The organism is Micromonospora nigra (assembly GCF_900091585.1).
GTDB lineage: Bacteria > Actinomycetota > Actinomycetes > Mycobacteriales > Micromonosporaceae > Micromonospora > Micromonospora nigra.
Genome location: NZ_FMHT01000003.1, coordinates 3,683,821 through 3,741,147 on the forward strand (window position 1 = coordinate 3,683,821; position 57,327 = coordinate 3,741,147).

52 protein-coding genes and 3 pseudogenes (2 of these 55 cut by a window edge) are annotated in these 57,327 nt (G+C 69.7%); 23 read left to right on the top strand and 32 right to left on the bottom strand.

Annotation, left to right across the window (positions count from 1 at the left end; genetic code table 11):
• On the top strand, positions 1 to 557 hold the 3' portion of the coding sequence (locus GA0070616_RS15850) for a hypothetical protein (RefSeq protein WP_245712981.1). Its footprint begins 82 nt before the window's first position; only the last 557 of its 639 coding nucleotides appear in the window; the start codon falls outside the window, past its left edge; its stop codon occupies positions 555 to 557.
• A gap of 26 nt (positions 558 to 583) precedes the next feature.
• Here GA0070616_RS15850 and GA0070616_RS15855 read toward each other — a convergent pair whose 3' ends face one another.
• The 10 genes from GA0070616_RS15855 to GA0070616_RS15900 form a co-directional block, all read right to left on the bottom strand.
• The gene (locus GA0070616_RS15855; protein ID WP_091082678.1) at positions 584 to 1,708 is read right to left on the bottom strand and encodes a M23 family metallopeptidase; all 1,125 of its coding nucleotides are present in this window, start codon (positions 1,706 to 1,708) and stop codon (positions 584 to 586) included.
• A gap of 138 nt (positions 1,709 to 1,846) precedes the next feature.
• On the bottom strand, positions 1,847 to 2,260 hold the full coding sequence (locus GA0070616_RS15860) for a hypothetical protein (RefSeq protein WP_091082680.1): 414 nt from the start codon (positions 2,258 to 2,260) through the stop codon (positions 1,847 to 1,849).
• A 498-nt stretch (positions 2,261 to 2,758) separates the two neighbouring features.
• A complete protein-coding gene (locus GA0070616_RS15865; protein WP_091082688.1) occupies positions 2,759 to 3,166 on the bottom strand; it encodes a hypothetical protein in 408 nt (135 codons plus the stop codon).
• 216 nt (positions 3,167 to 3,382) lie between these two features.
• Positions 3,383 to 3,970 carry a hypothetical protein gene (locus GA0070616_RS15870; protein WP_245712982.1) on the bottom strand — a complete coding sequence of 196 codons (588 nt, stop codon included), beginning with the start codon at positions 3,968 to 3,970 and terminating at the stop codon, positions 3,383 to 3,385.
• A gap of 101 nt (positions 3,971 to 4,071) precedes the next feature.
• Positions 4,072 to 4,749, bottom strand: coding sequence for a GGDEF domain-containing protein (locus GA0070616_RS15875; RefSeq protein ID WP_091082698.1), 678 nt, complete (start codon positions 4,747 to 4,749; stop codon positions 4,072 to 4,074).
• 88 nt (positions 4,750 to 4,837) lie between these two features.
• On the bottom strand, positions 4,838 to 5,758 hold the full coding sequence (locus GA0070616_RS15880) for a hypothetical protein (protein ID WP_091082701.1): 921 nt from the start codon (positions 5,756 to 5,758) through the stop codon (positions 4,838 to 4,840).
• 161 nt (positions 5,759 to 5,919) lie between these two features.
• Complete coding sequence (locus tag GA0070616_RS15885) at positions 5,920 to 6,312, bottom strand: hypothetical protein (RefSeq protein WP_091082704.1); 393 nt, start codon at positions 6,310 to 6,312, stop codon at positions 5,920 to 5,922.
• Positions 6,309 to 6,977, bottom strand: a complete 669-nt coding sequence (locus GA0070616_RS15890; RefSeq protein WP_091082708.1) for a hypothetical protein — start codon at positions 6,975 to 6,977, stop codon at positions 6,309 to 6,311. The genes GA0070616_RS15885 and GA0070616_RS15890 overlap by 4 nt, the downstream gene beginning before the upstream one ends.
• Positions 6,978 to 7,608: 631 nt before the next feature.
• Positions 7,609 to 8,325: a hypothetical protein gene (locus GA0070616_RS15895; RefSeq protein ID WP_091082709.1), complete on the bottom strand. Its 717-nt coding sequence runs from the start codon at positions 8,323 to 8,325 to the stop codon at positions 7,609 to 7,611.
• A 720-nt stretch (positions 8,326 to 9,045) separates the two neighbouring features.
• A complete protein-coding gene (locus GA0070616_RS15900; RefSeq protein WP_091082712.1) occupies positions 9,046 to 9,444 on the bottom strand; it encodes an MmcQ/YjbR family DNA-binding protein in 399 nt (132 codons plus the stop codon).
• A 260-nt stretch (positions 9,445 to 9,704) separates the two neighbouring features.
• Here GA0070616_RS15900 and GA0070616_RS27655 point away from each other — a divergent pair, with 260 nt between their 5' ends.
• The 4 genes from GA0070616_RS27655 (at position 9,705) to GA0070616_RS15915 (ending at position 12,875) form a co-directional block, all read left to right on the top strand.
• Positions 9,705 to 10,076, top strand: a complete 372-nt coding sequence (locus GA0070616_RS27655) for a hypothetical protein (protein WP_139128915.1) — start codon at positions 9,705 to 9,707, stop codon at positions 10,074 to 10,076.
• A 305-nt stretch (positions 10,077 to 10,381) separates the two neighbouring features.
• The gene (locus GA0070616_RS15905; protein WP_245712790.1) at positions 10,382 to 10,882 is read left to right on the top strand and encodes a nitroreductase/quinone reductase family protein; all 501 of its coding nucleotides are present in this window, start codon (positions 10,382 to 10,384) and stop codon (positions 10,880 to 10,882) included.
• Between the two features lie 200 nt (positions 10,883 to 11,082).
• Positions 11,083 to 11,631 (top strand): aspartyl/asparaginyl beta-hydroxylase domain-containing protein, encoded by a 549-nt coding sequence (locus GA0070616_RS15910; protein ID WP_091082714.1) that lies wholly within the window; start codon positions 11,083 to 11,085, stop codon positions 11,629 to 11,631.
• Positions 11,632 to 11,825: 194 nt separating this feature from the next.
• Positions 11,826 to 12,875 carry a CPCC family cysteine-rich protein gene (locus GA0070616_RS15915; RefSeq protein ID WP_175440095.1) on the top strand — a complete coding sequence of 350 codons (1,050 nt, stop codon included), beginning with the start codon at positions 11,826 to 11,828 and terminating at the stop codon, positions 12,873 to 12,875.
• A 238-nt stretch (positions 12,876 to 13,113) separates the two neighbouring features.
• Here the strand turns inward: GA0070616_RS15915 and GA0070616_RS15920 are convergent, their stop codons facing one another.
• The 8 genes from GA0070616_RS15920 to GA0070616_RS15955 form a co-directional block, all read right to left on the bottom strand.
• Positions 13,114 to 13,983, bottom strand: coding sequence for a replication-relaxation family protein (locus GA0070616_RS15920; protein WP_091082717.1), 870 nt, complete (start codon positions 13,981 to 13,983; stop codon positions 13,114 to 13,116).
• A 209-nt stretch (positions 13,984 to 14,192) separates the two neighbouring features.
• On the bottom strand, positions 14,193 to 16,625 hold the full coding sequence (locus GA0070616_RS15925) for a type IV secretory system conjugative DNA transfer family protein (protein ID WP_091090912.1): 2,433 nt from the start codon (positions 16,623 to 16,625) through the stop codon (positions 14,193 to 14,195).
• Positions 16,626 to 16,708: 83 nt separating this feature from the next.
• Positions 16,709 to 18,499, bottom strand: coding sequence for a VirB4 family type IV secretion system protein (locus GA0070616_RS15930; protein ID WP_091082719.1), 1,791 nt, complete (start codon positions 18,497 to 18,499; stop codon positions 16,709 to 16,711).
• Entirely contained in the window at positions 18,496 to 19,461 is a 966-nt protein-coding gene (locus tag GA0070616_RS15935) for a PrgI family protein (RefSeq protein WP_245712791.1), read from the bottom strand. Before GA0070616_RS15935 ends, GA0070616_RS15930 begins: the two co-directional genes overlap by 4 nt.
• Complete coding sequence (locus GA0070616_RS15940; protein WP_091082728.1) at positions 19,458 to 20,369, bottom strand: TrbL/VirB6 family protein; 912 nt, start codon at positions 20,367 to 20,369, stop codon at positions 19,458 to 19,460. Before GA0070616_RS15940 ends, GA0070616_RS15935 begins: the two co-directional genes overlap by 4 nt.
• A gap of 5 nt (positions 20,370 to 20,374) precedes the next feature.
• Positions 20,375 to 20,755, bottom strand: coding sequence for a pilin (locus GA0070616_RS15945; protein ID WP_091082732.1), 381 nt, complete (start codon positions 20,753 to 20,755; stop codon positions 20,375 to 20,377).
• A gap of 766 nt (positions 20,756 to 21,521) precedes the next feature.
• The gene (locus tag GA0070616_RS15950) at positions 21,522 to 22,322 is read right to left on the bottom strand and encodes an RAD23 family protein (protein ID WP_139128917.1); all 801 of its coding nucleotides are present in this window, start codon (positions 22,320 to 22,322) and stop codon (positions 21,522 to 21,524) included.
• A 575-nt stretch (positions 22,323 to 22,897) separates the two neighbouring features.
• Positions 22,898 to 23,776 carry a hypothetical protein gene (locus tag GA0070616_RS15955; protein ID WP_091082737.1) on the bottom strand — a complete coding sequence of 293 codons (879 nt, stop codon included), beginning with the start codon at positions 23,774 to 23,776 and terminating at the stop codon, positions 22,898 to 22,900.
• Between the two features lie 771 nt (positions 23,777 to 24,547).
• Between GA0070616_RS15955 and GA0070616_RS15960 the strand changes: the two genes are divergently transcribed.
• The 5 genes from GA0070616_RS15960 (at position 24,548) to GA0070616_RS15980 (ending at position 28,915) form a co-directional block, all read left to right on the top strand.
• Positions 24,548 to 25,465 (top strand): hypothetical protein, encoded by a 918-nt coding sequence (locus GA0070616_RS15960; protein ID WP_091082739.1) that lies wholly within the window; start codon positions 24,548 to 24,550, stop codon positions 25,463 to 25,465.
• On the top strand, positions 25,449 to 26,444 hold the full coding sequence (locus GA0070616_RS15965) for a TRM11 family SAM-dependent methyltransferase (RefSeq protein ID WP_175440096.1): 996 nt from the start codon (positions 25,449 to 25,451) through the stop codon (positions 26,442 to 26,444). The genes GA0070616_RS15960 and GA0070616_RS15965 overlap by 17 nt, the downstream gene beginning before the upstream one ends.
• Positions 26,441 to 27,307, top strand: a complete 867-nt coding sequence (locus GA0070616_RS15970; RefSeq protein WP_091082741.1) for an adenine nucleotide alpha hydrolase family protein — start codon at positions 26,441 to 26,443, stop codon at positions 27,305 to 27,307. The genes GA0070616_RS15965 and GA0070616_RS15970 overlap by 4 nt, the downstream gene beginning before the upstream one ends.
• Positions 27,304 to 27,600, top strand: a complete 297-nt coding sequence (locus GA0070616_RS15975) for a DNA cytosine methyltransferase (RefSeq protein ID WP_245712792.1) — start codon at positions 27,304 to 27,306, stop codon at positions 27,598 to 27,600. The genes GA0070616_RS15970 and GA0070616_RS15975 overlap by 4 nt, the downstream gene beginning before the upstream one ends.
• A gap of 247 nt (positions 27,601 to 27,847) precedes the next feature.
• Complete coding sequence (locus GA0070616_RS15980) at positions 27,848 to 28,915, top strand: IS110 family RNA-guided transposase (protein WP_217628207.1); 1,068 nt, start codon at positions 27,848 to 27,850, stop codon at positions 28,913 to 28,915.
• A 21-nt stretch (positions 28,916 to 28,936) separates the two neighbouring features.
• Here GA0070616_RS15980 and GA0070616_RS15985 read toward each other — a convergent pair whose 3' ends face one another.
• Positions 28,937 to 29,653, bottom strand: a complete 717-nt coding sequence (locus tag GA0070616_RS15985; protein WP_245712793.1) for an IS1096 element passenger TnpR family protein — start codon at positions 29,651 to 29,653, stop codon at positions 28,937 to 28,939.
• Here GA0070616_RS15985 and GA0070616_RS15990 point away from each other — a divergent pair.
• Positions 29,547 to 29,777: pseudogene (locus GA0070616_RS15990) on the top strand (DNA cytosine methyltransferase); the annotation flags it as partial. The gene GA0070616_RS15985 and the pseudogene GA0070616_RS15990 sit on opposite strands and share 107 nt — an antisense overlap.
• 143 nt (positions 29,778 to 29,920) lie before the next feature.
• Here the strand turns inward: GA0070616_RS15990 and GA0070616_RS15995 are convergent.
• From GA0070616_RS15995 to GA0070616_RS16005, 3 genes are read right to left on the bottom strand one after another with little or no spacing between them, the layout of a single operon-like run.
• Complete coding sequence (locus tag GA0070616_RS15995) at positions 29,921 to 30,619, bottom strand: class I SAM-dependent methyltransferase (protein ID WP_091082747.1); 699 nt, start codon at positions 30,617 to 30,619, stop codon at positions 29,921 to 29,923.
• Between the two features lie 44 nt (positions 30,620 to 30,663).
• The gene (locus GA0070616_RS28880; RefSeq protein WP_245712794.1) at positions 30,664 to 32,739 is read right to left on the bottom strand and encodes a tyrosine-type recombinase/integrase; all 2,076 of its coding nucleotides are present in this window, start codon (positions 32,737 to 32,739) and stop codon (positions 30,664 to 30,666) included.
• Positions 32,736 to 33,869 carry a tyrosine-type recombinase/integrase gene (locus GA0070616_RS16005; protein ID WP_217628208.1) on the bottom strand — a complete coding sequence of 378 codons (1,134 nt, stop codon included), beginning with the start codon at positions 33,867 to 33,869 and terminating at the stop codon, positions 32,736 to 32,738. The genes GA0070616_RS28880 and GA0070616_RS16005 overlap by 4 nt, the downstream gene beginning before the upstream one ends.
• A gap of 100 nt (positions 33,870 to 33,969) precedes the next feature.
• Here GA0070616_RS16005 and GA0070616_RS16010 point away from each other — a divergent pair, with 100 nt between their 5' ends.
• The 5 genes from GA0070616_RS16010 to GA0070616_RS16030 all read left to right on the top strand — a co-directional run bounded on the left by GA0070616_RS16010 (position 33,970) and on the right by GA0070616_RS16030 (position 38,838).
• Positions 33,970 to 34,839, top strand: a complete 870-nt coding sequence (locus GA0070616_RS16010) for a hypothetical protein (RefSeq protein ID WP_425412953.1) — start codon at positions 33,970 to 33,972, stop codon at positions 34,837 to 34,839.
• Between the two features lie 232 nt (positions 34,840 to 35,071).
• On the top strand, positions 35,072 to 35,434 hold the full coding sequence (locus GA0070616_RS16015; protein WP_091082757.1) for a DNA-binding protein: 363 nt from the start codon (positions 35,072 to 35,074) through the stop codon (positions 35,432 to 35,434).
• Between the two features lie 175 nt (positions 35,435 to 35,609).
• Positions 35,610 to 37,079 (top strand): site-specific integrase, encoded by a 1,470-nt coding sequence (locus GA0070616_RS16020; RefSeq protein WP_091082760.1) that lies wholly within the window; start codon positions 35,610 to 35,612, stop codon positions 37,077 to 37,079.
• 80 nt (positions 37,080 to 37,159) lie between these two features.
• Positions 37,160 to 37,564: an Imm21 family immunity protein gene (locus GA0070616_RS16025; protein WP_245712796.1), complete on the top strand. Its 405-nt coding sequence runs from the start codon at positions 37,160 to 37,162 to the stop codon at positions 37,562 to 37,564.
• A 494-nt stretch (positions 37,565 to 38,058) separates the two neighbouring features.
• The gene (locus GA0070616_RS16030; RefSeq protein WP_091090882.1) at positions 38,059 to 38,838 is read left to right on the top strand and encodes a transposase family protein; all 780 of its coding nucleotides are present in this window, start codon (positions 38,059 to 38,061) and stop codon (positions 38,836 to 38,838) included.
• Between the two features lie 35 nt (positions 38,839 to 38,873).
• Here the strand turns inward: GA0070616_RS16030 and GA0070616_RS28175 are convergent, their stop codons facing one another.
• From GA0070616_RS28175 to GA0070616_RS16075, 9 genes and pseudogenes are all read right to left on the bottom strand, one after another.
• Entirely contained in the window at positions 38,874 to 39,365 is a 492-nt protein-coding gene (locus tag GA0070616_RS28175; protein WP_175439934.1) for a hypothetical protein, read from the bottom strand.
• A pseudogene (locus tag GA0070616_RS16040) lies at positions 39,362 to 40,239 on the bottom strand (IS5 family transposase). Before GA0070616_RS16040 ends, GA0070616_RS28175 begins: the two are co-directional and overlap by 4 nt.
• A 110-nt stretch (positions 40,240 to 40,349) precedes the next feature.
• Positions 40,350 to 40,892 carry a P-loop NTPase family protein gene (locus GA0070616_RS16045; protein ID WP_091082769.1) on the bottom strand — a complete coding sequence of 181 codons (543 nt, stop codon included), beginning with the start codon at positions 40,890 to 40,892 and terminating at the stop codon, positions 40,350 to 40,352.
• Between the two features lie 118 nt (positions 40,893 to 41,010).
• A complete protein-coding gene (locus tag GA0070616_RS16050; RefSeq protein WP_091082772.1) occupies positions 41,011 to 41,730 on the bottom strand; it encodes a methyltransferase domain-containing protein in 720 nt (239 codons plus the stop codon).
• Between the two features lie 67 nt (positions 41,731 to 41,797).
• A complete protein-coding gene (locus GA0070616_RS16055) occupies positions 41,798 to 42,733 on the bottom strand; it encodes a hypothetical protein (RefSeq protein ID WP_091082774.1) in 936 nt (311 codons plus the stop codon).
• A gap of 168 nt (positions 42,734 to 42,901) precedes the next feature.
• Entirely contained in the window at positions 42,902 to 43,564 is a 663-nt protein-coding gene (locus GA0070616_RS16060; RefSeq protein ID WP_091082776.1) for a hypothetical protein, read from the bottom strand.
• A gap of 33 nt (positions 43,565 to 43,597) precedes the next feature.
• Positions 43,598 to 44,287 (bottom strand): GOLPH3/VPS74 family protein, encoded by a 690-nt coding sequence (locus GA0070616_RS16065; protein WP_091082778.1) that lies wholly within the window; start codon positions 44,285 to 44,287, stop codon positions 43,598 to 43,600.
• An 11-nt stretch (positions 44,288 to 44,298) separates the two neighbouring features.
• Entirely contained in the window at positions 44,299 to 45,318 is a 1,020-nt protein-coding gene (locus GA0070616_RS16070) for an acetamidase/formamidase family protein (protein ID WP_091090920.1), read from the bottom strand.
• A 5-nt stretch (positions 45,319 to 45,323) separates the two neighbouring features.
• The gene (locus GA0070616_RS16075; RefSeq protein ID WP_091082780.1) at positions 45,324 to 46,736 is read right to left on the bottom strand and encodes an APC family permease; all 1,413 of its coding nucleotides are present in this window, start codon (positions 46,734 to 46,736) and stop codon (positions 45,324 to 45,326) included.
• Positions 46,737 to 47,015: 279 nt separating this feature from the next.
• Between GA0070616_RS16075 and GA0070616_RS16080 the strand changes: the two genes are divergently transcribed.
• The 3 genes and pseudogenes from GA0070616_RS16080 (at position 47,016) to GA0070616_RS27660 (ending at position 51,048) form a co-directional block, all read left to right on the top strand.
• Positions 47,016 to 48,248, top strand: a complete 1,233-nt coding sequence (locus tag GA0070616_RS16080) for a helix-turn-helix domain-containing protein (protein ID WP_091082782.1) — start codon at positions 47,016 to 47,018, stop codon at positions 48,246 to 48,248.
• A gap of 3 nt (positions 48,249 to 48,251) precedes the next feature.
• Positions 48,252 to 48,968 (top strand): creatininase family protein, encoded by a 717-nt coding sequence (locus GA0070616_RS16085; protein WP_091082784.1) that lies wholly within the window; start codon positions 48,252 to 48,254, stop codon positions 48,966 to 48,968.
• Between the two features lie 891 nt (positions 48,969 to 49,859).
• Positions 49,860 to 51,048: pseudogene (locus GA0070616_RS27660) on the top strand (alpha/beta hydrolase family protein).
• On the opposite strand, the gene GA0070616_RS16100 reads toward GA0070616_RS27660, so the two are convergent.
• Entirely contained in the window at positions 51,021 to 52,406 is a 1,386-nt protein-coding gene (locus tag GA0070616_RS16100; protein WP_091082786.1) for a helix-turn-helix domain-containing protein, read from the bottom strand. The pseudogene GA0070616_RS27660 and the gene GA0070616_RS16100 overlap by 28 nt on opposite strands.
• A 535-nt stretch (positions 52,407 to 52,941) precedes the next feature.
• On the opposite strand from GA0070616_RS16100, the gene fxlM reads away from it, so the two are divergent.
• The 4 genes from fxlM to GA0070616_RS16120 form a co-directional block, all read left to right on the top strand.
• On the top strand, positions 52,942 to 54,183 hold the full coding sequence (gene fxlM / locus GA0070616_RS16105) for a methyltransferase, FxLD system (RefSeq protein ID WP_091082788.1): 1,242 nt from the start codon (positions 52,942 to 52,944) through the stop codon (positions 54,181 to 54,183).
• A gap of 12 nt (positions 54,184 to 54,195) precedes the next feature.
• Complete coding sequence (locus GA0070616_RS16110) at positions 54,196 to 54,351, top strand: FxLD family lanthipeptide (RefSeq protein ID WP_091082791.1); 156 nt, start codon at positions 54,196 to 54,198, stop codon at positions 54,349 to 54,351.
• Positions 54,352 to 54,420: 69 nt separating this feature from the next.
• Positions 54,421 to 57,168, top strand: a complete 2,748-nt coding sequence (locus tag GA0070616_RS16115) for a lantibiotic dehydratase (protein WP_091082793.1) — start codon at positions 54,421 to 54,423, stop codon at positions 57,166 to 57,168.
• Positions 57,165 to 57,327, top strand: the 5' portion of a protein-coding gene (locus GA0070616_RS16120; RefSeq protein WP_091082795.1) for a lanthionine synthetase C family protein. It continues 908 nt past the right edge of the window; the window shows 163 of its 1,071 coding nt (coding positions 1-163); the start codon lies at positions 57,165 to 57,167; its stop codon lies off the right edge, out of view. The genes GA0070616_RS16115 and GA0070616_RS16120 overlap by 4 nt, the downstream gene beginning before the upstream one ends.

Sequence of the window (57,327 nt, forward strand, 5' to 3'; positions counted from 1 at the left end):
CCGGCTCGTGGCTGGTGCTCAACGCCGATTGCACCGATAAGCGGACCGGGCTGTTCGTCGCGGCCCTCGCGAATCGGATAGACGTGGCGCCTCCTGGCGGCCGGAATGAGGTCGTGGACGCGCTGCTGGCCGAGGAGATGCTCATCGTTGCCGGTGGCTTGCAGGTCGGTGACACCACGGCCGGGACGAACGTCGTGCCGGGTTGTTGCAGCGGGCTGGAGGACTGGCGTGACTGGGCGCAGGCGCTCACCGGCGGTTCACCGTGGCTGGGACATGATCCGAGCCCGGAGCTGGAGGTGCTCGGTGAAGATCTGCGGGTGTGGCAGGACGCTGGCCCAAATCGTCATCGCGGCCGCTGGGCCGGACGCCATGTCGACATTCCGCGTCGTGCGCTGCCGCAGCTGTTACTGCGCGCGCAGCGGGACCTGGTGGGCTTCCTGGACGCCCTCGACGGGTGGGCCGCACGGTCCGGATTGGGCCATCGAGGGAGTGCCTTGGTGAAGGCGGTCGACCAGAACTTCGCCATCGCGGCGCCGCTGGTCTTGCCTGCTGGCTAGCACTGACCTTGCGTGTTCCTGCTCGGTCACGTGACCTTGATGATCGTCGCAAGTGGCGGCATCGTCCCCGTTGTGCCGAGCGGCGCGTTGTGGGCGGCCATGAAGGGCACCGGGTCGATCGCGCCGTTCGGGCTGGCGTCGCCGGTGTGGTGCACCTCGTAGTGCAGGTGCGGGCCGGAGCTGCGGCCGGTGGAGCCGACGACGCCGATGGGCTGGCCGGCGGTGACCGGTTGCCCGACGGTCACCATTGGGGGTTGGTCCATGTGGCAGTAGCGGGTGAGCAGGCCTGCGGCGTGGTCGATGTCGACGTACCAGCCGCATCCGCGTGTGAGGTCGGGGTGGCCGTCGCGGTCGCAGCCCCATTCGGTGCCGGTGTTGACGTGGACGGCGTTGCAGCGGACGGTGCGGACGGTGCCGGTGGACGCGGCGCGGATGATGGTGCCGCGCGGGGCGCTGAGGTCGACGCCGTCGTGGCCCGGCCGGTTACTGGTACGGAATCCGGATCCGACCGGGGCGAGGACCGGCTGCGTCCACGGGCCGGTGGCCCCGCACTCGGCCAGCCCGTCGGTGGGTAGGCCGGTGGTGTCGGCGATCGCGGTGACCAGCTGGGTGGCAGGTCCTTCCCATGTGGCGTAGGCGTCGGGGAAGGCGCTGATCTGCACGGCTTGGGCGGCCTCGGTGAGCGGCATCGTCTGCCAGCCGCTGATCGTGGTCAGCTTTGCGAAGAACTTCTCCGACGCGTAGACGGGGTCCTGAAGCTGGGTGGGGGTTCCCCACCCTTGGCTGGGGCGCTGCTGGAACAGCCCGACCGAGTCGCGGTCGCCGCCGGTCAGGTTGCGCAGCGTGCTCTCCTGCATCGCTGTGGCCAGGGCGATGACCCACCCGCGGGGTGGTACAGCGAGGCGGGCGCCGGTGGTGACGATCGCGGCGGCGTTGCCGACCTGGTCGCTGTCCCAGTCACCGATCGCCGGCCACACGGTGGGCGGTTCGAGGGGCGTCGACGTGGTTGGTGAGGTAGCGGGCGAGGCGGCCACGGGGACACACTCGGCGGCGGCGTCGCCGCCGAGGAGGATTCCGCCGAGGCCGCCGGCGCAGAGGATGACCACCGCGATGAGCGCCACGGCGAGTGATACCAGGGATCGCAGCGTCATCCGGGCCTCCCACGGCCGGTATCGAAATGGCGGACTCGGTGTGGGCGCGTGGCGGTGGTGTGATTCGGCGGGGCTTCCTGCCGGCCGTTGGGGGATGCGGAGCTTGGCATGGCGGTTCGTTCTCCTGGTACTCGAAGGTCAGTGGAGGGGGTAGGCGCCGACCGGTTCGCCGTCGTCGCTGTGCACGGTGACGGTGTCGTCGGCGGGGTCGATCAGGTAGATCCACGAGGCGTCGAGGTCGATGGCGCGGCTGAGCGGGAAGACGGTGGTCGGCTCCGCACTGGTGTCGTCGAGCGTCATGCCGACCCCCGCGACCGGGTGTCGGCCGGCAAGAGACGGCGGGCCGCAGGTGACGTCGGGTCCGAGGTAGGCCCAGTCGTGCGCGAGGACCGCGTCGATGAGGGCGGTGGTGTCGCGGCGGGCGGTGCGTGCCCAGATGCCGCGCAGTCGCGGAATGAGCGATGAGGGGTGGCCGTCGACGTGGACGTAGCGGGCGCGGACGATGCCCGGCTGGGCGGGTTCGGTGGCGCCGACGTAGCAGGGGTGTCCCATGGTCGTGTCTCCTCGTGCTGGTGTGGTGTCGAGGTACGGGCACGGCGATGACCGCGCGGTCGTGGTCAGCCGCGCGGGTCATCGGTGACGGTGGGATCGGGTACCGGGTCTAGCGGGCGAGGACGGCGACGTTCTCGCCGTGCAGCAGCGGCACGTCCCCCGGCCCCTTCTCCGCGGGGCGAAGAAGGGGATGTGTGGTGACAGGGAGTTGCGCACGGCCCCGCAGCCAGCGGTCGGTCACACCTGAGTCGTGTGAGAGCCGGATGCGCCGCGTCGTCTCACCGACACGGAGTTGGCTGTCGCCGAACGCCTGTTGCCCGTTCCGTTCCCGGGGCGGGACGATCCGCGCGCTCAGTGGACTGTGCTGGTGCGGTACTCGTGCGCGAGGGGTTTCTTCGGCGGTGGTTCGGGCGTAGCCGGCGAGGGTGGTCCCGGTCTGGGATGTTGTTAGGTCCTCCTGATCGGGCCGGGTGGCGTGGTGTTCCGCCTGTGCGGGAGTTACGCGGCGTACGCGGCGGTCAGGGTCGCGCCGGGGACTCGGCGAGGCAGCCGCTGCGGAATCCGCGAGCGCAGGTGCGTGGCGGTGGCGGCGAGACCGGCGGTGAACCAGCCGACGAAACCGCCGGGGTCGCGGACCGGCCGCTGTGGTGCGCGTTCGCGGCTGAGAGCCGGCTGCGGCAGGTGTGCCGGTCGCGGGGCGCGCGCGGCGCGCATCGCCTGTTGTGCCTGTCTGGCGGCGCGACAGGGCCCGGTCTGGTCGGCGCACTGCAGGTTGGCGCACCGGTCGCCGGGTCCGGGTTGGTGGGCGGTGAGGACGTCGACGGCCAGCCGCCACAGCAGGAGGTCGGTGACGTCGCTGGGGAGCAGGGCGCGGTGCGACGGGCGGATGCGGCTGCGCTCAGACATGGCGGGTGACCTTTCGTCGGCTTCCGTACAGGGGTCACCGTCCGGACCGGGGTCGACAGGTGTTGTGCCTGATGGCTGGCCCGGACAATGACCGGTCTGATCGACGCTCTTCTCTCGATGAAGGTCAAGTCGTCTGCCTGGGGGTGGTGTCGTTATGCACGGTGATCGACGCGGTGAGGTCGCAACGCGCGCTCGTCGGCTTGGGGTCGACGGCTGTCAGGAGGTGGTCGGCGTGGAGCGGCCGGGCCGGCTTGTGGTCTGGACGAGGCGCGCCAGTCCGGCGCGGATGGCCGGTATGTCGTCGTGGTCGAGCTGGTCGTCGATGGAGAGCACGGGGTGCGGTTCGTCCCGCAGCCTGGTGATCTGGTAGCTGCGGCGGTCGGTGTCGACCGCGTCGACGCGTCGGATCTCGTGCGGTTCGCCAGAGTCGACGAGGACGTTCTCGTAGCAGACGGCCCAGGCCAGCAGGCGAAGCTCGGGTGTGGGATCGGCGAGGAGGTCCGCGATCAGATTGATGTCGACGCAGGCGGCCAGGGTGGGTCGGGCGACCGGCTGGTGGATGTCGAGCGCGGCGGCGAGGTCCGTCAGGAGGTCGACGCGTCCGGCGCGGTATCGGCCCATGCGGGTGTCGTTGAGCGGCAGGTGCACGGCTCGCATCTGGCGTCTGGTGCTGTGGGCTCCGGTGGGGGCCGGCTGGTCTTGGACGAGCAGCAGGAGAGGTGGGCGGCTCCAGCCGTCGAGGTCGGCGTTGGCCTCGATGTTCAGCAGGCACCCGGTCAGGGTGTGGACGGCGTTGAAGGACATCACGGGTATCGGCTCCTTGATGTATGCGAAGCCCCGCAGGCCGATGCGGTCTGCGGGGCTTCAGGTGGTTGCGGACGGCGTGGTGCTGGTGGTCCCGGGAGCTACCGCAGGTCGCGGTAGCGGGTCAGGAGTCCCGGGGGCGTGGCGTGGCTCGGATCGGGGGCGCTGATGCCGCAGCGCTTGCGTTTGGCCAGGTACATGGCCTGGTCGGCGGCCTGTAGGAGGTCGCGGGGCAGCATGTCCGGTTCGGCGACGGCGTAGCCGACGCTGGCGGTGACGGTCACCTGCCGCCCGGCGATGTCGTACGGGAGTGTGGAGATGCGCCGGTGGGCGGCCTGGGCGGCGGTCGCGACTTTGCCCGCGTCGCCGTGTACGACGAGGGCGAACTCGTCGCCGGACAGGTGCGCGGCCAGGGCGACCGACGGCCCGAGGGCGGTCAGGCGGCGTCCGACCTCGTGCAGCAGGTCGTTGCCGTGCTCGTGGCCGTAGGTGTCGTTGACCTGCTTGAACCGGTCGAGGTCGATGAGGACGAGCCCGAGTGGTTCCCCGAGCGAGAACGTGGCCTCGAGGTGGGTCCGCAGGGCCCGCCGGTTCGGCAGGTCGGTCGTGTCGTTGTGCGTGGCCAGGCGGTGCCAGTGGGTGCGGTCCCGGTCGCGGGTGGCCAGCGTCTGTCGCTGGTGGTGGATGATCTGCCGCTGCCGCACGAGCAGGACGGCTGCGGCGGCGAGACCGGCGAGGACTCCGCCGGCCGCCGTGAGGTAGGAGTTCAGGTGAGACACTTGATGGCGCTCCTTGTCGGTTAAGGAGCACCGGGGTGGGCGTGAGCCGCCAAGTTCGACGCCCGCCCCGGGCTACTGAGTTGCCGGGCTAGTTGGTCCTCGGGGCGAGTTGGAAGGTCGCCGGCTTCTCGACGACCTGGACGGCGACACCGTCGGCGACGAGCTTGTGCACGGCGTTGACGACCGCACCCGCGCTGGCCTTGGCCGAGCCGGTGCCCTCGTTCGCCCGGTCGACGGCCTTACACAGCTGGCTGGTCCTGAACGGCTGATCGGGATGGGCTTCGAGCACGTCGAGGACAGCGCCGCGCAGGCTGCCCTTGGCACGGCGTGGTTTCCCGTCACCCGACGCGTTCGCCGCCTCGGCGGGGCTGCTGGGCGCGGTGGAGTCGCTGCTGCCTGCCGGGTCCGGGTTGGGCTGCGAATCCGCCTCACCGGATGTGGCGACAGCGGCTGATTGCGCGGCGTCGACCGGGGACGGCTCGTCACCCTCGGCGTCGGTGGTGGTCGGTGCGCTGGGGGTGCTGTCCGCCGGAGGTGGCGGGTCCTGTGGGGTTGGCCGAACCACGGCACTGTCGGGTGCTGGTCGGCGTGCGCCGTCCGGCTGGACAGCGGTCGACTCGTCGTCCGGTCCCGCCGCCACGGCGCTGCCCGCCTGCTCTGCCGCCGCAGGGGTCTCGTCTGATCCTTGAGCCTCGTCCGGGTTGTCGGGGGTCGGTGCGGGTGGGTGGGACGGGTCGTCGCCGGTGTCGGTGGTGGCCGGCGGGTCGACGCTGTCGGTGCTGGTCGCCGCGTTCCTGGCGTGCCGCCAGAGGGTGCGGCCGTCGTCGGCGCGAAACGGTACGGCCTGGCCGGCTTCCTCCAGCGCGCGAAGTCGCTTGGTGGCCGTCGAGTAGCCGACCCCGGCGCGCTGCGCGATCGCGGCGGCCGTGTCCTGGCCGAGTTCCGCCAGGGCGGCGGCGACCTTGTCGAGGGCGCTGGGCGCCACGGTCTGGTCGGTGGTGTTGTCCATCTGTCCTCCCCTTGTGGCTGTTGTTCGAAATTTGGAGATGTGGCGTGCACTGATGCACGCTCGGCGGCGCCTCGTGATCAAGTGCGGTGACCGGATCTCGGGACGCCGCCGACGCTCGGGCGGGGCCTTCTCACGCCCCTGCGCTGGTGGGGGTGGTGTGGCTACGGCTGGCCGAAGACTTGGTCGCAGCGGCTCGGGTCGACCGGTAGCCATGGCAGGCCCCAGCCGATCCGGTAACGCCCGTCGGTGGGCTCGGCGAGGTGGACGCCGCCGCCGAGGGACACCGGACGGGCGACAGTGAGGGTGTGCCCGTCGAAGTCGACGGTGCGCCAGTCACCGCCGACGTAGGTGGCCATCGCGGCGAACGTCTGGGCGAGGGCCGTCACCGCCTCGTGGTCGCAGGTGAGTTCGAAGGCACCGTTCCACCAGCCGGTCACCGTCGCGAGGTAGCCCTCGTAGAAGCGGTGGAAGCCGGGAACCGGTTCGTAGCGCAGCCACCGGCCGGAGAACACGGCCGTGCTGCCCCGAGCCGGCGCGTAGTCAGCAGTCGTCACTGCTGGCCCTCCTCGGGGTCGGCGCCAGCCGTGTCCGAGGCGGCGAGGTAGCCCGCGACCACAAGCTTGCGGGCGCTGGACCAGGCAGTCCCTGACGCCTGCGCCGACTGGGCGAGCTGGTCGGCTGCGTCCTGCAACCAGGTGTGGATGTCCTCGCAGGCCTCCATGACCTCGCTCCACCCCTCGCTGTCATCGCCGCTCGTGAGGTGTGCCCGGCGGGCCTGGTCAAGGAGGTAGGACCCGGTCTGGGCGTGCACCCGGGCGAGCAGCCGGGTGGTTCGGTGCAGGTGCCCGATCAGGGACGCGACGTCGGAGGGCGTCGGCAGGGTGAGCAGCGCGCTGAACGGTCCGGTGGCCGTGTGCAGCCAGTGGCTGAGGTGTTCGGCGGCGGTGATGGCGCTGCCCAGTCGGGCGGGGTCGTAGGGACCGTCGACCGCGAACAGGCGGCTCATCTCGTCGAGCCAGGTGTTGGTCTGACCGTCGACCGGAAACGGGTCCTCGACGAAGACCGGCTGGGAATGTTTGCCGTCGGCAGCCGCGCAGATGGGACTGTCGTCCGTCAGATGCCACCACGGGGTGCCGCCGCGGTAGGCGGTGGTCCAGTGCGTGGCGGGCTGGTCTGCCACCGGCTCGTCGCAGACAGGGCAGATCGGAATCTGGATCATGGAGCGGTATCCCTTCAGACAGGGGGTGCCGGCGACCAGGGGTTGGTCACCGACGGTGTGGTGAGGTGCGACAGGGGCCCGGGTGGCCGGCGCTCGCCGGATCCGGACCCGAGCTGGCCGCGCAAGAGGGAAAAGGGCGGCCGTCTCGCCGGCCGGCAGCGTGATCTGCGCCCTTGCCCTGGGGCGGCTGGCAGGCTGAGGCGAGATGCGGCGGCTCGGGCAGGTCAATGGCCGACACCGTGAGCCGATCGCCGGGATGGTGAGCAGGGCGTGTACGGCCAGTACGTGCGGCGACCCGGAGCTGGGCGATGAGGTGCGCGCCTGGCCGGGGCAGTGAGAGAGCGGTCAGCTGGTCGTCGCCGGCTCACCGCGACCGAGGTGCCCGACGCCGGCTGCAGGAGGCGACGGTGCGCGTGTACCGCAAGGCCGGTCTCCTGCTGTGGAAGCCTGGGCAGGGGCGAGCGTGGGTGGTCGGCGGAGCCGACCGGGCAGCAGCACACATCCTTCGGGTACGCCCGATGGCGGTTGCCGGCCCGATCGGTTCCGGACGGGTGTCAGTGCGAGGTGTGGAAGCACCCGTGGCCGGCGATGACGGTGCCCGTCGGGGATGTCTCCTTTCCGTCTGACAGGGTCAGAGCGTGACCGCGAGCAGTCGCTGGTCGGCGTCGATGGCGGCGAGCAGGCGGTGGGCCTGTTCGAGGTAGGCCACCCGGTCGGCCATGGCGTCGCTGGCCGGGGCCAGCTTCGCCCCCTCGGCGGTGATCAGCGCGTCGCCCGCGACCGCGGTCAGGGCGCTGTGGTGCTGGTAGGCCATGCAGCCGGCCTGGTACATCTCCAGCTCGCCGAGGGCGAGCTGCCCGGCGCCGTAGGTGGCGGCGTTGTGCATCCGGATCGCGTTGACCCGGGGCTGGTGGTGGAAGTCCGCGACGGCCTTGTCCCACGGGTACTCCTGCGGGTCCGCCAGGTGGCGGGCCTCGTAGACGTGCCACGCGGTGGCGTTGCGGGTGCCGTGCACGACCCGGCTGAACAGTTGGTGGCGGATGCCCGCCCCCACACCGACGGCCTGGCGCATGCCGGTCAGGTCCAGCAGCCGCGCCGGCCCGCCCACGCAGAAGGCAGGACGGCCCTTGCGCAGTCCGAACATCTGGCGGCGCTGCCAGAGACGCAGCGCGGGGCTGGCCCAGAAACGGGGCGACAGCGTGCCCCGCACGCCGAAGTTACGGTCGAGCTGGTGTGCCGTCAGCGCCTCACGGGGCAGGTCGCCCGGCACACAGACGATCATGGTGCGGATCGTCGCCGTCGGTGTGACAGCCGGCTCGGTGACCTTGCGGGTCGGGTTCTTGGCCATGAGGGGTCCTCCTTGCAGATCGGCGCGTCAGGGCGCGCGAAGATGACCGGCCCACCGGGTGCGTGGGTCGGTTGCGGGCAGAGGTGTGGTGCGGGTTGGTGCGGTGCGACCTGGGGTCGCCGCACGGCGCGGCGCCGACCGGCCCCGGGTGGGGCGGGTGGGCGTGGCGCACCGGTAGGTGCGGCGGTGGTTCCGAGGTGGGACCGGACCGGGGTGGAAATGTATGAGGTGGTGTTGGTGCAGTGAACGGTAGCGGCGTGTTCTGTCAGGCCGATCCGACGAATTGACCGTCAGAAAGTGGGGTTGACCTGCGCTGTGAGGCACTCCGGCTCGTGGCGGAGCCGTCGTCGGCGCGGACGCTGTGAGACGCCACGACCCTCACAAACGATCTTGCTCGGTGGCGGACGTCGATGACAGTCGGCCTGCCGGAGGTGCTCAGTCTGGCAGCTGTCGGCGTACGAGTTCCGGTGCAGAGTCGAGTACGCCAACGTGCAGAGGTCGGGGCGCGGAGAATTCGGGAGGCTGCGACGGCGGCCGGACGACGACCCATGTCCGATACCCACGATGAGTAATCGGTGGACGTGGGCTGATGCCCAACAGCGGCAGGAGCGTGCACCGATCAGGGCGACGGAACCGGGCCCAGCATGCGAAGCCTGGTGCGGGCTGACGCTGTCGTCGGCATCTTCGACTATGACCGGCCGCCGAGCAGCTGCGGGGTGCTCAGGGCCGTCGGGAGTCGAGCAGCGCGATCCTGCGTGCCCCGGCCGTACGTCGGTAGCTGGCGTCGAGTAGCTCGCCGACCTCGTCCCAGCCGGTGTCATCGGTGAGGTCCACGCCGACCCACCCGTAGGCCCCTAGGTAGGCCGGCACGAAGCAACGGTCTTCCGCCAGCAGCGCCGTGCGCTCTTCGGGGTCGACCAGCACGATCACCGACTGTTCGTGCTGTTGATAGACGCCGTCGACCTTCACCGATCCCCCGTAGTAGGCGAAGACTTTGGTGGTGTAGAAGGCGGGACGCCCATGGGAGACCTTCTCGGCCGCGTCGGGGAAGGCCAGGGCGAGCGTCCGCAGCCGGCCCAGGAGCGGGTCTGCCTCGTCAAACATGATGGGGTGCGGCATACCCAGAAGGTAAGCACATCCTGGGCGGCCACGGCGCCCTGCACCACGCGCCTCGCGGCATTTCCGGGCGTCGCGGGACAGCATGGGTAACACAGAGCGTGACGGCCCTGCAGACGCGCGATTAGCTCACCGAAGAGTTGCGGACTTCCGCGCAGCGGTCGCAGTTGTCGGCGCCGACTGTCGGCCCCAGTGGCCCGCACGGCGGGCGCAGGATCCGCCGACCGAAGCGGGGGATACGGTGAATAATTAACAATCCGACGATGAGGCTGCAAATGATCAATGTCCAGGAGTTCGCGCGACGGCTGAGCACTCTCGGAGCTGATGCGTTCACCAGCGACGACGTCGTGGACCTGGCGACCGCGGCCGATGTTCGCATCAGCGCAGACGTCGAGATCGACGCCACCCTGGCGCAGCGCTTGCTCGACCAGATCTCGCCCACCCTGCCGGTCACTGGGGCCCAGATCGCGGCGTCGCAATGGCCGCCACCGAAGTCTTCCCGTCCTGCAGCGCCTTCGGTGTCGTTCTCCAGCCCTGGTGCCGTCGACGGACCGGCTGATCAGCCGACCCGACCCCGCAGTTCTAGGTCTGCGGGTAGCGGTCGGCGACCCGGCTCCCGACGAACTGGCAGGTGAAACTGCAGTCCCAGCTTTTTCAGCGACCGCCAGACTGCTCGCCGCAGCCGTCGACTACGACGCGAGCTGCGAACCCAACTCTCGCCACCATCATCGGCTGAACTTCGTCCTCCTGTCCGGCTCCGTACGCCCGGGCAGGCTCGACGCACGGTGATCCCGGTAAAGCATGCGGATCGCGGCAGTAGCGGACGTTGGCCGCTGCTTGATCGGGGTGGGTAGGCCGCCTGTCAGCCGCAGACCGTTCGGTGCTACCGGCCTGCCGCTGGCTGCCGTTCGTGCGTGACAGCGGCCGATACGATGCGGGAGTGACCGAGTCGGACCTGAGCCCTGCCAAGAAGCCGTGGTTACCGCCCCGTTGGTTCATTCGGTTCTTCTGGTCGGCGCATCGGGGCGTGTTCCGGCGTTCGGGCGGCCGTGTCGGACTGTCGCGTCCGCGCGGCAATCGGTATGGAATGCTGCGCCTGACCACCGTCGGGCGTCGCACCGGCCAGCAGCGCAGCGTGATCCTCGGGTACTTCGAGGACGGCGAGAATCTGGTCTCGCTGGCCATGAACGGCTGGGGGGAGCCCGAGCCGGCCTGGTGGCTCAATCTGCAGGCACACCCGGACGTGACCGTTGACCTGGTCGACGGGCCGCGGCCGGTGCGTGGTCACGCTGCGACAGACGGCGAACGATCGCGGCTGTGGGCCCGCTGGCGTGAGATCGACAAGAACCTGGATGGCTATGCCGCGCGGCGGTCGTCCGAAACTGCGGTGGTGGTCCTGGTGCCCCGGCCAGGCACGTCTGAGGCGTCGCGGGGGACCTGATCGACTGGCTTTGCTGGATGGGCTGATCAATCACGTGTTGATGGGCTGCGACTGTCGAGCCGAGGTCGACCGTAGCGCCAGGTAGCGAGCTGGTTGCGGCATGAGCGTGTGTCTACCGCTGGAGGTGCACACGAGGGCCACGATCGTCACGAGGCGGCGCCGTAGCCCGCATCACCGTCGTTGGTGCATCATGGTCTCTCATGTTCGTGGATCAGCGGCAATTTCCGTTCCTGGCCGGTCTTCGGGCACGGTGGGAGGCCATCCGGGATGAGTGCCTTGCGCTGCCGCGGGAGACCTATCAGCCGTGGGTGCAACGCGAGATGTACGGCCAGGGCTGGAGCGTGTACGGGCTTGTCGCCTTCGGGGAACGAATTGAGGAGGCGCTCGAAGCTTGCCCGAACACTGCCTCCGCGTTGACGAAGGTTCCTCGCCTGACGACCGCTGGATTTTCTCGGATGGCTCCTGGCACCCAGATCAAGCCACATCAGGGGTGGGTGACGACCGTTTACCGCGCGCATCTCGGGCTGGTCGTGCCTGAGGACTGCGCACTGCGAGTGGGCGACGAAACCCGGCAGTGGCGCGAAGGCAAGACCTTGGTCTTCGACGACACTGTCACGCATAAGGCGTGGAACTACGGCTCCAGCGACCGCGTCGTGCTCTTGTTTGATTTCGCCCGTCCTGGCTACGAGGACATGCCGCAGGACGAACTGCCGGCCTCGGTGGCAGGCTTCGTACGACGCGGTGGATGAGCGAGACACCCCAGCGCACCTTCACGCGCCCTGTCTATCCCGCCGTTCCGAGAACCTGGCCGAACGCCGGGTGAGCACTGCAGCATCCGAGGGCATCACGCTCCGCGCAGCGCCGTACGCGGCAGATTCGGATGTAGAAAGCCTTGTTCTTCTTGGCGGTCTGGGTGCCTGCCCGGTCTGCCAGAATGCGCGGCATGGAAGCTCAGGATCTGGAGCGTGCCGTCCGAATGATGGGCGAGGTCCTCGAACCGCTTTCGGCCCACGACTGGTCGGTCGCCGCTGGCACCCTCGACTGGACGTGCCGAGAGACGCTCGCCCACATCGGCCATGATTTGCTTGCGTACGCGGCTCAAGTGGCGGGCCGGGTACAGGATGCATACCTGCCGTTGGATCTGGTGATCCGCGACGATGCGCCGGTGTCAGACGTGTTGCTCGCTGTCGAGGCATGCGGCGGACTGCTCGTCGCGGCGCTGCGGGCCGCAGGGCCGGATACGCGGGCGTGGCACTTCGGGTCCTGCGACGTCAGCGGGTTCGCAGCGCTCGGCGTCGCTGAGGTCGTGCTCCACACGTACGACATCACCCGGGGCCTGAAAGTGAACTGGTGGCCACCCGCGAAGTTCAGCACACGCATCCTGGCTCGGCTGGCTCCGGATGCGACGACCCAGCAGCGGCAGAAGACGGGAAAACGGGAGCACGCTTCGCACGTTCTGCTCCGGCACACTGGACGCCTCGGCGATGTGGGCCCGTGGCAATGGCGCATCATGCCGGACAAGCAACGGGTAGCTACGGAAAACGCCGGGGCCGACGGTGCTCGTCGCACCCACTCGGTAGCGGATCCAAACGTCCGAGAACGCCTCGCCGTAATCCACAAGCCGACGGAGGACAGTCCCGTACAACGGGATCCCGTAGCCACACGAGCCATGAGTGCAGACGATGACGACCTGGGTCGCCGCCGGGTGGACTGGCTATACCAATACACCTCGCTGAAGAACGTCATCGCGGCGGTCCGCGATGTTCCCTACACCTGTCCGTGCTGCGGCCACGCCACGTTGTCGGAGCGAGGGAGCTACGAAATCTGCGATGAGTGCTCGTGGGAGGATGATGGCCAGGACAACCACGACAGCGCAGTCGTCAGGGGCGGGCCGAACGGCAGTTTGAGCCTCGACGAGGCCCGGGTCCAGTACATCCGAAAGGGCCGGGGCCGGACGCCACAGCCGCATCTCCCGCCGAGCGAGCCTACGTAACGCCAGGCTCCAGCCGCTCTATGCAGTTAACTCTCATCGGCATGTGCGGACGTCACCTGCGCTCGGCAAACGTGACTGTTCTCGTAGACGAGGCTTTCGGTGCGCTGGCAGCGCCTTGTCGTCAGCTCGCCATTGAGTTTGCGGGTGTCGATGGCCGCTGTGTACTCGGTGCGTACGCGGCTTTGGACTGCAGCTCGTACGCCGACAGTAGGTTGCAGCGCGTAGGCGGTGTGGGGCTCTACGGGTGGTCGAAGCGCTGTGGGTTGGTGACGGTGTCGGGGCCGTGGTCGCAGGGCAGCTCGTGCAGGTGGCGCCGGTGGGTGGGGTCCGACGCGAGAGTCCAGACCCGGCCCGCCGGATCGGGGCCGTGCACGGCGGTGGCGATGGGGCTGGCGCTGCGGAGTCCGGCGAGTACGCCGAGGAGGCTGGTTTCGCGGCGTCGGCTGGGGACCCAGAACAGCACGGGGTAGCGGGGGCCGATGGTGGTGAGGCGTTCGTAGCCGCGCAGTTTGGCCACGACGCGGGCGAGGTTTTCGGTGTCGTTGTCGTGTTCGAGGAAGAAGCCGGTGGAGGTGTCGCCGAGGGTCCAGACGCCGTGTCCGTCGGGGCGGATGCCTGCTTGGGCGTAGACGGTGGTGGCGTGTTGTTCGGACCACCAGCGGGAAAGTTGGGTGTCGGGTGTGTGGCGGGCGGTGGCGATGAGGTCGGTGAAGAACTGGTTGACGCCGAGCAGGTGGTTGACCTGTCCGCTGGCGGCGATCCGTTTGGCGCGTTCCAGGGAGCTGCGTGGTGCTGTGCCGCCGAGCCCGTTGGGGTCGTGGTAGGCGGTGGGGTGTAGTTGCAGTCCGATGGGGCCGAGGGTGTAGAGCAGTGATCCGTAGCGGCCGTGGGTGCCGCTGCGGCCGAAGCGGTGCAGCACGTCGAGGCGGTGCAGGATGGTCAGCCGTCGTTGGGCGGTGCGGCGGGTGTCGAAGAAGGCGTTGGTGATCTGGTCGGTGGACAGCAGGTAGTGCTCGGCGAGCAGCTTGAGGAGGGCGTGGTCGCGGGGGACGATGCGACCGAAGACCGCGAGCGGATCCGGTTTGCCGGAGGGGACACGGGAGTACACGGTGGTTGCTCCTTGGCAGGGATGGGTGCCCCTCCCGATCGGGAGGGGTGTCTGGAACGGGGGAGGTCGGTGCGCGGCGTCTGTCAGGGGCGTGTGCGGCACTGACAGGCCAGGTCAGCACTGTGCTGCGGGTGCCGGTCGGTCACCGGTGGCGAGCCGGGTGGCGAGCCGCTGCGCGGCCCGGGTGACGCCACCGGCTGACAGTGACGTCAGGTCCGGTTGCTTTTCGGGCGGGGGCGGCGTTGGTCGGGTTTGCGGCTGAGTCGTTCGACGAGGTCGTCGACGGCGCTGGTGTCCTGGGCGGGTACCGCCGCGGCGGCGGCCTGGCGGATGGCGGTCGCCTCGCCGACGATCGGCTTCGGTGGTTGGGTCTTCATGGTGAACGCGGGTGTCTGGCGGCCGTTGACGACCAGTCGTGCGGCGGCGGTGTACGCGTCGAGGTGGGCGAGGTCGTGTTCGCCCAGTTCCGGCTGGGTGTGCCGGGACAGCACTTTCGCGTCTTCTGGCGCGACGGTGAAGTAAATCTTGTTGCGGGCGTTGGCTGACGCTGCGGCGAGGAGGTCGCGGGGGAACTGGGCCAAATCTTGGTGGGCGAGTACGAGCGACAGCCGGTACTTGCGGGCCTCGGCGAGCATCGTGTCCAGGCTGTTGGCCAGGGTGAGGAAGTTCTGGGCTTCGTCGATGATCAGGGTGGCGTCGCGGCGTCGGTCGGGTGCGATGCCGGCGCGGGCGGTGGCGGCCTGCCACACCTGGGCGAGGATCAGGGAGCCGAGCAGCCGGCTGGTGTCCTCGCCGAGCACGCCCTTGGGGATCCGGACGAGCAGGACGCCGCCGTTGAGGACGCGGCCCATGTCGAAGCTCGAGCGGGGGTAGCGCATGGTGCGTTTGACGAAGTCGCGTAGCAGGAAGGCCCGCAGCCGGGCGAGGACAGGTCCGATGACCTGCGAGCGGAGGCTGTCGTTGAGGCTGTCGTACCACTGCCAGAAGCCGCTGAGCCCGGCCGGGTCGTCCAGGTCCACCGTCATGGCGGAGCGGAACTGAGGGCTGTTGAGCAGCGGGGGGATGTGTTGCAGGGTCACGTTGTGGTGGCGTAGCAGGGTCAGGCAGGCCACCCGCATGACGTCGTCCATCCGCGGTCCCCACGCTTTGGCGAAGATGTTGCCGAAGATCGATACGAGGTTGTCGACGACCAGGTCGGGGTCGTCGCCTTCGAGGGGGTTCAGCGTCGGGGGGTTGTCCTGGTCGGGGTCGAAGAGCACGACGCGGTCGGCGGTGGTGGCGGGGAGCCGGTCGAGGATGTCCAGGACGAGGTCGCCGTGCGGGTCGATGACGACGGTGCCGCGGCCGGCTTTGATGTCGTCGAGGGCCATGTTGACCAGCAGTGTGGTCTTGCCGGAGCCGGTGGAGCCGATCACATGCATGTGATACCTCGCGTCGGGCACGGACAGCCCGACGCTGTGGCCGCCGATTTCGGCGTCGCCGAGCATCTTCACGCCACGCCCACCTGCGGGGATGGCGACCGGTGCCGGCATGGACGCCGCCCGCGCCCGGTCGAGGCCGGGCACGGCGAGATCTTGTGGCAGGGCTGCGAGGGTGGCCAGTTCCGGGGCGGAGGTGAGGAATCCGGGGCCGAGGCGGCGGGCGGCGAGGACGGCCACCGGGGTGGGCATGCAAGCGCGGTGGGTGAGTCGGTTGCGGCCGGTGTGGATGGCGAAGGCCGAGGCGAGGGTGTCGGCGATGCCCCGCAGCCGGCCGGTCGGGTCGGCGCTGGGGCGTCGGTTGGTGGTGGCGACGGCGTAGCGGATGCCGGTCTGCCACAGCGGGTGTGCCGTCTTGTCCAGGATCGCCCGGACATCACGCTCGACGGTGGGATCCCGACGGGCGGTGGGTGCCGTAGCGCGGCCAGTGCCGCCGCTGCCGGGCAGGAACACCTCCAGGAGCCACAGCACCGGCACCACCGGGTTGATCGCCGGTACGGCGCTCTTGCCGGACCGTAGCCGTCCGGCGGCACTGCGGGCCCGCGCGGCCCGTCGGGGTGTGGCGGGGCGGGCGAGGATCTGCACGCAGGCGTACTCGTGGGGTGTGAGCTGGGAGCCGGCCGCCATCAGAGGGCGCAGCGGGTCGGTGTCGTGGTCGGTGGACAGGGGCAGCCACTCCGCGTGTACGGGCAGCAGGTGCCCACCGGCTGCGGGGCGGGCGTCCAGGGGTATCGGCGGCGGGGGGTTGGTGTCGGTGGTGGTGGCTGAGCCGGGCCACGCGGCCCGCACCGCGGCCTCGACCGCCCCAGGCGGAATGGTGCCGGGTACCCAGATCGAGATGAGCAGCTGCCGGCCGGTCCAGGTGTACTGCCACACGACGTGCGGGGTGCCGTAAAGGAGGCGGCGGCGCCGTGACGGGGTCAGCACGCCGGCCAGGTTCGCCCACAACGCTGGCGCGCTGTGCGGGTCGACCTCCGGCGGCGGCGCGATCGTCACGAGGCGCGCGCCGCGGGCGTGGTGGCGGTGCCGGCAAATCTCGACCAGGTTGCGGGCCGCGATCCACACGATCAGACCGCCGGCGGCGACAGCCGCCAGCCACGGCCGCTGTGTCGCCCATACGGCGGCGTCGAGCAGCGCGGCCGCAGGTCCGGTGGGGGGCGGAATAGGGCCGGCGCCCGGCCCGAACGTGGGGCCGGGCGCCGGTGGCGACGCTACGAGCGCTGCTCTGAGGGCTTCGGTTGGTGGTGTCACAGGTCGTCTTCTTCCTCGTCGAGGTCGGCCAGTTCGGCCGGGTCGGTGGTGCACAGGGCGTGCTCGGTGTCTGAGGAGATCGACTCGAAGCTGGTCCTGCTCACTCCGCAGATCAGCAGTCCCTGGCCGCGGCGGGCGGACAGCAGCAGCCGCCGTTCGCCGTCGGTGAGTCCGAACGCCTCGCCGACGGCGTCGATGGCCTGCGGCGCCTGCCGCAGCAGCACCTGGGTGGAGGCGTTGGACACCACCGCCTGGCCGAGGTCGGTGCTCAGCACGTCGGCGGCGTCCTGGGTGATGACGGTCAGGCCGGCGTTGCGTTTGCGTGCCGCCTTCGACATGCGGAACAGGAAGCGGGCCCCTTCGCCGTCGCGCATCAGCAGCCACGCCTCGTCGACCACCACGAGCCGCCGCCGTGGTGGGCGGGTGGGTGCGTCGACGGTGCGCCAGATCGCGTCGAGGGCGAGCAGGGTGCCGACGGTGCGTAGTTCGTCGGGCAGGTGCCGCAGCGACCACACGACCAGGTGTCCGACCGGGGCCTGGGTGCTCGGTGCGTCGAACAGGTCGGCGAAGCTGCCCTGCACCCACGGCGCGAGCCGAGCGGCCAGATTCCCGGCCGCCGGGTCGTCGTCGGCGTGCAGCGTGGCGGCCAGGTCGCGCAGCAGCGGCGCGGGCCGGTGGTGCGTGGCCGGGTCGGCGGTGATGCCCGCTTGCCGGTAGGTGGCGAGGATCGCCCGGTCCAGCGCGGCCCGCTCCGCCGGTGGCGGCTGATGACCGAGCAGCACGCTGACCAGGGTGTGCAGGAACAGGCCGCGGCGGGTCAGCGTGTCGGGACGCCGGTCACCGACCGGCAGGTCCAGGGGATTGATCTTCACGCCGGGCAGACCCAACCGGACGACGCTGCCGCCGACCGCGTCGGCCAGTCGCAGGTACTCGTCCTCGGGGTCCACCACCGCGACCTGCACCCCCTGGTAGAGGTTGCGCAGGATCTCCAGCTTCACGAAGTACGACTTCCCCGCCCCACTTCTCGCCAGGACGATCGAGTTGTGGTTCTCCTGCGCCCAGCGGTCCCACCACACGATCCCCGAACTGGCGGGGGTGATCCCGTAGAGGACACCGCCGGTGGCAGGCGGGTCGCCGGGCAGCGGGGCGGGCAGGTCCGGACTCGACAGCGGAAACGCGGCGGCGAGGGCCTGGGTGTCCATGGTGCGCAGCATCCGCAGCCCGTCCGTCGCCAGGGGCAGGGTGGTGGTCCAGCCGGGAAGCTGCCGCCAGGTTGCGGGCTGTACTTCCAGGAGGGTGGACGCGGCGGCGGCCCGGACCTGCGCGCACGCCTCCAGTAGTTCCTCTTCGGTGCGGGCGTGCACGGTCAGGTACAGGCCGACGCGGAACAGCTTCGCCGCGCCTCTGGCCAGCCGTTCGGCCAGGTCACCGGCGTCGTGGGCGGCGGCGTCGACGTAGGGGTCGGCGAGCTTGCCGCGCTCGGAGTCGGCCCGCCGGGACGACTCCAACCGTGCTCGCTGGGTGCGCAGCCGGGCGGCGGCGATCGACGCCGGCAGCGGCTCGATGTGCAGCGCGAGGTCGAGCCGACCCGGCCACGACAGCAGCGGCTCCAGCCACGCAGGTCCCACCTCGGCCGGGTAGCCCGTCACCACCAGGGTGGCGGCGTAGCCGTCGCCGACACGCAGCCACCGGGGCGTGACCTCGACGGCGGCTGGCGCGACCGCCGACGCCAGCGACCCCGACCGCGGCTGTCCGCCGTCACCGCCGGACCGTCTTGTTCTGATCATGACCTTCTCCTGTCCGTGCGGGTACGGGATGGGGTGGCCGCGGTGATGACGGCGTCGGGTGCGGCCAGGCCGCCGGGACGCGGCGGCCGATACGGGTCGGCCGCGCAGGCCAGGGCGGCGGTGACCGCCGGGCCGTCCAGCACCCGTGGGGTCACCCCGAGACCGGACAGAGCGCGGACGGTGTCGTCGGCGCGGCGCCGCGCGGCATGCAGGCCGCGCTCGCCTGCCGCCGAGCGGGTGACGACCAGGACCTGCCGGCGCAGCGGGTCGCGGCGGGCGGCGAGGTCGCCGAGGAACTCGGCGTGGTCGGCGCACGCCGCCCGCAGCCGCGGGTGCGGCTGGGCGTGCGCGGCGGCGGCGAGGGCCCGGCTGTGGGAGGCCAGATCGACCGGTTGCGCGGACACGACGATCTGCGTCGGCGTCGACAGGCTGTTGAGCCACCGCCCCCAGCCGTCAATCAAAGCCGTCTGCTCGGCGGGAGTGCGCAGCGCGAGGTTCACGGTGGTGGTGCCGACGATCGCCGCCCGCGCGTCGCCGAGGCTGACCTGCCCGTCGTCGTCGATGGCGTCGGCGGGCAGCCGCAACGGTGCCGGCAGCGGCATCCGACCGGCCTGGGGGGTCTCGATCCAGTCCGGCGACACGCCACCGGTCGTCGAGGTGGACAGCGACCGGGGGGTCCGGATGTGGCCGATGGCGTGCAGCAGCCACACATCCAGGGACAGGCCGTCGCGGCGGCCGAGCGCCAGGCCGATGACCAGCCCGCCGAGCACCACCCCAGCACCGACGAGGAGCGGTGTCGGCACGACGTCGTGCAGCGCGTGCCACGCGGTGTAGAACAGCAGCGCGCCGGCGGCGACGACGGCCAGTTGGTGGAAGGTCAGGCCGTAGGCGACCTTGTCGGGTGCGTCGACGTCGGCGGGCATCCGCGCCCTCGTCGGCGGTTCGGATTCGGGTCGGGTCATCTGATGGTCCTCCGAAGGGTGTTCAGGCCGGGGACGGTGCGGGCGAGGTGCTGCACCACGACGACGCGGACGACCGCGCCGAGCATGTTGCTCGTGCCGCGTCCGGTCTGGCCCGCCCAGCGGGCCATCAGCGCGGGGATCTTGACGGTGGTCCACAGCAGCACCACCACGACCAGGAGGTTCAGCGTGCCGCCCGGGTCGACGGGCAGGCCGAACACGGGCAGCATGGCCGCCGGGTCGAGCAGTGTCTGCTTGCCCGCGGTGAGGAAGAACGCCTGGGCCACGGGTATCGCCAGGCATCCGGTGTAGGCGCGCCACCACAGCCGGGCGAGGCCGTCGGTCTGCGGCAGCGCGTGACAGGCCAGCGCCAGCGGCGCGATGCTCGTCATCACCAGCAGCGCCACGAACCGGCCGATCAGCTGGAACGCCGTCGTCACCACCAGGACGGTGATGATGAGGATCAGAACCAGGAACAACAGCGGAACGGTGTGGTCCTGTGCCGCCGTGAGGTGGGTGCGGATCGCGGTGAACGCGCCGCCGCCGTCGTGACCGCCCTCGCTGACCGCCGAGGTCAGGGCGTTGGCGACATCGATGAGCTGGGCGCAGGCCAACTGAGAGAAGTGCGCGGCGGTGAAACCGACGACCAGCCTCGGCAGGAGGTCCTTGACCGTGTAGCGGGACTGTTCGCCGCCGGCGACCATCACGAGCACACCGGCGGCGACGAACACCAACACGAAGACGGTGTCCACGATCCAGACCGACCGGCCGGTGAGTGCCTGCACCTGCGGCAGCGCGGTGACCTTCGGGGTGGTGAGCAGAATGCCGGTGATGAGGTCGAAGATCGCGGTGAGGCAGGCCAGGATCGCGGCGGTGAGCCAATCCAGGGCCTGGTCGAGGATCCATCCCATGACGCTCAGCCCCCGACGATGCCCTGGATGACCTTCAGCAGGATCGGTGCAAGAACGGCCAGTCCGTAGCCGATCAGCGCGTTGCGCAAGGCGAGCTTGGCCTTCTCCACCTGCGACGGGTCACCACCGGCGGTGGCCCAGTACACGCCGGCCAGGACGAGGAACAGGGTGGCGATCGCGGCCAGCAGGCTCATGACCCAGGCCTGCAGGTTCGCGATCACCACCGGCAGCGAGTTCGCCGCCAGGTAGACGGCCCCGCCCGCATCGGCGTACGCGGCGGCAGGCACGGCGAGCGACAGGCCGACACCGGCCAGCGGCACGGCGACACGGAGTGCGATACGAACGACTCGCGGGATCCGGACAGTGTGATGTGGGGTACGGGACATCGCGGTTCACCTCCCGCCGAGCCCCGGCCACGAACAGGTCGTGGTCGGGGCACGGCGATGCTCGAAACGGTCCGATGGGACCGCCGCCGGGCGCAGGCGAGAAGCGCACGAACCGCGTGAACCCCGGGAGGAGCTCGTCCTCCCTCATGGGTGGGTTGCGGTCATCAATGTGGTGTCAGCGCATCAACGTGGCGCGGCACCCGAGGCACGCGGATCGCGGCTGCTCGTGTCGCCCGGCGGCGGGCGGGACCAGCGAGCGGTACAGCTCGAAAGTCCCACACCCCCAAACCGGCAGTTGTGAGCCCTGACGAACACTTGACACGCTCACACGGCCCTGGCACGGGCTCACAGCGCAGGTCAGAGCATGTTTCGCCCCGACGACAGCGTGACCGAGGGACAAGGACTCACAGACGCAACGGCGCCGGTTGCCCTTGGCGGTGTGAGCACCACGAGGGCTCACAGCTGATGGCAAGGTCGCCCGCGTGGTTCGCATGATGACGACGGCGAAAGGGTCTATCTCGCGGAGCGCGCCGGGCCGAGCCGCGGCGCGCCGCGCAACCAACGCGGGGCAGATCGACGGAGAATCCGGCTGTCGGCGCCGCCTCAGTCGTCAGGCGGAGCCGATACCAGCGTTGGCCTTCTCCATCGATCTGCCCAGCGCAACGCGCTCTCCGCCGACCAGCTGCACTCGAAGCGAGGAGGAGGGGTGCGCCTGGCAGCGTTTGTCCACCTGTTTCGAGTAATGCTCCCGTAGAGCGGCGGTGCTCTATCGATCAGTGGCGGTGAACTGGGCGTTCAGGAGGTACAGGTATGCGTGAACCGACCTGCTGGATGCCGTCCTGTCGTCGGCCTGGCAGTTGAGCCTCAGCCGAAGCGCGCCGTCGAGGGGGATCGAAACCTTCCGCGGGTTGCCGATGGTGACCTCGACGTGGTTTCGAAGCGGCTGGCCATCGTGGTTGAGGAACTCGACGATGATCTTCGCCTGGGATGCTTGGGGGTCGTTGTCGTCGATCGCGAGGGTAGCGTCGAAGTGGCCCTGGCCTGCGGAGTTCCACTCGACGTGCCGCTTGCTGGTCTCACCACAGCCCATGCTGGGGCTGTCGGGGTATGCCACATTGCCGACGTGGGCGATCTCCAGGCCGGCGTAGTTGTTGCCGTCGCTCACCGGTTTCAGACTCGACAGGCGGGTGACGGCCGCGACACTGGCCGTCGGATCCGGCGAGGGAGTCGACTGGTCTGTCGGAGTCGGGGTCGGCTCAGACGTGCTCCAGGTGGTCGCCGGCGATGCGCTCGGAGTGTCCGGAGGTAGCGTGGCGGGAACAGACGGAACCGGTGCTGCCGCACCCGCCGGGCTCTGCCGCCCCGACGGCACTGATTCGTTGACGGTGAGGTAGACCGTCACGATGAGCGCGACCACAGTGGCTGTGGCGGAGATGGCGAACGGCCAGGGCACCTGTTTCGCCGTAAGCGCGCGGACGAAGGTCAGCACCATCGCGCCGATGCACCCGCAGATCACCAGGACAGCGATCCGTGACGTCCCCGACTCCACCTTGAAGAACAACGGCACGGCACCAAGCAAACCAAGGACCAGCCCGGAACCCCCGATCAAGCGATCCGACCCGCTCGTCGTGCTCGGTTGCACCACTGATGCAGGCGTTCCCGCGCCATGCCCTGATTGGGGTGAAAGGCTCTGCGGCATTCAACACTCCATCTTGCGGCCGAGACCACACAGGACGATAACAACGCGTCACAGAATACTGGCGATGAGTGGTGACGCATCGACCGTTTCCAACGCCATAGCGGCACGTTCTGCTGCCCTGCCAGCCCGCCCCATCTGGCCTGCCGGCCGACCATCTGCGCCTACTGGCCTTACGCAACGGGCGGCTCGTCGAGTGTGGCCACTGCCGACAGTTGTAGTAGGTGAGCCGACTTCCTCGCGGGCAGGTCGCCGCGTCAGGTACGCCCACTGACGGAGATGATTCGTCGTGAGCACCTCCCGGCGAGGTCTGACGACCGGCCCGGTTCTGGCAGCAGATCCCGACTACGTCCTGCAGGTCGTCGCCGAGAGAGAGGGCATCCGGCACCAGAAAAGGCCGTGGCCCGACGTTCGACGTCGGGCCACAGCCGTCTCGGCTGGCAGCGTCAGGCGGCTGCCGCAGCGTGCTGCCGCGGAGCTTCGCGTCGGGCGGCTGCGGCACGTCCTGCGCGGAGCCGACCGCGCTGCTCGGCTCGCTGCCGCAGTCGCACCGTGGTCTCCGGCGACGCGACCCCGGTCAAAAGCCCGTCGGCGAGGGCCTCGGCGACGCGACTGTCGATACGGGACAGTCGCATTCGCAGGGCGTCCACGCTGACACCGTTCGCGGCGGCGATGGGCTCGATCGCCCGGTGGCCGAGCCGCACGTCGATGTAGGGCTGCTCGTCATCGGGGTCGAGGATCCCGAGGGTCACCGCGCGGCGGACCAGGAGGTCCGGATGCCCATACGGCACGCGGGGGGTGCGGGGACCGGGGACGACGTGCTCGATGTCCTCCACCGGCAGGTACTCCTGCCGCTGCAGGCGCAGGTCCCGCCCGGCTCGCCACGCCGCTTTGCACAAGCCCGCGTACGGCGCGGGTTTGGTCAGGTCCGCCCGGTCGCGGAGCGCGGTCAGGAAGCCGGTCAGGATCTCGGCATCGATATCCGCCGGGTCGCCGTCGTAGCCCTCGCACAGCTGTGCCGCGTACTGCTGCAGCGCCGGCAACGCCATCCCGACCGCGGCGACGACCCAGTGCGGCCCGTCGAGCCGGGCGCGGCGGATCAGCTCCCGCCACACCTCGTCACGCGCCGTGTAGGCGCGGGGGTGTCGCAGCAGCCAGTCCCGCAGCGCGGGCAGCGGCATCACCGGCTGCGGGAGACCCGCGTCGGAAAAGAACGCCGTGCAGTCCAGAGCCAACGGCGCGGGCTCGCAGGTCAGCGCGGCGAAGGCGGTCGCCGCCGCGTCGAGGGCGGAAGCCGGCCAGGTCGTAGCGTCGGACACGTTCATGTCAACACTCCTGTGACAGTGAAGGGATGCGATTCCGTCGCCCGGGGATGTCACGGCGATCGGTGACATCGATTGCGCCACGCAGCGCTCACAAGGAAACGACAAAGCCGCTCAGGGCACTGTTCGTCGCCCTCGGCCCGATTTCTGTCAGTGGCTCGCCCGCACGACGTGCCATCGCCGCTGATCGTTGGCTGAGGATCTGACAAAGGCCGGGTGACCTGCGCTGTGACGCCCTGACAGAGCTTTCTGCCGAGCGATTCGGAGGCGGTGGCACAGGCTCACGCTGTGACCTGCGAGACGGCGTCAACGACCCTCGCCGCGGACACGTGCGCGCCCGCGGTGACAACCCGGCCGGCTCACCGCGCCGCTGTCACCGCTCGCTGCGGACGGCCCACGCGGACTCCTGACATACCCGTGACGTCGCGGGCAGGTTGTCACCGCTCGACATCGCGCACCCTTGTGACAGGCGACGCCGCACCGATGACATCGGCCACGACACGCGAAGGGCGACGACATCTCACAGCGCTGGTCGAGCTCTGATCCACGTCGACGACCGAAGGGTTCTCCGCACCGACACCGACGCCCGTCCGCGCCTTCTGTCAGTGACGCTGTGTCACTGACAGAAGGCGGGGTGCGGACGAAACCGGGCCGGTCTCGGTAGGCGGGTCGAGCGCTGTGAGCGCTTGTCAGTTCGGCAAGTGTTCGCCAGGGCTCACAAAGCCCGGTTTGGGGGTGTCAGCGCTTCACGGCGCGGCGCGGAGCCGACACCACATGAGCGAGCACACGCCGCACCCGCACCAGCCGGCCGACCACACCGAGCCAACCGAGGCCACACTCATCGACCTGATCGCCGGCGACCCGCCGGTACCGATCACGGTCTGGCGCACGGCCCGTACCAACGCCGACACGCACACCAGCCTGCCCACCCGCCTGGCCTACCGCCTCGTCGCCGCCTACAGCCGGCCCTCCGAGGCGGTCGTCGACCTCACCACCGACCACGCCCTGGCCCCGATCTGCGCCCAAGGCGGTCGCCAGCACCACCGCGCCTGGTTCACCGACAGCTCCCACCTAATCATCGGACCCGCGGCCACGACCAACACCAACCCGCCCACCGCCTCCGGCGAGCCGCAGGCCGGCGACGCCCAGGACCCGCCCGAGCTAATCGACTGGTTCGGCGACGACCTCACCGACCCCGACCTGCCCGACACCGACGCCACGGTCGTCCGCCCACCCGACAACGGTCCGCTGGACGCGGCCACCAGCCTCGTGGTCGCCTGCTGGCCGCTGCACGAGGCCGACACGACCGCCCGGGTCCGCCTCGCCCGGCTCCTCGCGGCCTGCGCGCGGCTGCTGCGCCCCGGCGGCTGCCTCGTCCTCGCCGTCGGCGTACCCGCCGGCACTCAGCCCACACCGGAGGACTTCGGCCCGCTCGTGGCCGCCGCCTCCCGCGCAGGGCTCGGCTACCTGCAGCACATCGTCGCCGTCGAGGCCGACACCGACGGCGACCAGTTCGTCTACTACCACAGCACGGACGAGGAACTGCTCACCCTGGCCCACGCCAACCCCGAGCAGTGGGCGGTCGCACATCTACGCGTGCACGCCGAACTGCTGGTCTTCACCCCACAGCAGATTCCCGCGGCCGGGTCGGGGCGGCGGCGCCACCGCGACGGCGGTGAGCGCCGTGCCTGAGCACACCACCACCGGACAGCCCGACCCGAACGATTCAGCAATCAACAGCCTCGCCGCCCGCGAGGACCACCCCGGCCGGCACCGCGAGCACGAAGACCCCCGTCGCGTCGAGGCCGACGGCCTGTCCGTCTGGGCCACCGCCCAGTCGACCGGTCCCGTCCAGCGGCGCGGCCGGTACGTGCCGGAATCGGTCAAGCATCCCGCCCGGATGCTCCCGGCGATCGCCGCCCACGCGATCGCCGCCTACACCCAGCCCGGCGATTTGATCCTGGACCCGATGTGCGGCATCGGCACCACCCTGGTCGAGGCCGTCCACGCCGGCCGAGACGCCTTCGGCATCGAGTACGAGCCGCGATGGTCGAACATCGCCGACGCCAACATCCGCCACGCCCACGACCAGGGCGCCACCGGACGGGCATCGGTCATCCGCGGCGACGCGACCCGACTGATGTCGCTGGTGCCGACGGCCCTCACCGGGCAGGTGGCGCTCGTGGTCACCTCGCCGCCGTACGGGCCGACCGTCCACGGCCTCGTCCGCCCCGGCGAGCACGGCGTCGTCAAGTACGACGACCGCTACAACGACGGCGAGGACAAGGGCAACCTCGCCTACCGCGACCTCACCGGCCTCGCCGACGGCTTCGCCCAGATCCTGGCCGGCTGCGCCACCCTGCTACGACCCGGCGGCGTCGTCGTGGTCACCGCCCGCCCGTGGCGCAAGCGCGGCGAACTGGTCGACCTGCCCAGCGCCGTCATCGCCGCCGGCCTGCGCGCCGGGCTCGTGCCGACCGAACGGTGCGTCGCCCTGCTGGCCGCCGTCCGCGACGGGCATCTCGTCGCCCGTCCGTCGTTCTTCCAACTCCAGCAGGTCCGCAAGGCCCGCTCGTCCGGGGTGCCGATGCACCTCATCGCCCACGAGGACGTCCTGATCTTCGCCAAGGCACTGGAGTCGCCGGAGGACGGAAGCGGGGTGGTCGCGTGAGCGCACCCACCCACCGCTATCTGTCCCTGGGCGCCGGCGTGCAGAGCTCCACGCTCCTGCTGCTCGCCGCCCAGGGCGCGATCCCCGGGTTCGGCGCGGCGATCTTCGCCGACACCGGCTGGGAACCGGCAGCGGTCTACCGGCATCTGGACCGCCTGACCGGCATCGCGCAGCACGCCGGCATCGAGGTCGTGCGCGTCAGCGCCGGTGACATCCGCGCTGACGCGCTCGACCCGGACCACAGGTTCGCCTCCATGCCTCTGTTCACCCTGGGACCCAACGGTGAGCGGGGCATGGCCCGCCGGCAGTGCACCGGCGAGTACAAGATCAAACCGATCAAGGCGGAGGTGCGGCGCCGGCTGGGCTACCCGCACCCGACACGGGTACCGGCCGGGCTCCGGGCGGAGATGGCGATCGGGATCAGCCTCGACGAGATTGGCCGGGCCCGCGATGCCGACGTCGGCTACATGCGCAACGTGCACCCGCTGCTCGACCTGGGCTGGCGGCGCACCGACTGCCTGCGCTTCCTGGCCGAGCACGGTCTTGCCGACACCCCGAAGTCGTCGTGCGTGGGCTGCCCGTTCCACGATGACGGCTTCTGGCTCGCCATGCGCGAGCACAGCCCGCGGGAGTGGGCGGACGCGGTCGCCTTCGACCGGGCCATCCGCAACGGCTCCGCGCGGGCCAACGCGGACGGGCACCCGCTGCGCGGCCAGTTCTTCCTGCACCGGCAGCGGGTGCCGCTCGATGAGGTGCGGCTGCGCCCACGCTCCCGGCCGGTGGACGCGCCTGGGTGTGGCCCGTGGACCTGCCCCCACGGCGAGCCGGTGACAGCCGACGCCGAACGTGGGGAGGTGACGTGAGCAGTGCCCACACCACCGCCCCCCGCGTCGGATCACTCTGCACCGGGTACGGCGGGCTCGACATGGCCGTCGAGTTGGTGCTCGGCGGCCGGCTCGCCTGGTACGCCGAAACCGACCGGCACGCCACCACCGTCCTCAGGCACCGCTGGCCCAGCATCCCCAACCTCGGTGACATCCGCACCATCGACTGGACCAAGGTCCAGCCGGTCGACATCGTTACCGCCGGATTCCCTTGCCTCAATGACACGCTGGGTGGGCCGTCTTCGGGCGGCGTTGACGCGGTAGCGGGTTGACTCATTCCCGTGCTGTCGCCCCGTGCGGCGCTGGGCGGTCGGTTCGTCGCCGTGGTAGATACGCCACGGTGGCGGACTGACTCGTTTCCGTGCTGTCGCCCTGCGGGCTGACGAGGTCTTGTCATGTCGTCCGCCGCCGTGTCGACCTGCCGGCGTGACTTGATTGGAGCATGGTCCAGATCCCCGATTGAGGCATGTCCGCCGGTTGGTTCCCCTCTTGCCGCCATGACCTGGGAGTTCAGCAAAGGTGATCGTTCTTGGTGTCGACCCCCACAAGGACCTGCTGGTCGTTGTCGCGGTGGACAGCAACGGCCGTCAGCTCGACGTGACGTCCGCTCCGGCCCGGCCACGCGGGGTGAAGTCCCTGTTGCGCTGGGCTCGGCAGTACGGCGAACGGCTGTGGGCCGTCGAGGACGTCCGGCATGTCGCCGGCGGCCTGATGCGGGGTCTGCTCGCGGCCGGTGAGCCGGCGGTGTGGGTGCCGACGCAGTTGACTGCCCGCTACCGGCGGGTGGGTCGGGGTCAGGGCAAGAGCGACCCTATCGACGCTCTCGCCGTCGCCCGCGCCGCGCTGCGTGAGGACCTGCCGCCGGCCAGGCCGGAGGACGAGTCGCGCGTGGTGAAGATGCTGCTCGACCACCGCGAGGACCTCGTGGGTGAGATGGTGCGCATGTGCTCGCGGCTGCGGTGGCTGCTGCATGACCTGGACCCGGACTTCGCCGAGACGATTCCGGCTCGCAAGCTGCACAAGCGCCGCTGGGTGACGCATGTGCGCGACTACCTCGCCGCGCAGGCGGGGAGTGTGGGTCTGTCCATCGCTGCGGAACTGCTTGACCGGGTCGAGGAGTTGGCCCGGCGAGCTGATCAGCTCGAACGTGAACTGCACGAGTTGATGAAGGTCCAGGCGCCGCAGTTGCTGGCGCTGCCCGGGTGTGGGCCGCTGTCCGCCGCCAGGATCGTGGCGGAGACCGGTGACGTGCGCCGGTTCCACTCCAGCGCCGCGTTCGCCATGCACACCGGCACCGCACCGATTCCGGCATCGTCCGGGGCGACACATCGGCATCGGCTCAACCGGGGCGGCAACCGGCGTCTCAACGCCGCCGTGCACCGCATCGCGATCACCCAGGCCCGCGTCGACGACCGGGCCCGCCGCTACCTGGACAACCGCAAAGCGATGGGCAACAGCCGCACCGAGGCGATCCGCGCTCTCAAACGCCACCTCGCCCGACACGTCTACGGACTCCTGATCACCGCCAAGCGGCTGTCCGGCGAAGTCGCCGTCCCGGGGCAGGACGGCCTGCCAGCCGTGCCCTGAACGCCCGTGTCGGCGTCAGCGCTATCCGCGGCGCCGCGGGCCCCACCAGGACAGGATCGGAGGAAGATCCCGCAGCAGGTTCTTGGGAGCCTTTGGCATCGGGGACTCGCCATCGTCGCCGTCCCACCGTCGGCCGTACTGGTCGGGAAGGTTGCCCCAGCCCCAGTACGGCGTCGGCTCCGTCGGGACGAACCCGAGCTGATCCAGCGGATCGACCCGCTGCTCATCGACCGTGCACAGATGCGCCCAGTCATCACCCATGTCGAAGACGTAAGCGAACTGCTCACCCGGGGTGAGCCGACTCAGCTTGGTCTTGTCACTGTCGACCGCACCATCCGGAGGCTCGTCCCAAACCCGGAACGAGCAGACCGGTGTCTCGTCGGCGAGGGTGAACAGCCGTAAGTGGGCCAAGTCCCATCGGGCGAAAGCGTCGTCGATCGCCGCCCCGAGCTGCTCGAATATGTGCGTCCGCGCTGCGGCGAAGATCCGCCCCGGGCGAGGCCAGAAGTCTTCGCCACGGCCGGACACCAACTCAACCCGGATCGACAACCACGTCCGCGCCACCGCACCGCCTCCGTCACCACCTGCGCAAACGACGCTACCGGCAGCACTACCCTCCGAGTCCGTCGGGGTGGCCAGGAACGGAAGCTTGACATTGGAGCGACAGGACATCAGCAACGCCGGAAAGCGGGCCGGCATCACCGGCGAACACTCCAGCGTCTGGAACCACGTCGCCACCGCCGTTCGCATACTTCGACCCCGGCTGCTGTTCGTGGAGAACGTCGCCGCCCTCCTGCGGCGAGGGCTCGACGTCGTCCACCGTGATCTGGCCACGATCGGGTACGACACGAGCTGGCTATGCCTACGCGCATCCGACATCGGCGCAGCCCACCGCAGAGACCGGCTGTTCCTGCTTTATCTGGACAGACAGTGGCGACAGTGGTGCAGATCACAGCAGCGCTGGCTCGTCGCCTGCATTGCGGTCCGACTGGGCTGTCGGCCTGGTCAGGGCTGGCGGACTGCGATGAGGATTGCCCCTGGAGCGTCAGTGTCGGGGCCGATCAGCAGTTGGGCCTTGATGGTGAATCCGGTGTCGCGTAGCCATGCTGCGACTCGGTCGGGCTGGCGACGGTGAACGTAGACATTCATGGGGTGGCCGCCGTAGCCCTGTGTCTTGAGCCTCGACTCGTCGCCCACGTGGAAGCCGAGTAGCAGCGGTCCGCCCGGACGCAGCACCCGGTGGAAGTGGCCCAAAACCGAAGGGACGGCGTCATCGGGTATGTGGATCAATGACCAGAAGGCGAGCAGGGCGGCAATCGAGGCGTCGGCGAGTTGCAGATCGGTCATCGAGCCCACTTCGAATCGCAGATCGGGGTGGTCGCGCCGAGCCAGGTCGATCATCGCGGGTGATAGGTCGATGCCGAAGGCGTCGACGCCCAGTTCGTGCAGGTGGGCGGTGACGTGTCCCGGCCCGCAGCCCACGTCTGCCACCGGCCCGTCGCCGGCGGCGTGGACCAGCTCAGCGAATAACGCCAGACTTGCACGAAGGTATGGCTCCGTGGCGAGAGCGTCGCGTACGAAGTTGGCGTAGCTGTCGGCGACTGTGTCGTAGGAGGTCCGGGCGTCTACCAACCAGTCGTCTGTGTTCCTGCTGGGTGACCCGGGCGCGTTGCGGTCTTCCAGCGGTGACTCGGTTCGCGTCATCGGTCGATTCCTCCTGGTTGGGCTGTTAAGGACGGTAAACTCGCTCACGGGTGAAACGTGTTGAGTTCCTGCAGCAGGCTGCGGATGCGACCCGCGATGCAGCGGTGTCGTTCGATCTCTCGGGCCCAGCCACGTTCGGTGGCGTCGGCGATGAGTTGCTCTTCGGTGTGCAGCCGGTCCTCGAGCCGGGGGATGTACTGAGGTGTGGTGACGAACTTAGGGCAGCTCAGGTAGAGGTCACATTCGCACGGCCCTTCCTGGGGCAGGCGCAGGCAGCGTCCGAGTTCAAGTTCGGTCTTGTAGAAGTTGGTCTGGAGCCAGTCGAGTGCGGTCTGGTCGAGTTGGCCGCGGCGCAGAGTGTCCGCCAGAGGGCCGGCGATTGCCGCTCCAGGCTGCAGGACGGCCTGGTAGTCGGCCAGCACGACCGGGTCGGAGATCTGCGAGTAGGTCATGGACATGCCCGCGCTGAGGTGCCCGAGGATCTTCATGATCGTCTGGGTGCGGGCGCCTTTCTCGGCCAGTTGGGTGCCCAGCGTGTGCCGGAACCGGTGGGCGTGGATGGCGGGCTTGCCTTCGGCATTGAGGATGCCGAGTTCGTCGCAGATGCGTCCGAGCGGCACCGCGAACAGGTATTCGACATCGGCGAGCCGACCGTTGTTGAGGAACAGGTAGCGCACGTTCTTGTCGGTGTCTCTGTCGTAGATGCCGCGGTCCTGGTGCCCGAGGCGCAGTTCATGGACACGGCGGATCGCTTCGGCGGCTTCGGGGTGGATCGGCACGGTGCGTTCTTTGAGCGATTTGCCGGCGGCGAGCCGCAGCCGCGAGGTGCCGTCGGGGTAGGCGTCCAGGCAGTCGAGATGCAGCCGGCGGATCTCTCCGCGGCGTGCGCCGCTCCACCGGGCGACCAGCAGCGCACACCGTTGCAGCGGGCACTCGACGGCGCGGATCGCGGTCATCAGCGGTTCAAGTTGGTGAGCCGGGATGAACCGTGGGACGCGCTGGACCGCCCGGGGAACGTCCATTCGGGTCAGTACCGGGCGAGCGGGCATGTCGGTCCATTCGGCATGGGCTCCGTAGCGGAAGAACACGGTGACTTCGGAGATAATGCTGCGGCGGTAGACGTCGCTGAGCGGCTGCTCGGGGTGCTTGACTTTGCGCTGCCCGACCAGCCACGTCATGAAGTCCAGCAGGTCGGCGCGAGTCAGTTCGGCCAGGTTCTCCACAGCCGGGCGTTGCTTGGCCAGCCAGATGCCCAAGCGTCGCATCGCGGCCCGGGTCGAGCTCATAGAGTCGGGCCGCACGATGAGAGCTCGTTCGACCAGGTAGCGGTCCATCACCGCGGCGATTCGCGGCTGCGCGCTCAGCGGCGGCAATGGTTTACGGTCCAGGCGCTGTGGCAGCCGGTCGGTGATCCCGGCGTGGAACAACGCGATCCCGGTGCGGAACACGTTGGTGCCCCACGCGTTCTTGATCGTCGTGAGGTGCCGTGGGCTGAGGACCTCGTCGATGCCGGGGACCTGCTCAAGGGTGCGGATCGTCGCCCTCAATTCCTCGACATCGTCGGCGGTGACCGCGTGCAGGTCCGGATCGCCGCGGTGCAGCACCAATCGCATCACGGTCCAGGACACCCGGAACGTGCTGCTGTCGGGGTTGTGTCCCAGCGCGGTCACCCGCTCGCGCAGCTGGTCGACCTGGGCGGTCAGTGGCAGGCCAAGCTGGTCGGCGATCGGCCACGGCTTGATCACACCGATGCCGAGCAGCCAGCCCCAGTCCAGCCGCAGCCGGCCGGTCAGGGCCAGGTAGATCAGGTAGTCGCGGGCGTTGTAGTTGATCCAGCCGGCGGTGACGTCGAAGTCATCCCCGGGGCCGCGACGCCGGGTCTGGGTGTCCTTGTTGCGCCACCCCAGCCGCTGACGCAGCGGCTGGTCGAACCAGCTATCAAGCTCGGGGAACTGGCGCAGGAAGCGAGCATGTCGACGATGCAGCCGGATCTTGCGATCCTGGCTGTAGATGCCGCTGTGCTCGACGAACGACGTGTACTCCTCGGCCGGACAATGTCGTGGACCACCGACCACGGTCGGTGGCGGTGATGCCGGCAGGCGCAGAACGACTCCGCTCACGGTGTGGTGTTCCCGATCGCGGCACGGTAGTCCTTGACCACATCGGGATCACTGACGCGGGTGTATATCTTCGTCGAGTCGGGGCTGGCGTGCCCGAGCCGGGTCATCAGGGTCAAATCCCGCATTCCGCCTTCGAACATGCGGGTTGCGTGCGTGTGGCGCAGTGCATGCGGCGTCAGCCAGGCATCGCGGACGCCAGCACGCCCGGCGGCCCGGGCGAACATCCGCACCAGGCCGTCGTAGCTCAGCGGCTCCCATCGTCGCCGGCCGCGACCGCCGACGAGGAACACATAGCCGGTGTCGGCGTCTGCGGGACGTTCGTGCATGACATAGTCGCTGACGGCCGGCAAGGCTCGGCCTTCCAACAGGTCGACGGTCCGGTCCCGGCGGGACTTCTGCCGCACCCCCGCCGGGTGATCGGTCCGGTGGCGTACCACGATTCGCCGACGTCCGTAGGAGATGTCCTCCAGCCGCAGGCCGAGGACCTCTCCTGGCCGCAGGCCGCCTTCCCACATCATCTCCAGCAACGCACGGTCCCGCCGGGTGCGCAGCACACCCAGCAAGGCGACGTAGGTGTCGTCGGACATCGGTCGCGGCAGCGACTCCACCGTCTTGATCCGTAACGCCCGACGCACCGGCCGCTGCGGACGCGACGTCACCAACGGCGCCCGAGGACGGCCCGGAACACGAGCCGCCGCCTGGTCGGAGATCGTCACGATCGGATTGTCGGCACCGCCGTACCGTTCGACGCTGATCAGGTACTCGAAGAACGACGACACCGCAGCCAGCACGCGGTTACAGGTCTTGGCCGCCAACAAGCGGCCGTTCCCGGCGGTCAACCCGAGATCCAGCCGTTGGGCCCCACGGCCCGACGAACGGGTCCGCAACCACTCGATGAAACTCACCGCCAGCGCTGGCCTGAACTCCTCGACCGTCAAGCCGCGCCCGTGCAGAAACTGGAACAGCTTCTGCAAGTCATGCGCATAGGCACGGACCGTGTTCGGCGAATAGTCACGCACCGTCAACAAGCGGAGGAACCCGACCACATCGGCAATGGGCACGCCGGCGTCGTCAACCAACTCCACACCGGGCTGCCCGACCGGGGCATCAACAACTTTTGTCACACGCACGCTGGACAACGTAGGGGTTCAACGAGCCGTCCAGAGAATCAGTGGCACCTCAACTGTCCAGATAAGAAGGTGGCCACTCCCACCGAACGACTGGCAGGGGGTGCGGACGTTGCCGACACCCTGCGCCCGTGACGGCAAAGGCCCAGGCCACCGGTACGGGCTGCCGGACCTGGTCGAGCCCACCGGCACCCGCCACGGGCTGCTCCCCACGCCGACCGCGGTGGCCTACGGGTCGAACACGTCCCCATCAGTCGGGGCGGCCCGCCGGCCGGGCCTGGCCGGCATCGCCACGCGGATGCTGCCGACACCCACGGTGGCCGACAGTCGATCCTCGGCGAACGTCACCGCCGCACGCACCACCCCCACCGGACACACCGGCCGGACCCTCACCGACGTGGCTCGGCTGCTGCCGACACCGAGGGCCAGCGACACCGGCACCCCAGGCCGGCGGGCCGGCACCGGATGGCGACCACCACTGTCGCAGGTGCTGCTACCCACCCCGAGGGCAACCGACGGCACCAAGGGCTGCCCCGGACAACGCGGATCACATGGTGACCTGACGCTGCCGTCGGCAGCCGTGCGGGTACCGACCCGGACGCTGCCCACCCCCCGCGCCTGCGACGCGCGGGGACTCGGGCGCCACGGTGACGGTGGCGGGGACCTGCGCACCACCGTGGCCGCGCTGGGCCAGCCCGACGCCGACCGGTGGGGGATATACGCCGAGGCGGTGGCGCGATGGGAACTGCTGCTCGGCCGACCGGCACCGGAGCCGACCCAACCAGGGCGGCACGGCAGACCGGTCCTGGCACCACCATTCGTGGAATGGCTCATGGGCCTGGAAGCCGGCCACGTCACCGACCCGACGCTCGCGTTGCCGCGCACCGGCGCGCTGCGCGTCCTCGGCAACGGCGTCGTCCCCCACCAGGCAGCCGCCGCCCTGCGGCTGCTGCTGTGCCCGTACAGGTGGTAGCGGGAAAGGGCCCTGCGGCCTACCGACGTAGCCGACAACGGCTCCGGCTCAAGCCCAGGTGAGCCCCCGCCAACCTGCCTGAACGCCCACACCACCGGCTCGTTCCGCAGGCGGCACCCCCGATTCAACCGGAGTGCGGTGCCGCCTGCGGAGTCAACCCTCGTCCGAAACCCAGAACCCAACTACCCCTGCCACAGAAACCACTATCGCCCGCACGTAGGAGTCACCCCCTATGCGACCAGCACGACGAACCCGCACCCCCGCCGCCACCACAGGCAACGGCGACGCGCCCTCTGCCTGGACCACGGAGCGCATCCTGGCGTTGGGGGCGACCACGGACCTCACCACCGCCGCCGCCATCCTCGGCATCTCCCGCTCAGTGGCGTACAAGCTGGCCGCCCGCGACGCCTTCCCGGTGCCCCTGTTCCGGGCCGGCGCGCACTACCGCGTCCCCACCGCCCCGATCCTGCGGACACTGCACCTCGAATCCCCACCGGTCTCGGCACCCGAGGACACCGACAGGTCGGGCGTCGACCAGGCCGCCGGGCGTTCAGGCAGCGGCAGGGACACCACGGTCGGCAACCCTCCGCCGTGACGCAGCCCGGACAACACGCCCGCACTACGGCACCGGCCGAAGGCCCCTCCGCGTGCACGGACCCACCTACCGGGCTGGAACCGCGGTGACTTGATCGTGCCCACCGACCACGCGTGGATGTCGATCGACCAAACCGATGCCCCACCACCCCACACGAACGGGAGCACCACCACCGATGCCAGACGGAAGCATCTTCAAGCGCTGCGGCTGCCGCCACCCCGACACCGGCAAGCCCCTGGGAAATGACTGTCCGAAACTACGCCGCGCGAACCGCGCCTGGAGCTTCGATCACGGCCACTGGACCTACCAGATCGAACTACCACCCACCACCGATGGTGGGCGCCGGCAGCTACGCCGCTCCGGCCTTCCCACCCGCCGTGCCGCCGCCGACGAACTCGACCGCGCCCGAAGTCTGCTTGCCCTCGCCGATGGTGACCGGCGCCGCCGTACCGAGATCGCCGACCTGCTGCAGACCGCCGTACGCGCCAAACGTCCCCTGCCCGAGGTCGACCGCATCCGCCAGCGGCTGCGCGGCGACGGGACGCTGGCCGACATGCCCACCGTCGCCGAGTACCTCACCGGCTGGCTGACCCACCTCACGGTCGACCCGAACACCAAGCACGGCTACGAATCGATCGTGCGGGTCCACCTCATTCCACACCTGGGAGACATCCCGCTGGACAAGCTGCGCACCACCCACATCCGCGCCATGTTCGCCGCCATCGAGCGCCGCAACGACGAGATCACCGCCGCGAAGACAAGCACTGACCCAGCGATCCGCAGGTCCGTCACGGGCGTGCGCACCACCGGCGCCAGCACACGCCAGCGCATCCGCGCCTGCCTCCGCAAGGCGATCAACGACGCCCTCGCCGACGAACTCATCGTCGGCACCAACCCCGCCGCCCTGGTCAAGGTTCCCGCCGACCGACCCCTACCGATCGTGTGGGAGGACGAACGCGTCCAGCGGTGGAAGGCCACCGGGAAGGTCCCCGGCCCTGTCATGGTGTGGACCGACACGCAGATCGTGCAGTTCCTCGACTACGCCGCCGTCCACGCCCCCAACCTGTATCCGATGTGGCACTACATGGCCTACCGCGGACCCCGACGCGGCGAAGCGTGCGGCCTGCGAGACAGCGAAGTACGCCTGCACCGCCGCGAAACCACCATCAACAACCAGATCGCCACCCACGGCTACACCGCCGTGCAGAAACCACCGAAAAGCAGAGCCGGAAACCGCGACATCGCCCTCGACACCGACACCACCAAAGTCCTCACCGCCTACAAGGCCCGCCGCGCCGCCTGGCAACTCACCGCCGGCGACACATGGCCCGACACCGGACTGTTCTTCGTCCGCCCCGACGGGAAACCCTGGCACCCCAACGCCGTCACCCAACGGTTCCGCAAACTCATCCGCAAAGCCGGGCTACCCCCGATCCGACTGCACGACCTGCGCCACAGCGCCGCCACCATCGCCCTCGACGCCGGTATCGACATCAAGGTCGTCTCCGAGCAACTCGGCCACTCCACCACGACCCTGACCCGCGACACGTACCAAAGTGTCACCAAACGGATGCACCAGGACGCCGCCGATGCCGTCGCCGAGAAAATCAACCAGAAGCGCCGCGGTTCCCGCCTCGCGGGATGAGACCGAACAGCAGCAGGCATCCGCAGTGGGCCGAGTCCGTACCGCAAGTGCTTCGTCCCTGCCTACCGCCGGCCCGATCCGTGAGCAAGACCGCTGGTGCGGTGCAACGCGTGTCGTGCGGCCTGGCTCCGCGGTCGGCGCTGTCGTTGTGGACCGGTGTCGATAGCACGGATGAGAATTGGGGGGATTACGGCCGGGCGTGTGCGATCGACGGGTATGTGGGCGTGGTCGCCGTCGGTCAGCGGCAGGCGCTTGTTCTGGGCGACGAACCGGCAGCAACGACGTATCTGTCCTTGGAACGGCTGTTCCTGCGGTGGGCGGCGGCGGACGAGGAGGACGACCTGGTGAGCGCGGCCCGCCGAGCGGTACGTGTTGGCGTGGACTGGGACCCGGATGAGGATGTCCGCTGGGTGGTGGACGGGCCTGTGGTGATGTCGATTCGGCGTGGCCCGGAGCGGAGTTGGAGCCCGACAATCACCTCGTGATCGATCTAGTCCCGGGCGACTACCGGGTCCGGGCGACGTCCCGCGCCGAGGGTGACAACTGGTCGGTCCTCGTCCAGCTTGAACCCGCGCCATGAACTCGCACAGCCCGAGGCAGATGCAGACTTGATCAGGACATCCGGATCTTCCGCCGACCAGGGTGTGACGTGCGTGGAGGTCGAACGATCCGTCGTGCCGGTGCGGCGTACGTAGGGTGACGAGGGGCCCTCAATCCGAGTTGTCATTGCGGAGGTCAGGGCCCGATGGTGGTAGCCCGTAGATGCCGTTGGCAGTCACGGTGGCGTTGTCGATATCGCTCGGGTCGATGCTCCAGCGGCCGGCCATCGTCATCACGTCGGACTCGGAGGGTGTCGTTTCGTGCCAGGCTGTCCACTCATCGTCTGACCAGCGTTCCCATCCGGGCTCCCTGCCGCGTGTGCCGATGCCTAAGGGACGTCTCGTAACTCGGTAACCGGTCCATCGTGGATCATGTCGTGGTGCAGGTGATCTCGGCGGCCCGCCCGGAGTGGATCTTCCCGTTCACGGGGCTGCAGCCCGCTCAGTTCCGCAGACTGGTCCGGCTGGTCGCCGAGCGGGGTGGTGACGCGATCGCTGACGGGCGGCCGGGGCGGCAGTGGTCTCTCGACCTTGCCGATCGGGTGCTGCTGGTAGCCGCCTACTGGCGCACGAACCTGACGATGCGGCAGATCGGCCCGCTGTTCGGGGTGTCGCACTCCGCCGCCCATCGAGTCATCGACACCCTCGGTCCGCTGCTCGCCCTGGCCCCGGTACGCCGGCGTCGGGTCGACCAGATCACCATCGTTGACGGCACCCTGATCCCAACCCGGGATCACCGCCTGGCCGCCCCGAGCAAGAACTACCGCTACAGCACCAACCTGCAGGTCGCCATCGACGCCCACACCCGCCTCGTGGTCGCACTCGGCGACCCGCAGCCCGGCAACCGCAACGACACCATCGTCTACCGCACCAGCGGCATCGACCAGAAGCTGGCCGGACGGCCGGTCATGGCCGACGGCGCCTACCGCGGCAACCCCGAGGTGATCATCCCCTACCGCAAGCCCGCCGACGGCAGCGAACTGCCCGAGTGGAAAGCGGAGCTGAACAAGCAGCACCGCACCATCCGAGCGCAGGTCGAACACGTACTGGCCCGCATGAAGTGCTTCAAGATCCTGCGCGACTACCGCCGCGCCGCCCACACATTGACCCACACCGCATCCGGCATCGCCCACCTCCACAACATCATCCTCGCCGGGTGACACCAGCCCCGTTGCCGAGCAACGCCTTCACCGAGTTACGAGACATCCTTTAGTTCGATTTCGTCGGCTGTCGGAGCACCGAGGAACAGCGGCGCCTCGCCTCGCTTGCCGATGAAGCAGTAGGCGCGCAACAGTTCACCATCCCGGGACCGAGCCCAGGCGTGATAGTCCGGGACCCGTTCGTTGGCGAAGAACTGCACCTCGCCCAGACGCCGACTCAGCACCCTGAGCCAGTCGGGGAAGGGCGGCTCGGTCGCGTCGAAACCCGGCGGAATGTGCCGCCGGCCGTGGGCGAGGGTCCAGCCTGACACCGGCGCGGACACGTGCACGCCGTGGCGGTAGGCCCGTTCGGTGCCGGTGGCCCAGTCGAGGACTTCCCGCCGGTGTAGACCAAGCACATCGGCAACCTCACCAGGGGTCCGGTTTCGGACCGCCAGCCACGACGTCTTGTAACTGAATCCGGCCACGCCATCACGATCCCAGGAGGCTGCTTGCGGCTGCCTAGGGCCTGTGTCGAAGTCGGTCACAGCCACTCGTTGATGGCCGCGAGGTGGATGGTGGCTTCGTAGCGCACGGCGAGTTTGTCGAATCGGGTGGCCACGGCCCGGTTGCGTTTGAGGCGGTTGATGCCGCACTCCACGGCGTGACGTTGCTGGTAGAGGTGGGGGTCGAAGGCGGGCGGGCGGCCGCCCTTGGATCCCTTGGCCCGCCGGTGGGCGTCCTGGTCGGCCTTGCTCGGGATGGTCGCGGCGATGCCCCGCCGGCGCAGGTAGGCCCGGTTCGCCTTCGATGTGTACGCCCTGTCGGCCAGGACTCGGTCCGGGCGGGTCCTCGGGCGGCCGGTGCTCACGCGGGGAACACGGATGGAGGCGAGGACCGGGATGAACTGCGGGCTGTCGCCGCGCTGCCCGGCGGTCAGCACGATCGCCAGGGGTTTCTGCCCCTGCTCGCAGCCCAGGTGCAGCTTCGTGGTCAACCCACCCCGCGACCGGCCGAGCGCGTGGTCTGCCGGCTCGACGCTGACCCCGCCAGGCGGTTCGACCTGCAGATCCCCCTTTTCCGCGCTCCGGCCGCATGCTGATGGGCCCGAGCGCTGGTGGAGTCCACACTGACGTCCCAGGTGATCCGCCCGGCCGCGTCGGCGAGAGCCTGCAATGCGGTGAGCACCCGCTGCCAGGTCCCGTTGCGCTGCCACCGCCGGAACAGGGCATACACCGCCGACCAGGACCCGTACTGCGGTGGCACGTCTCGCCACGGGGCGCCCACCCGGATCCGCCACCGGATCCCGTCGATCAACTGCCGCCTGGTCCACAACGACGGTCGACCCGGCCGCTTCGGCGCCGGCAGCAACGGCTCCAGCACCGCCCACTGCACGTCGGTCAGGTCGAACCGCCTCGTCACCGCTAGGGTGTCCACGAGGTCTCCGGTTTCAGGTTCTGCTTGGTCGCTGAACCATCTACCGGAGACCTCACCCATTTTCGATCTTCGACACGCCGAGCGGTCACGCCACCTCAGACACCACCGCCGACTTCGACACAGGCCCTAGTGGCATCCGGATCTGCGCGGGTTTCGTCGTGGGCTGCTGTGGCGCTGCTCTTCTCGGCGCAGCGGGGGCAACGGGTTGGACACGGAGTCAGCGCTGCGGCCGTGGCCAGACCGCTGGTGTGCAGGATCGTGGTGACAGCCTCGTCGAAGCCGGTGTTCTCGGCCAGGACGTGTTCACCGTCGATGCCGAGCAGGTCGCGGGGTAGATACCATTCGCGCATCTGATCTGCGGTGACAGGAATGGGCTCGTCCCGGTTGAGGTGGCGGCGTACCGTCTCCTCGAACGAGACGTCGAAGTAGAAGACGGCGCTGGGCTCGGGATGCTCGGCGATGAGTCGGCGCAGGATCGTGCCGTGGCCGTGGTTGTCCAGGATACCTTCGACAATGACGTGGTAGCCGGCTTCGAGCGCGGCACGCGCGGTCGAAGCGATGAACGTCGGTGCCACCGGATGCATCCGGTTGCCGCCGTGTTTTCTGAGCAGGACTCTGCGCAGGTAGTCCTGTTCCACCAGCGCGGTGCCCTTTGCCTTTTCTCCTCGCGGGAGGAGGCCGAGCTTTGGCAGGCACCCGGAGTGGGCCAAGGTCGATCCGGGGCGACTGGCTCGGCCACCCCCGCGCCTGTCAGGTTCAGCGGGGCTTGCGGGCGGTGGTGGAGGCGAACTGGTAGCCGCGCACGAGCACTGTCGGGTCGGTCATCAGCTCGGCGAACCGGTCCAGCTCGTCGTGGGACAGGTCCTCGGCGAGGAGCCGGTCGCGTAGCTGGGTGGCGTTGTCGGCGTACAGGCGGCAGCCGGCGCTGCCGCCGGTCCAGGTCGCGGCGGTCCAGCGGGTGCGGACCTGTTCGAAGCCGTTGGCGAGCAGGACTGATGGGACTTTGTCGCCCCAGTGCAGGTCGACCCCGCGGCCGGCGAGGACGTCGAGGATGGTGTGCACGACGCGGGTGATGAGGTCGTTGTCGCTGTCGGCGGGGGCGTGCGCGGACACGGGTGCGTAGACGATCTCCCCGAGGACGAGGTGCCCGCCGGGGCGCAGCGCGTTGATCATGCGATGGAGCAGCTGGTGCCGGTTCGGTAAATGTTCCAGGACGCGGCGGGCGGTGGCGATGTCGATGGTGCCGGGTTCGACCGGCAGCGGTTGGGTGCGCAGGTCGCGTTGGTAGACGTCGAGCACGCCGGTGGGGTTGAGCATGCTGGTGTCGATGTCGACGGCGATGACCTTCCCGGCGTGGCCGACCAGTTCACACAGGTGCTGGGCGATGGAGCCGGCGCCGGCTCCGACGTCGAGGGCGGTGTGTCCGGCGGTGACGCTCAGGCGGGTCAGGTCGTCGAGGGTGACCGGGTCGAGCATCTCCTGCAAAAGTGAAGCTGGTGGGGGCTGTTGCGGAACTGGTAGCGCTGCGTGGGTGCGGTGGCCGTCACGGTGTGTCTCCTTGCGTCGTCGTGGTGTGGCAGGGCAGGGGCGTGGTCAGCAGCCAGTGCTGTTGCGGTCGCGGGTGCAGCGGTCGGGGTGGCGGGGCTGGCTGGGGAAGGGTTGCGGGTTCCCACCAGCGGCGGTTGGCGTGGCTGTGGGCGAGGTAGAGGAGGTAGGTCTGCACGCGCCAGCCGGAGGGATCCAGGTGGGCGGACTCGTAGGCGAGAACGTGCCCGGTGTCCGGGTGCAGGATGAGCAGGGCGCGCAGGCCGTTGCTGGTGGCGGCGACGGCGATGCCGGGGCGGCCGGACCGGTCGACCACGCGCGGGTAGTAGGTGAGCGGGCTCAGATCGGCCAGCACCTTGAGGGCGGCGGCGCGGCCGTCACGACGAGGGCTGTACCAGGTCGACAGATGCGCCAGGTTCGCCAGCACCTCGGTGAGATCGGCTGGTGAGGGCTCGTTGATGCCGAGGTCTTGGCGCAGCACGTCGGTGCGGGTGAAGGGGCCGATCGGTCCGAGCTGGTGGAGGTCGCCGGGCCGCCACCAGTCGTCAGTGATCGGAACGACGCCGGCGGGATGCTGGGTGGCGAGTTGGCCGCCGGACCGGTCGTCGCCGCGCCACCGGACCACCTCCCGAACCGTCACCCCGGAGCGGGCGGCATTGTTCCACTGCCGGTAGTGCACGAGGTCATACGGGCCCGCCGCGGTGTCGCACGGGCTGATCCGCAGGCGTGCGGCCAGCGCCCGCAACGGGGCGCGCGCCGGTCGCGGGTACGACACATGGGTGCCCAGGCGGCTGGTGGTGTCGCCCGCCGGTGCGAGGCGGGGCTGCGGGAACGCTGAGGTGGGACAGTGCGCGGCATCAGGTTGGCCGTGGGGCGGCGCCGGCGTTGCCGCGGCGGGTACGGCGGTGGCGGCCAGCACCACCAGCGCGGTCACTGTTGCGGCGGTGGGAATCACCGGCGTTCGACGGCGGTAGCGGTGCCGCGGGCGTGGCAGGTGCGGTGTTGCTGGACGTGGTCGACAACCTCGGTGATGAACTCACGAGGGTAGACGCGGAGTGCCGGCATCGATGGCGATCCTTCGTGCTTCACGGAACAGATGGGACTATCGGGGGTTCACCGCTGCTGTCGGTGGAGGCGGTGACGGTTGTCTGCGGTCGGGGGTGGGGTTAGCGGGCCAGCGTCGGCTGCCGGCGGCAGGTCGGTGCATGCCGAGCAGGGTCGGGCCGTCGGGGAGGCGGATGTCGGCCTGGGGGCGGTAGCCATGGCGGGTGAACAGGTCACGGTTGCGCACGGTGACCTCGGCCCACGCGGGCAGGTCGGTGCGGTCGATGCGGGTGAGGTAGTGCCGCAGCATCGCCTCGTCGAGGCCACGCTGGTCGTCAGGTGGGCTGGCGAGGACAGCGAGGTGGTGGTGCGGGTCAGCGGGGCGGCAAGTGTCCAGGACGCTGTCGAGGGTGAGGAATCGCCGCAGGTAGGGTCCGGCGGCCGCGGCGAGGCGCTGCGGGTAACTCGCCGGTGGTGGCAACGGGCGTAGCCGGTGCAGACCGACGGCGACGGCGGTGAGGTCGTCGGTGACGTGGACCTCGCCGAAGAACAGGGCGTGTTCGACCCAGATCTCGGCCACGGCGGCAAGCACCGACAGCCGGTGGTTGACGTTGGGGACCAGCCGTTCGGCGAGGCAGCCGGGGTTCAGGCTGGCGGCGACAACGTCGGCGGTGCCGTGGCGTTCGGTCCAGCGGAGGGTGCGGATACGGGGCACAGTCATTGGTGTGGTCCTGGTCCGGTGAGTGGTGGACGGCTATCGGTAGGCGGCGGTGGCGACGTCACCGACGCTGGCGTCCACGGCGGCAAGGATGGCCCGCACGGGTTGGTAGTGCTGGTCAGCGACATTTCGCAGCCGGGCGGGGAGGGTGGCGGTGTCGTCGTCGAGGTAAAGGTGGTCCGACAGGCCAAGCACGGCGACGAGGCCGGCGAGGGCGGCAGTGTGGTTGTCGGGCGGTTCCCGGCCCTGAGCGAGGGCGCACAGTCGGGCCCGGGGGATGATCTGCCAACGGGTGTGGCTGGGCAGGTAAATGTCGGTGCGGACGAGTCCGGCCAGGCGACGCCGTTGCTGGTGGTGCAGGATGCCGACGGTGACCAGGGCGGCGCGGGTGCGGTCGTAGAGGTCGATGCTGAACCCCCGCAGCCAGCCACGTAGCGGCGGCGGGGTGACCGCATGGCGGATCGAGGCGATCGCGGTGTCGGCGATCAGGTCGCCGACGGGCCGCTTGGGGCGCGGGTGCAGGTACAGGTGCGGGTCGCCGGCCGGGCGGGCCGGGTCGTTCGGGCCCAACGCGACCCGCCCGGCCAGGAACAGGTCGATCAGGACCGCGCCGGCCAGGCCGAGGGCGAGGGCTTGCCGATGGATGTGGGTGTGGCCGGTGTCGCCGTCGTGGCCGAGCAGGAACACCTCGTCCCGCAGCGGCAGCGGCCTGGTCAGGGCGGTCACGGATCGATCCCCTACCGCGACCTGGTCGCGTGTTGGCGTAGCCGGGCGTGGACGCCGCCGTAGGCGGGCGACCAGCCCGGCAGTGCAGCCGTGTCGACCGAGGCCAGGACGGTGTAGTTGGGGTCGCACACGTTCCCGACGGGTGCCCGCCCGGCCTGGGAGACCAGCTGGTAGGTGTCCAGGGTGTCCATGCCGGTGTGTTCGCTGGCCCAGCCGACGAGATCCGTGTGGGCGACCCGGTAGGCGTCTTCAAGGGGCCGGGCGCATCCGACCGACGCGATCGCGGTGTCGGTCTCCAACCGTGGCCACCCCGTCGACACGCCCTTGACCACCTCGACGGCCAGGGTGGTGACGGTGGCGATCTCGACGCCGACACCACACGCCTCACCGTCGCCTTGGCGGGCGTGGCCGTCGCCGAGGGCGAGCAGCGCCCCGTGCACGTTCACCCCCAGGTACACGGTGGTGCCGGCCTGCATGAGTGGGGTGTCGAGGTTGCCGCCGTGGATGTCCGGCACGATCGTCGCGCGGGCCTCGAACGCTGCGGGGGCGACGCCGATCGTGCCGATCATCGGCGCCAGCGGCAGGTCCACACTGTGGTCGGTTTCGGTGGCCTGGAACCTCACCGTGCCGGCCTTCCGATCGATGCCGTACATCCACACCCGCTCCTGCAGAGCCGGCTGCAAGGTGGCCGTGTGGGAGGTCGACGTCAGCGCCCCGAAGTGCGGGAACGTCGCCGACACCCCCCACTCCCGGGCCGGCTCGATCGACATGATGTGCACGGCGAGGGTGTCGCCGGGCTCGGCGTCCTCGACGAAGAACGGCCCCGACACCGGGTTCAGATAGGGCATCTGGCACACCTGCGATGGCAGATCCGCCGGACCGCGCACCCGCCCACCGAAGCAGTCCTCGGTGAACACCTCCAGCACGTCCCCCGACCGCACGTGGACCACCGGCATCCGCCCGCCGAAGGTGTAAGCCAGCTCGTCCCGCGCCGGCCGGTACCTGATCCTGTCCGCCTCGTGTGTGGTCATGCGGTTCACACCCTTTCCATCGTGAGGCGGGACGTCGACCCCTCGGCGGCGGTCATGCCCGACAGCACCGGCCGCCGGCCGGTGGCGTACAGGCCGGCAAGGACCACCACCCCGAGGGCCAGCCACGCCAGTCCCAGCCGCTGCGCGGCGATGTCCGCGTTCACCACGACGTAGGCGAGGATCACGAACCCGGCCGCCGGCATCACCAAATGGGCCCACCAATTTCGGCTACCGCGCCGCAGCAGGTAGTGCACGACCACAGACACGTGCAGCACCAGGAACGCCACCATCGCCCCGAAGTTGATCAGCGACGACAACAGGGTGATCCCGTCGGCGCGCACCGACATGTACAAGCCGAGTGCGAGGGAGACGGCGCCGGTGAGCAGGGTCGCGTTGATCGGCACGCTGCGGCGCACCGAAACCTTCGCCAAGAAGGCAGGCAGCTGCCTGTCCCGGGCCATTGCGTACAACAGGCGCGACGTGGCCACCTGCGCCACCATCGAGTTCGGCAACCCCCACGCGATCGCCGTCGCCACCGCGCACAACGTCGCCAGCCAACCTCCGCCGGCCGCTGCGGCCGCGCCGTAGAAGGCGGTGCCGTTCGGATCTCCGTCACTGAGCAGTGAGGCCGGCTCGGGGACGAGCATCGCGGCCAGCCAGGTCTGGGCGATGAACAGCACCCCGGCCAGGACGAGGACGGCGGCCATGGCGCGGCCGATCTGGCGGGAGCCGCCCTTGGTCTCCTCGGCCAGCATGGAGATGCCGTCGAAGCCGAGGAAGGACAGCACCGCGATCGACACCGCCCCGGCCACGAGGGACCAGGTGAACGTGTCGGAGTTGTAGAAGGCGTCCCAACCGAACCGGCCCCTGCCCGAGGCGAGAGCCCAGCCGGCGACAGCGAGGAAGACCGCCAGGACGATCAACTCGCCGACGAGCATCACCCGGGTCACCATCGCGGTCATCCGGATGCCGACCGAGTTGACGACCGTGTTGACCGCGACGAACCCGAGCAGCCACAACCAGACCGGCACCGCGGGCACGGTGGCGTGCATCGCCATCGACGCCACCAGGTACAGCAGACCCGGCACGAGGACGTAGTCGAGCAGGATCACCCAGCCGGCCAGGAAACCGACCGGCGCGCTGATGCCCCGGCCGGCGTAGTTGTAGACGCTGCCCGATATCGGGAACGCCTTGACCATCTGCGCGTAGGAGAACGCCGTGAACACCAGCGCCACCACACCGACCGCGTAGGCCAGGGCCACCATGCCACCGGAGCCGGCGTACACACTGCCGAAAATCGCCATCGGCGCGATCGGCACCATGTACACCAACCCATAGGACAACAGGTCCCGGAATCGCAGATGGCGGCTCAACTCCTGCCGATACCCATATCGGGAGAGGTCATTTTGGAGACTCATTAGACTCCTCAAGTATTTCAGTCCTGGCCACTCTCACGATTTCGCAGCCGATTCGTCAGCGAGGCAACTGCTCGTCGGCACGAACCGTCGGTAATGATTTCGCCCGGCATGCGGACGGGTGTCTCAGCAGTGAGAATTACGCGTCCGGCCAGATCAGTCGATAGTGCCGATGCGGACATACGGTATTGTCCGCATGCAACTGTCCGCGTAGCGTTCGACCACGTACGGTCAGACCTGTCCAGATGAGGCAGCGAGGGCAGACGACACCCAGGAGTACCGGTGGCGCAAACTCCACGGCAGCTGACCCCGCATCGTTCGGCGCTGCACGGATTCGGTGCCGCGCTTCGGCGGTGGCGCGAGTGCCGAGGGCTGTCCCAGCGTGCTCTAGGCAGGCTGGTGCACGTCAGCGGTGACCTCGTCGGCAAGGTTGAGAAGGCCGAACGTTGGCCGTCTGCCCGCTTCATCGAGTCTTGTGAGAGCGCGCTGGAAGCGGGTGGTGAGCTGGTCGGCCTTCTGCCGGGCCTTCAGAGTGAGCGTCAGCTCGCCAGCGTCGGCTACCGCTTGGTCGACGGTGCGGAGGGCCAGCTTCAGGCCTGCATCGATCATCCCGACGAGCCCGACCTGCTCCGCTCATGGCACGAGCAGCTCGTCGGTCTGGCCACTGCCGGAAACCGCATCGGTTACGCCGGGATGGCGTCTACCGCCCATGCACAGATCAGCGCCGCAGCCGCCATCGGGCGGCGAAGGCGCTTAGCCGACCGCCGGGACGTACTAATCGCGCAGGCGCTGTGGGCGGAGTTCCTCAGCTGGATCGACGAGCAGAGCGATGGCACCGAGGCTGACGCCTGGTTGCGACGCGCCCAGCAGCACGCCGTCGAAGCTAAGGCGCCAGCGTTGACAAGCTACGTCCTGATGAGGCAGAGCCAACGCGCCCTCGAGCGCTTCGATCCGCGTAATGCCATCGCCTTGGCGCAGCGGGCGCTGGAGGAGGTTCGGTTACCCGGCCGTATCCGCGCTCTACTGCTGATCCGGCAAGCTCAGGCCTACGCGATGGGAGGTGACCAGTACGCCTGTGCAGCCAGCATCGACAAGGCGCACAGGGGCGCCGGCAGCGCCGACTGGGGCTCGGAACTGCCGATCGATGTTGGCGTCCATTGCGATCCGGTGTACGTGGCTGCCCACGAAGCGCAATGCCGTCTGCTCCTCGGCCAACCGGCGGCTGCAGCCGATCTCTACGAGCAACTCCTGCGCCATTGGCCAGATCAGTGGCGCGTCGACGAGGCCCTTTGGCGATCGGCCCTGTCCACCGCCTACGTCAACAGTGGCGACGTCGAGCGCGCGGCGACCGAGGCCGCCAACGCCTTGGCCTTGGCCACTGGTACCTCCTCCGCGCGGGCTCTGCGCTGGTTGAACCCGACGGTGGTGGCCCTTCGCCAGCAGACAGCCGTTCCGGAGGCGGCGGCCTTTGTGCTCGCCTATCGGCAGGCGACTCTCGAAGCGTGCAACCATTAGCCCGTGGATCTGATCACCACGGCGACGAGTACCGACGAGTCCGAGCGAGCGGCGTCCGTCGCGGTCCTCCCGGTCGGGAGTTTCGAACAGCACGGTGCCCACCTGCCGCTGGTAACGGATACGATCGTGGCGTGCGCGATCGCGAAGGCAGTCGCCGAGCGCTACGGCCTATTTCTGCTGCCGCCTGTGACGATCTCATGCTCCCACGAGCACTCGGCGTGGCGTGGAACGGTCAGCGTAAGAGCCACAACTCTCGCCGCCGTCGTCGTTGACATCGCTGACTCCCTGCGTGATTCGGGCATCGATCGGCTCGCTGTGATCAACGGACACGGTGGGAACTACGCGCTTGCCAACGTCGTTCAGGAAGCCAACGTCGCCGGACCGGCGATGACTCTGTTTCCCGCTCGGGCCGACTGGGACGACGCTCGAGTTGCCGCCGGCCTGCACAGCACAGCCCACCAGGACATGCACGCTGGTGAGCTCGAGGTTTCGCTGCTTCTGCACGTTGCGCCCGAAGTTGTGCGTGATGGCTTCGAGCATGCCGACCACCTAGCGGACGATCGACGTCACCTCTTAACGCGGGGCATGAGTGGCTACACCACCAGCGGCATCATTGGTCTGCCGTCCCACGCCACCGCGGCCAAGGGCAAAGCCGTACTCGAAGACCTTGTCCGCTCTTTCGCCGACCATTACGGCCTTCTGCCGGGACCCAAGGCATGATCAGGAATGATGCTGGACGACAGCTGCTGTCCGCATCGACATTGCTCCGGGGAGCGATCGGGCGGGAAGTTTGCAAGGTGATCCGAGGGCTGGACAAGGTGCTCGGACGTAGAGTCGGCCACGTCTAGGCGCTCACGCCGGCCCGGAAGACCGCGCCCTGTCGGTGGCCGCGCCGGTGTCCCGGCGAGCGGTTGACGAGCCCGCCGTCGTCCGGCCCGCGTGGAAGTTGTTCGAGGAGGACCCGTGAGGCTGGGCGACAGGATCGCTGAAGTGTCAGTGGACGACGCCGTCCGCGCCTCGGTGAGCTATGACCAGCTGCGTACCGGCGATGACGGCCTGTTTTGGCTGGAGACTCGCCCCGACGCTGGCGGGGGTACGACGGTGACACGTTGGCGGCCGGGCGAGGGCAAGCGTGATGTCAGTCCGGTGGGCTTCGATGTCGCCAGCGGCGTTCACGCGTACGGGGGCGGGTCGTTCGCTGTCGCCGAGGGGACGTTGTGGTGCGTCGGCGGGGATGGCCTCTACCGGAGCCGTCGTCGCGACGATCAAGTCGAATTGATCGTCCCTGGATGCTTCGGTGACCTGACGGTCGGCGACGGCGAGTTGCTGGCTGTGCGGGAGTCGGGGCAGGGTGACGAACTCGTCGCGGTGTCGCTCACCGCTGCTCCGAAGGTGCGGACTCTCGTCTCGTCCCTGGGGTTTCTCGGTGCGCCTCGGCCGGGTCCGGGTTGGTTGGCCTGGACTGCGTGGAGTGAGCGCGCCATGCCGTGGGACGCGTGTGAGTTGTGGGTGGCGTTCTACTCGTCGCGTGGTCAGGTCGGCGGTGCAGTGAGACTGGCCGGCGGTCCGGAGGAGTCTGCGGTGGAGCCGCGGTGGGGGCCCGACGGGGCGTTGTACTTCGTGTCGGACCGCAGTGGTTGGTGGAACCCCTACCGGTGGGACGGCCACCGGGTGGAGGCGGTGGCGCCGATCGCGGGTGAGTGTGCTGCGGAGCCGTGGGAGTTGGGTTACGCGTCGTATGGCTTCCTCGACGACGGTCGGGTCGTCGTGGCGGTGCAGGAGGGGCCGCGACACCGCCTTGTCGTCATCGAGGCCGACGGCATTATCCGCCCGGTCGACCTGCCGTACACGTCGATCAAGCCGTACCTGGCCGTTCGAGGGACGACGGTGGCGTTGATCGGATCGTCGCCGACCGTAGCCCCGCAGGTCGCGATCGTGGACCTGGCTGACGCTGACCCCCAGGTGGAGGTGCTTGCCAGGTCGGAGCATGCCGGACTCGACGGGGCGCGAGTGTCGACGCCGACGGAGCTGCGCGTTCGGATGGCCAGTGGTCGGGAGGTGCTTGCCCTGGTGTATCCGCCGACGGGCGCGGCGGCGGACTGGCAGGCGCCGGTGATCGTGCGGGCCCATCCCGGGCCTACCGCCTCCTGCCTGCTGCGCCTGGACTGGCAGGCGCAGTTCTTCACCAGCCGCGGGTTCGCCGTCGTTGATGTCGACTACCTGGGTAGCACCGGGTACGGCCGGGTGTTCCGGGAGTCGTTGTACGGCCGGTGGGGTCTGGACGACGTCGATGACTGCGCGGCGGTGGCGGTTCACCTGCTGTCGGCGGGGCGGGCGGTGCCGGGGCAGGTGTTCATCCGTGGTGCCAGCGCCGGTGGCTACACCGCGTTGCACGCGGTGGCCCAGGACGGCCCGTTCGCCGCTGCCACCGCCGTGTCGGCGATCGTGGATCCTGACCGGTGGGCGCAGACGGTGCCCCGGTTCCAGCGGGCGCACGCGAAGCGGCTGCGAGGTGGTGCCGGCCGGGTCCGTGCCGCCGCTGTCCAACGGCCGGTGCTGCTCATTCACGGCACCGCCGACGAGGTGGCCGTGGTCGAGGATGTCCGCGAACTCGCCGACGAGTTGACGTCTCTCGGTATGGCGCCCGAGGTGCTGCTTCTTGCTGATGTCGGCCACTACGTGGCGTCGTCCCGTCGAGCGGGCGCGGCGCTGGAGGCGGAGCTGGCTCACTACCGCTCCGTGATGGCGGATGCCGCCAACGACTAACGGGGGCTACACGGCCGCCAGCGGTAGTCGGTGACGCACGTACTCGCCGAACTCGCGGACCTCCGGCTCGCATCGGTAGGGCTCGAGGTCGGCCTGTACCTCGACGATGCGCTGCAGGCAGCGGTGTGAGGTGGTTCGTGCGGCGTGGTCGACGGCCTCGCGTGCGGTGGCGCAGGCTTCGTCGATGCGGCCGGCGGCGGCCAGCGACGAGGCCAGGAGCGCGGTGTCGATGGCGAGTCGCCGGACGTGGGTGGGGCTCAGGGCGGTGAGGGCGTCGCCCAGGTGCCGTTGGGTGTGCTGCGGTCGGCCCAGGTCGTGGAAGCAGTGGGCGATCTCGTCGGCGAGGTACGCCGCGTCGAAGTACCCGATCCACGCCGGCTCGTCCTCGGGCTTGGCACGGGCCAGTTGCCTTTCCGCGATGTCGAGGTGGGTCAGGCAGTCTTCTTCGCGTCCAAGGCGGGCGTGCGTGCGCGCCACCACCGCATGTAGCGCGGCTGCCACGGCGGGCGTCGCCTGGGTCTCGCTTCCTCTCACCGCCGTCAGCGCCATCCTGCGTGCCGGGTCGGGGTGGCCGCAGTGCAGTGCGAGGTGGCCGATGTTCACGGCGAGCAGGTAGCTGCCGTACAGGCGGTCGTCGGCGGCCTCTGTCAGACGTAGGGCGCGAAGGTAGCGGCGCTGGGCGAGGCCATGGGCGCCGGTGTCGACCGCCTGGTACCCGCAGAGCTCGAAGAATCCCGCCGCCAGTGCGTAGAGGTGGCGGCCGACAGTCTCGGAGGTGGGAGTGTTCGCCAACAGCCGGTTCAGTTCGCCTTCGACGTACCGCTGCACCTGCGCGTGGACTCGTCCGGCGCCGTGGGTGTGGTCCAACTGCCGGAACATCGCCAGTGCGGTCTCCGCCGCATGAAGATCCTCTTCGTCGACCTGGTCGGGTGAGCCGGGTCGTCCGGCCACGGGCGGCCGGGGTCCCGCCGCAGCGTTCAGCCAGTCGAGGGCGGCGCGGTCGAGAACGCCGGGCTGGAAGGGAACACGGACGACCATGCCCGCCACCCCGGGCTTCTCCTCCAGTTGGGTGGGCAGCAGGGGGTCTGCGTTGCCAGAGCCGCTCGGGGGAGTTGCCCGCTTGTTCTCGCTGTTGCGGCTTTCCTCGAGAAGAGGCAGCAGGCGGGTCAAGGCCCCTCCGGCCTTCAACGCCCTGTCGCAGGCCTCGACGAATTCCCGGGATGGGAAACGGTCCGCTGTCTCGATCCGACGCACCAGGTCGGCGCTGAAGCGGATCATCGCGCCGAGTCGCGCCTGGGAGAGGTTGGCCCGTTCCCGTAGCCGACGCAGCTCGGCTCCGAAGAAGTGGCGCTCGGACAGGGACGGCTGGAGCATCCGCGGGGTCTGGCCCATAGCACCGCCTCCTCGTGACTGTTCGCACCACTATGGCGATGATCAGCGTGACTGTCGCGCACATAGGGTCACTCGGTGTTTAGCGCGGCGCAACCACGAACACCGAGATGCGTAGGTGCGGGAGACGCCCATCCGGTGGCGCAGATGCGGACAACCGCTTCGTCCGCATGCTCGGCATTCACTCCACCGGCTCGACGGGCGAGTGTGGAGACGTGCCGTTGGCTGCTCGTCAGATCCGCCACCGACTTAGCACGGGAGGCTGCAGTGCAGCAGGAGTCCGTTCCGCGCCGTGATCTTGGTACTGCGGCTGCCCCGGCCTTCCTGCCGCACGAACGATCATGCCCATGGGCATCTGGGCGCTTACCCGGGCGCCCATGAGCGCCAGTAGGACGCGACCTTCGACCGGCAGCACATCGACTTGAGATACCCGTGTGACTTGGCGAGTCCAGCGGCTTGACGCTCTGTTGGGCCCGAAGAAGAGCGGTACGGCGGGCCACCCGATCGGGAGGCCCTGATGGAGAGGGAGAGCACCCGAATGAGTGTCGACACGGCGAGCGGCGAGGACCTCCACGCCGCGATGGTCGATCAGCTCGTCGCTGATCACACGGAGAAAGGGCTGGTCATGCGGTCCGAGGTGGAGGCGGCGCTACGGTCCGTGCCACGCCATCTGTTCACTCCGGATGCCGCGCTGGCGGAGGCGTACCGGGCCGACCAGGCCGTGGTGACCAAGCGGATCGGCGACGAGGCGGTCAGTTCGGTGTCGGCGCCGTGGCTCATCGCGGAGATGCTCGGTCAGGCCGCCGACGCTGTCGACGGCGGGTTGGCCGGCCGGCATGTCCTGGAGATCGGTTCCGGCGGGTACAACGCCGCTCTGCTGCGCGAGTTGGTCGGCCCGTCGGGCTCGGTCACGACCGTGGACATCGACCGTGAGGTGACCGACCGGGCCACCGCCTGCCTCATCGCGGCGGGTTACGACGACGTGGTCGTGGTGTGCGCGGACGCCGAGCAACCGGTCAACCCGGGCCGTTCATACGACTTGATCATCGTCACGGTCGGCGCGTGGGACATTTCCCCGGCCTGGACCGCGCAGCTCGCCGAGAACGGAACGCTTGTCGTGCCGCTACGGACGTTCGGGATGACCCGCTCGTGGGCGATGCGCCGGACCGGCGACCGGCTGGTCAGCCACAGCCAGCGGTTGTGCGGGTTCGTGTCGATGCAGGGCGCCGGGGCGCACGAGGTGCGGTACGTCGACATCGCTGACGGGGTCCACCTGCGGCTGGACGAGGACCAGCAGGTCAACCGCCACGCCGTCGGTGAGCTGTTGGCGCAGGCACCCGCTCGGGCATGGGCCGGGGTGAGCCTTCCCCCTCGTACCGTCCTGGCTGATCTCGACCTGTGGCTGGCGACCCGCATCACTGATGCGGGGCAGCGGTTCGTTGTTCTCACGGCTCAGCAGGAGGCCGTCGATGCGGGCGTCGTCGCCCCGGCGTGGCGCTTCGGCACACCGGCCGCCCTCGATGACGGCGCGTTCTGCTACCGCTCGACGCTGCGCTGGAACGACGACGACATGTTCGACCTGAGTGCCTGTGCTCATGGGCCCGGCGCCGCGGCGGCGGCGGGTCGGATGGTCGGACAGATGCGCGCGTGGCTGTATGCGGGCAGCCCTTCGCCGGTGCTGCACGTTCTGCCCGCTGGTACTCCCGACGGCGACCTGCCGGCCGGGACGGTGCTGGACAAGCGGCACAGCCGCTTCGTCCTCACCTTCACCCCCGCATAGAAGGGAACGTACGTGAACGAAACCGAGGCCTCGGAGTTTGCCCTGGACGTCAGCCTGGTCGACGCCGGTCCGAGCGCGGGCGGCTACGCCACCGCCACCGACGACGGGTGCGGCTCCGGCAACACCGGCTCCAACGCCTGCACCACGAAGTGCGACGGCGGCAACTGACCCCTTCCGTTCCTCTCCCGATCGGGCCCGGCGTCGAGCGCGCCGGGCCCGTCGATTCGGTGGTGCCTCATGGTTCCCGCAGCTGGTGCGGCGCTGATCAGAATCGCCGCCTACCCCAAGTGCCTCGTTCTGTCTCCCTGGCCCGACATCGCCGGTGGTCATCCGGATCAGTGGCGCGAGTGGCTGGACACGACGTGGACGCTGCCCGGGTTCGCGGCAGCCGTCACCGGCGCGGCGCCGCAGCTGGCCGATCAGATCCAACGCACGCTGGGCGGGGAGCCGGTGCCTCCGCAGCGACTGCGCCGCCTGGTGCAGTCAACGGTCCGGTACCTGCTGCGCTGGACCACCCGTGCGACCCCGTTCGGCACGTTCGCCGGCGTGGCCCCGGTCCAGTTCGGCGCTCGCGCGGCGGTCCGCCTGGGCGAGGCACATCACGCGGTCTCCCGCCCCGACGGCCAGTTCATCGCCGAGCACACCGCGCGGGCCGAACAGGACCTGGCCACCCTGCGCAACGTCGCGGTGGTGACGAACTCGTTGGGATACCGGCGCGGCGACAGGTGGGTTCTGCCCTGTGCCCATGCCAGCGACGATCGGCGGTGGGACGTCGAGATCCGCCTGACCGTCCCGATCCGGGCGGCGATCCAGGGGGCGCGGTCCCCGGTCAGGTTCGCCGACCTCGCTGCGACGGTCGCCGGACCCGCCAGCATCGCCGACGCCGAGCGTCTGCTGGCCGAACTGGTCCACACCGGGGTGCTGCTGTCGGCACTACGCCCACCCATGACCGCCACCGACCCAGCCGCTCACGTCACCCGCCATTACGCCATCCCGGAGCCGGGTAGCCGGATCGCCGTCGATCTACGCGCCGACATCGCGGTGACCCTGCCCCCACCGGTGCTGCACGAGGCGGAGCGGGCCGCGTCCACGCTCCTGGCGGTCGCGCCACTCCCCACGCCCGGATGGGCCGAGTACCACAACGCGTTCATCGAGCGGTGGGGTCCAGGAGCGGCTGTTCCCATCCGTGAGGTGCTGAACGTGCTGGGGTTCCCGGCCGGCTACCGGGGATCCGCTCGCCGCGCCCCCGCGCTGTTCACCGCCCGCGACCGGCTGCTCGGACAGCTCGCGCAGCAGGCCGCACTCGACGGCTGCGCCGAGGTGGTGCTCGACGACGCGCTGATCGACCGGCTGCGCGGGAATGACGACCGGCCGCCGATCCCGCACACCGAACTTCGGTTCACCCTCGCCGCCGACACCCTCCATGATCTGGACCGCGGCGCGTTCACCCTGACGGTACTCAGCGGGTCCCGCCACGCCGGGGTCGCCGCAGCCCGGTTTCTGCACCTGCTCACCCCCGCCGAACTCGCCGGATTCCAACAGGTCTACCGGCATCTGCCGACCGCCCTGCCCGGCGCGGCCACGGTGCAGCTGTCCGGACCCCCACTGGACGCCCGCCTCACCGCAGTAGCCCGGACGCCCGAACTGCTGCCCGTCCTTCCTCTCGGCGACTTCCACCCGGCACCGCCGTACACGATCGAGGATCTGGCGGTGACCGGCGACGGACGCCGGTTGTGGCTGGTATCGGCGGCCACCGGTCAGCCCGTCGAACCGCTGCTGTTCAACAGCGTGCTGCTGCCCACGCTGCAGCAGCCGCTGATGCGGTTCCTGGCCGAGATCTGGACCGCGTGGACGGCACCGTGCAGCCGGTTCGACTGGGGACATGCCAGCGGCCTGCCGTTCCTACCCCGCCTACGGCGCGGACGCACCATCGTGCACCCCGCCCGCTGGATCATCGACCACGCTGCCCTTCCCGCTCCGGGCACCACATGGCCGCAGTGGCGTGACGCCTGGCAGCGACACCGCCACCAGCGGCACATCCCGCAGGAGGTCCTGGTCGGCGACGACGACATACGGCTACGCCTTGACCTGGACGACCACGCCCACCTGGCGGTCCTACGCGACCACCTCGACCGGCATCCCCGCACCGTGGTCACCGAGGCTCCAGGGCCAGCGGGCTGGATCGACGACCGCCCCGCCGAACTCCTGCTCACCCTCACCCAACCCGCGCCGGCCGCCCCACCAGCCCGAACCGCCCGGACCGTCACCCCTGTTCAGCACTGGCCTGGGCAGTCAGGGTGGCTGGAGGCACACCTGCACGGTCGGTGCGACGACATCCTGGCCGAGCTCGCCGGGTGCCCCGCCGGCCACCTCCCAGCCGGCTGGTGGTTCCTGCGGTATCCCCACCCCGAGCCGCACCTGCGGCTACGCATCCCGCTTCCGGACACCGAAGGGTTCGCCGACACCGCCCGTCATCTCGCCGGCTGGGTGCAGCACCTGCACGATGACACCCTCCTACACGACTACAGCCTGCACCCCTACCGCCCCGAGACCCGCCACGGTGCCGCAGCGACCCTCGCCGCCGCCGAACGGGTGTTCGCCGCCGACTCACGTGCCGCCCTGCACCGGCTCACCGGAGACCGACAAGCCGCCACCGCCGCCGGGATGATCGCCATCGCCGAAGGCTTCACCGGCGACGGACCGCGCTGGCTCGCCACTCACGTCCCCCACCGGTCCGGGCCCCGCCTCGACCCCACTCAGCTCGAACATGCCCGGCGCCCGGTGCATGACGAGCGACTCGCGGCAGCGCTGGCCGCTTACCGGTCGTTGGTCGTCGTTGACGGACTCGATCCTGACGAGGTGCTGGGTGACCTGCTGCACCTGCACCACGCCCGCATGATCGGCGTCGACCCCGCCTCCGAACGGCACTGCCTGCGGCTGGCCAGAGCCGTCGCCCGCACCATCCTCGCCGGGCGTAAGCAGTGACCGCAGGGCAGTCCCTCGCCGACGGCGCGGCGGGCATCGCCCTGCTGCACTTGGAAACCGGCAACCGGCCCGCAGCGTACGAGGCACTGCGCCAGGCCACCGCCGGTGGCGTGAGCATCGCCGAGGGGGCCAGCCTCTTCTACGGTGCCCCCGCGCTCG

Excerpts from the sequence above, each read along its gene's own strand:
- GA0070616_RS15865 (WP_091082688.1), bottom strand. The coding sequence starts at position 3,166 with ATGTCTGAGCGCAGCCGCATCCGCCCGTCGCACCGCGCCCTGCTCCCC.
- GA0070616_RS16075 (WP_091082780.1), bottom strand. The coding sequence starts at position 46,736 with ATGAGTCTCCAAAATGACCTCTCCCGATATGGGTATCGGCAGGAGTTG.
- GA0070616_RS15930 (WP_091082719.1), bottom strand. The coding sequence starts at position 18,499 with ATGATCAGAACAAGACGGTCCGGCGGTGACGGCGGACAGCCGCGGTCG.
- GA0070616_RS15900 (WP_091082712.1), bottom strand. The coding sequence starts at position 9,444 with ATGCCGCACCCCATCATGTTTGACGAGGCAGACCCGCTCCTGGGCCGG.
- GA0070616_RS15940 (WP_091082728.1), bottom strand. The coding sequence starts at position 20,369 with ATGGGATGGATCCTCGACCAGGCCCTGGATTGGCTCACCGCCGCGATC.
- GA0070616_RS16100 (WP_091082786.1), bottom strand. The coding sequence starts at position 52,406 with ATGGGCCAGACCCCGCGGATGCTCCAGCCGTCCCTGTCCGAGCGCCAC.
- GA0070616_RS27655 (WP_139128915.1), top strand. The coding sequence starts at position 9,705 with ATGAGGCTGCAAATGATCAATGTCCAGGAGTTCGCGCGACGGCTGAGC.
- GA0070616_RS16115 (WP_091082793.1), top strand. The coding sequence starts at position 54,421 with ATGGTTCCCGCAGCTGGTGCGGCGCTGATCAGAATCGCCGCCTACCCC.
- GA0070616_RS16015 (WP_091082757.1), top strand. The coding sequence starts at position 35,072 with ATGCGACCAGCACGACGAACCCGCACCCCCGCCGCCACCACAGGCAAC.
- GA0070616_RS15935 (WP_245712791.1), bottom strand. The coding sequence starts at position 19,461 with ATGACCCGACCCGAATCCGAACCGCCGACGAGGGCGCGGATGCCCGCC.
- GA0070616_RS15895 (WP_091082709.1), bottom strand. The coding sequence starts at position 8,325 with ATGGCCAAGAACCCGACCCGCAAGGTCACCGAGCCGGCTGTCACACCG.
- GA0070616_RS15880 (WP_091082701.1), bottom strand. The coding sequence starts at position 5,758 with ATGGACAACACCACCGACCAGACCGTGGCGCCCAGCGCCCTCGACAAG.
- GA0070616_RS15860 (WP_091082680.1), bottom strand. The coding sequence starts at position 2,260 with ATGGGACACCCCTGCTACGTCGGCGCCACCGAACCCGCCCAGCCGGGC.
- GA0070616_RS15855 (WP_091082678.1), bottom strand. The coding sequence starts at position 1,708 with ATGACGCTGCGATCCCTGGTATCACTCGCCGTGGCGCTCATCGCGGTG.
- GA0070616_RS15890 (WP_091082708.1), bottom strand. The coding sequence starts at position 6,977 with ATGATCCAGATTCCGATCTGCCCTGTCTGCGACGAGCCGGTGGCAGAC.
- GA0070616_RS15960 (WP_091082739.1), top strand. The coding sequence starts at position 24,548 with ATGAGCGAGCACACGCCGCACCCGCACCAGCCGGCCGACCACACCGAG.
- GA0070616_RS16020 (WP_091082760.1), top strand. The coding sequence starts at position 35,610 with ATGCCAGACGGAAGCATCTTCAAGCGCTGCGGCTGCCGCCACCCCGAC.
- GA0070616_RS15945 (WP_091082732.1), bottom strand. The coding sequence starts at position 20,755 with ATGTCCCGTACCCCACATCACACTGTCCGGATCCCGCGAGTCGTTCGT.
- GA0070616_RS15870 (WP_245712982.1), bottom strand. The coding sequence starts at position 3,970 with ATGTCCTTCAACGCCGTCCACACCCTGACCGGGTGCCTGCTGAACATC.
- GA0070616_RS16070 (WP_091090920.1), bottom strand. The coding sequence starts at position 45,318 with ATGACCACACACGAGGCGGACAGGATCAGGTACCGGCCGGCGCGGGAC.
- GA0070616_RS15955 (WP_091082737.1), bottom strand. The coding sequence starts at position 23,776 with ATGAACGTGTCCGACGCTACGACCTGGCCGGCTTCCGCCCTCGACGCG.
- GA0070616_RS15915 (WP_175440095.1), top strand. The coding sequence starts at position 11,826 with ATGGAAGCTCAGGATCTGGAGCGTGCCGTCCGAATGATGGGCGAGGTC.
- GA0070616_RS16060 (WP_091082776.1), bottom strand. The coding sequence starts at position 43,564 with ATGACTGTGCCCCGTATCCGCACCCTCCGCTGGACCGAACGCCACGGC.
- GA0070616_RS15995 (WP_091082747.1), bottom strand. The coding sequence starts at position 30,619 with ATGACGCGAACCGAGTCACCGCTGGAAGACCGCAACGCGCCCGGGTCA.
- fxlM (WP_091082788.1), top strand. The coding sequence starts at position 52,942 with ATGAGTGTCGACACGGCGAGCGGCGAGGACCTCCACGCCGCGATGGTC.
- GA0070616_RS15910 (WP_091082714.1), top strand. The coding sequence starts at position 11,083 with ATGTTCGTGGATCAGCGGCAATTTCCGTTCCTGGCCGGTCTTCGGGCA.
- GA0070616_RS16050 (WP_091082772.1), bottom strand. The coding sequence starts at position 41,730 with ATGCTCGACCCGGTCACCCTCGACGACCTGACCCGCCTGAGCGTCACC.